Here is a 54,897-nt window from a genome sequence, read left to right as displayed (position 1 = left end):
CGAGATCCTGGGCTTCATGCCGGGCATCACCGACATGAACCACACCAAGGAGCTCTGGGAGGAGACCATCGCGGAGTTCCCCAAGATGTGGCTCCAGGACGAGTACGTGGGCTTCCAGGGCAAGCACTGGTCGCTGCCGCCGCGCAAGGTCCTGCCCAAGCCGTACGGGAAGTCGCACCCGGCGATGTGGTACGCCGCCGGCTCCCCGTCCTCGTACGCCATGGCGGGGCGGAAGGGGCTCGGCGTGCTGGGCTTCAGCGTGCAGAAGGTCTCCGACATGGAGTGGGTCGTCGACTCGTACAAGTCGGCGGTCAAGGAAGCCGAGCCCGTCGGCGACTTCGTCAACGACAACGTCATGGTCACCTCCACGGCCATCTGCGCCGAGACCCACGCCAAGGCCGTCGAGATCGCGGTGGGCGGCGGGCTGAACTACCTCCAGTCGCTGCTGTTCCGCTACCACGACACGTTCCCCCGGCCCGAGGGCATCCCGGAGTGGCCCGAACTGCTGCCGGAGTACACCGAGGAGATCATCGAGCTGCTGATCGCGGAGGAGCTGATGATCTGCGGGGACCCGGACGAGGTCCTGCGGCAGTGCCGGCGGTGGGAGCGGGCGGGGGCGGACCAGCTGAGCTTCGGGCTGCCGATCGGGATCGGCCGCGAGGACACGCTGAACTCGATCCGGCTGATCGGTGAGCACGTGATTCCGGCGATCGACACGGACCCGGTGCACCGGACCTCACGGTTCCGGAACGCGGCCTAGTGCCCCTCCCGGCAAGCTTTGCCCCGTCGGGCAAACACTGCCGGTCACGGCACCAGGAGGAGCAGGGGCACGGGGGCGGAGCCCCCGTCGAGAGCCGCGGCGTCTTCCCGGACCGCCGCTCCGTGCGGGCGGGGGTGCGTGCCGCGGCCCTGCGCACCCCCGGCCGCACACACCCCGCAGCCCCCGGCCGCACACACACCGCAGAAGGGAACCCCGTCATGCTCGACCACCTCATCCGCGGAGCCACCGTCGTGGACGGCACCGGCGGACCCTCGTACACCGCCGACGTCGGCATCCGCGACGGCCGCATCGCCGTCGTCGCCGAACCGGGCACGGTCACCGAGCCGGCCGCCACCACCGAGGACGCCACCGGTCTCGTCCTCGCCCCCGGCTTCGTCGACCCGCACACCCACTACGACGCCCAGCTCTTCTGGGACCCGTACGCCACCCCCTCCATGAACCACGGCGTCACCACCGTCGCCGGGGGCAACTGCGGATTCACCCTCGCCCCGCTCCACCCGGACCGCCCCGAGGACGCCGACTACACCCGCCGCATGATGGCGCGGGTGGAGGGGATGGCGCTCCGGGCCCTGGAGGAGGGGGTCGACTGGACCTGGTCGGGCTTCCGCGAATACCTGGACGCCCTCGAAGGGCGCATCGCCGTCAACGCCGGGTTCATGGTCGGGCACTGCGCGCTGCGCAGGTACGTCATGGGCGCCGACGCGACCGGCGGGCAGCCCACCCCGGCCCAGCTCGACGCGATGCTCGCGCTGCTGCACGACGCGATGGACGCCGGGGCCTGGGGGCTGTCCACCACCCAGTCCGCCACCCACTCCGACGGGGACGGCCGGCCCGTCGCCTCCCGCGCCGCCCTGCCCGAGGAACTCCTCGCCCTCTCCCGGGCCGTCGGCGAACACGAGGGCACCCAGCTCGAAGCGATCGTCGCCGGCTGCCTGGACCAGTTCTCCGACGAGGAGATCGACCTCCTCGTCGACATGACCGCCACCGCCGGACGCCCGCTGAACTGGAACGTCCTCACCATCGACTCCGCCGTCCCCGAACGCGTGCCGCGCCAGCTCGTGCCCAGCGAACGGGCCCGCCGCGCCGGGGGCCGGATCGTCGCGCTGACCATGCCGATCCTCACCCCCATGAACATGTCGCTCGGTACCTTCTGCGCCCTCAACCTCATCCCCGGCTGGGGCGACATCCTCGCGCTGCCCGTCCCCGAACGCATCGAACGGCTCCGCGACGCCGGCACCCGCGCCGAGATGCTCCGCCGCGCCGACAGCAAGGAGGCCGGGGTCTTCCGCCGCCTCGCAGACTTCGCCCGCTACGTCATCGGCGACACCTACAGCGCGGCCAACGAGGGGTTGACCGGCCGCGTGGTGCGCGACATCGCCGCCGAACGCGGCCAGGACCCCTTCCACTGCCTCGTCGAGATCTGCGCCGCCGACGAACTGCGCACGGTGCTGTGGCCGATGCCCACCGACAACGACCCCGCCTCCTGGGCGCTGCGCCAGGAGACCTGGGAACACGAGGACGTCATGCTCGGCGGCTCCGACGCGGGCGCGCACCTGGACCGGATGTGCGGCGCCCCGTACACCACCCGGTTCCTGGGCGACTGCCTGCGCGGGCGCAGGCTCGTCCCCCTGGAGCGGGCGGTGAAGATGCTCACCGACGATCCCGCCCGGCTCTTCGGACTCCGCGAGCGGGGCCGGATCGAGGAGGGCTTCCACGCCGACCTCGTCCTCTTCGACCCGGAACGCGTCGACGCGGGGCCCGCCACCCTGGTGCACGACCTGCCCGGCGACAGCCCGCGCCTGGACTCCCGGGCCATCGGCATCGTCTCGGTCCGGGTCAACGGGGTGGAGACCCTGCGCGACGACAAGGTGACCGGTGCGGTCCCCGGCACGGTGCTCCGCTCCGGCCGCGACACCCGGACGGTGAGCACGGCATGAGCGGCACGAGCGACGACCCGAAGCGCCGCCTGTTCATCGGCGGCCGGTGGACCGAGCCGGACCACGGCCACTACGAGGTGATCGACCCCGCGACCGAGGAGGTCGTCGGCCTCGCCCCGGAGGCGAGCCGGGAGCAGGTGCACGCGGCGGCGGCCGCCGCCCGCGAGGCGTTCACCACCTGGTCCCGCACCCGCCCCGAGGAACGGGCCGCGATCCTCGACCGGGCCGCCGACCTGATGCGGCGCGACCTCGTGGCCAGTGCCGACCTCGCCCGCGCGGAGAGCGGCGCCACCACGGCGACGGCCAGGGGCATGCAGGTGGCCGTGGGCGCCGCCCGCTTCCGCCGGTACGCCAGGGGCGCCCTGGAACCCGTCGAGGAACCGATCGCGCCGCAGATCAACGAGGCCGGGCCGATGGGCCGGGCGGGGGTCTTCGGGGCCCTCGCCGTGCGCCGCCCGGTCGGTGTCGTCACCTGCATCACCTCGTACAACAACCCGTGGGCCAACCCGGCGGGCAAGATCGCCCCCGCGCTCGCCATGGGCAACACCGTCGTCGTGAAGCCCGCGCCGCAGGACCCGCTCTCCGTCTACCGGATGGCCGGGGCGCTCCAGGAGGCGGGCGTCCCGGCCGGGGTCGTCAACGTCGTCACCGGCTCGGGCCCCGAGGCGGGCGAGGCGGCCGTCGACTGCGAGGACGTCGACATGGTCAGCTTCACCGGGTCCACCGCCGTCGGGCAGCGCATCGGCGAGGTGTGCGGGCGCGGGATGAAGCGGCAGCTGATGGAGCTGGGCGGCAAGGGCGCCGCGATCGTCCTCGACGACGCCGACCTCGACTCGGCGGTGGCCGGCATCGGCACCACGTTCTCCTTCTACAGCGGCCAGATCTGCACCGCCCCGACCCGGGTCCTGGTGCAGCGCGGCGTCCACGACGCGCTGATCGGGAAGCTCGCCGCGTACGCCGGCCATCTGAAGGTGGGCGACCCGGCGGCCAAGGGCACGGTCGTCGGACCGGTCATCTCCGCCGCCCACCGCGACCGCGTCGAGGCGTACGTCGAACTGGGCCGGAAGGAGGGCGCGCGGGTCGTCACCGGCGGCGCCCGCCCGGCCGGACTCGACCGGGGCTTCTACGTCGCCCCGACCCTCCTCGCCGACTGCACCAACGACATGCGCGTCGTCCGCGAGGAGATCTTCGGCCCGGTCGTCGTGGTCGTCCCCTTCGACGACGAGGAGGAGGGCATCGCGCTCGCCAACGACAGCGACTACGGACTGATCGACTACGTCTGGTCCGGGGACGTGGCGCGCGCCTTCCGGATCGCCCGGCGGCTGTGCGCCGGTGGGGTCGGGGTGAACACCGTCGGCCGGAACATGGAGGCGCCGTTCGGCGGGTTCAAGAAGAGCGGGGTGGGCCGCGACGTCGGCTCGTACGCCCTGCACGCGTACGGCGAACTCCAGTCGATCGTGTGGCCCGGCTGAGCCGGAACGGTCATGGATTCCCGTCCGCCCGCGAAGGCCCGGCGACCCGTGGGTGTCCGCTGAGCGGACACCCACGGAAAAATTTGAACCCCCCCAAAACGGGCACAGCTGCGATTCCCGTACGGTGCTGCGATCGAGCCTCGACCTCACATCGGAAGGTGGTCTTCGGGGATGGCCTTCAATTAACCAAGGTTCTTCCGTATTGTTGCCTGGAATTCAAGGATGAGACGGCGGAGTCTCACCCTCCGAATGTGGAAATCGCAGCGTTTATCGTCCTTTTCATGACTCAGCTGGACGTGCGGCCGCAGGCCGAAGACGCAGCACCGGCCGCCGCTCCGGCCGACGGCGGCGTGCGCGGGAAGGGACTCGGCGGGAACTCCGTCGGCCTGATGGGCAGCGCCGTCATCGGCGTCTCCACCGTCGCCCCCGTCTACTGCCTCACCTCCACCCTCGGCTCCACGGCGGGGGAGGTCGGCGTGCAGATGCCCGCCGTCTTCCTGGCCGGATTCCTGCCGATGCTGCTCGTCGCCTTCGCGTACCGCGAGCTGAACAAGGTCATGCCGGACTGCGGCACCTCCTTCACCTGGACGGTGAAGGCGTTCGGCCCGCGCGTCGGCTGGATGTGCGGCTGGGGCCTGGTCATCGCGACGATCATCGTCCTGTCGAACCTGGCGGGCGTGGCCACTTCGTACTTCTGGCTGCTGGCCGGCGAGATCACCGGCAGCGACTCGATCGCCGCCCTGGACGACAGCAAACCCGTCCACATCCTGACCTGCCTGGCCCTGATCGCGGTCGCCACGGCGATCAGCTACCGGGGGATGACGGCCACCAAGGGCGTCCAGTACGCGCTGGTCGGCCTCCAGCTCGTGGTCCTCGCGGTCTTCGTGGCGATGGCCGTGCAGAAGGCGGGCAGCGGGGAGTTCGCCTCGTCCCTGGACTTCTCCTGGTCCTGGCTGAACCCGTTCGCGGTGCAGTCGTTCGCGGCGTTCACCGCCGGTCTGTCGCTGTCGATCTTCATGTTCTGGGGCTGGGACGCCTGTCTGACCGCCAACGAGGAGACCGTCGGCAGCGAGAAGACCCCCGGCCGGGCCGCCCTCATCGCGATGGTCGTGCTCGTCGGCTCCTACCTGGCGACCGGGGTGGCCGCCCAGATGGCCGTCGGCTCCGGCGGCTCCGGGCTCGGCCTGGCCAACCCCGAGACCTCCGACAACGTCTTCGCCGCGCTCGCCGGCCCGGTCATGGGCCCCGGCCTCGGCATCCTGCTCTTCGTCGCGGTGCTGGCCTCGGCCGCCGCCAGCCTCCAGACCACCTTCATCCCGGTGGCCCGCACGGTGCTCGCGATGTCCTCGTACGAGGCCCTGCCCGCCTCGTACGCCCGCGTCCACCCGCGCTTCAGGACCCCCGGCCGGGCCACCGTCACGGCGGGTGTCGCGACCGGCGTCTTCTACACGGTGATGACCCTGGTCAGCGAGCACGTCCTGGTCGACACCATCTACGCGCTCGGCCTCATGATCTGCTTCTACTACGCGCTGACGGCCTTCGCCTGCGCCTGGTACTTCCGGGCCGACCTGACCCGCTCCTTCCGCGACCTGGCCTTCAAGGGCCTCTTCCCGGTCGTCGGCGGCCTCCTGCTCACCGCGGTCTTCGGCAAGACCCTCCACGACATGTGGGACCCGGCCTACGGCTCCGGCTCCTCGGTCCTCGGGGTCGGCTCGGTGTTCGTGATCGGCGTCGGACTGCTGCTGCTCGGCGTGGTGCTGATGCTGGTGATGCAGCGCCGCAGCCCGGCGTTCTTCCGGGGCGAGATCCTGACCAAGGAGACCCCGGCGCTGGTCGTCGAGGACTGAGGCCGGCCCGGGAGCCCCGGGCCGGACGGCCGTCGGGGACGGGGCGGTCCCGGAGGCGTTCAGCCGGTGGCGCGCCAGTAGCCCAGGGCGTTCACCCGCTCCTTGGGCACGGACAGTTCCTTGCGCGCGTACGAGGACAGGGCCCGGGTGGTCGCCGTGTCGCAGGCGATCCAGACGTACGCGTCGGAGGCGTCGGCCCCCAGCAGGCGCGGCAGGGCCGACTTCACCTCGGCGACCAGCCCGGCGCCCCGGTCGCGGCGCGGTATCCGGTGCAGGGTGTGGTGGTCCGGGTCCAGCCGGATCGGCAGCTGCCCGTCCGAGTCGTGCGCCGTCTCGAACCACACGGTGGCCGGGGTTCCCGGGAACGCGTCCAGCAGCGAGTTGATCGCGGGCAGCGAGGCGGGGTCGCCGACCACGAAGAGCCGGGCCGGCCGGGGTTCGGGCGGGGCGAAGCCGGTGCCCTGGAGCGTGGCGTCGATCGTGTCGCCCGGCTTCGCCGCACGGGCCCAGTCGCTCGCGGTCCCCTCGTGCAGGGCGAACTCCAGGCTGAACGTCCCGGCGGCCGGGTCCGGGTCGACCAGGGTGTAGGCGCGCTGGTGCGGCTTGCCGCCCCGCTCGAACCAGACCCTGACCCACATCGTCGGGTGGGCGCCGCCGGTCGCGGCGAGCAGCCCGCCGTCGGTGAGATGGACCCGGCGGAAATCCTCCGTGACCTGCTCCGCGCCGGTCACGGTGAACGTGAAGTCCCGTCCACGCATGAGCTTGAGGACGACGCCCTCCCAGCCGTGACCCACCGCAGTCCCTCCCCGCACCGAGAATCAATTCAGGTGAGGCTAACCTAATTTCTCGGGATCGGGGAGATCCGGTCATCCTGTGGGATCCGGGTGGTCAGGCGGGCTCGCCTCCGGAGCCTTCCTCGGCCGCCACCTGTGCCAGCGTGCGCCCGGTGCGGGCCGAGCGCGCCCGGTACGGGTCCGGGGTCTCCGGCCCGTCGTGGGTGGCCCGGCCGTCCCTGGCCTTGATCAGCAGCCACACCTCCCCGCCGGGGACGTTCTCCGCGGCGCCCGCCTTGAAGCGGGTGAGGGCGAACTCGCCGTGCAGTCTGGTGCCGTCGAGCCAGAACGTCGCGTGCCCGTCCTCCAGGGAGCGTGCGAACGGAACCGGCGCACCCCGGCGGTCGTGACTGAGCGGCCGATAGGTGCCCTGGTCCCAGACGATCACCGTGCCGCCGCCGCGCTCGCCCTTCGCGATGACGCCCTCGAAGGTGCGGTACTCCAGCGGATGGTCCTCCGTCGGGACGGCCAGTCGCCGCTCGCGCGGATTCTCCGAGGGGCCGCGCGGCACCGCCCACGACTTCAGTACGCCGTCGACCTCCAGCCGGAAGTCGAAGTGCATGCGCCGGGCCTGGTGGATCTGCACGACGAAGCAGGGTGCCGGGCCCGTCCGCCCGGCCCCGTCGAGCCGCATGCCGGGTCGGCCGTCGTTGTCACGGGTCATGTCCATCCGGACCCCTCCTCGTCGGCGATCCGGCCCGAGGTCTCCTTCCACTGTGACGCCCCCGGTCGTGAAGCGCACCGGGACGGGGGCCGGGGCGGGTCGGTGGGGGGTGATGGGTGCGGTGATCGGCACGGACAGTATCTCGGTATCAAGTATCTTGACATCGAGAGTGTTCGGCGGGCAGGCTTCCCCCTTGTTTCCCGGTGTCCGAGGTTTCCGGCACCGGGTGGTGTCGAGCAGGGCGAGGGGGGCGCGCGATGCGGCGCGGTGGGGACGGAAAGAAGGGCGGGGGCGGCGGGCCGGGCCTGGCGGCCCAGTTGCGCAATCCGCCGGGCGGCCGCAACGCGCGGATCATGCTGCTCGCCCTGGCCGTGGACCGCACCGGCTCGGGGCTGTGGGCCGCGTCCTCGGTCCTCTACCTCACCTTCGTGACCCAGCTGAGCGCCCAGCAGATCGGCGTGCTGCTCGGCACGGCCGGGGTGGCGGGCATCGCGGGCTCGCCCCTGGCCGGGCGCCTGGCGGGGCGGTTCCCGGTGCGCCCGCTGCTGATCGGCTGCCACCTGCTCAGGCTGGTGACCCTCGGCCTGGTGCTGGTGTGCGCGGACTTCGGCGCGCTGCTTCCCGTCATCGCCGTGACCTACGTGGGCGACCGGGCGGCGAAGACGCTGGAGATGCTGTTCGCGACCCGGACCGCGGGGGAGCGCCGCGCCGCCTACCAGGCACTGTCGCGCAGCGCGGCCAACGCGGGCTACGGGGTCGGCGCCGGGATCGCCGCGATCGGCCTGGCGGTGGGCACCACGGACGCCTACCGGGCTCTGATCCTGGGCAACGCGCTGTCGTTCGTCGTGGCCGCGATACTGGTCCGGCGCACGGACGAGTCGCGGGAGCGGACCGTCGAGGTGGCCCGCTCCGGCGCCCCGGCCGACCACGGGCGCGCGGCCCCCGCCCGCGGGGCCGGCCCGTGGCGGGACCGCGGCTATCTCCGGTTCGTCCTCCTGGACATCCCGATGAACCTCGACGACTCGATCCTCGCCGTCGGCCTGCCGCTGTGGCTGGTGGAGCGCACCTCCGCGCCGCACGCCCTCGTCCCGGCCTTCCTCGTCATCAACACCGTGCTGGTCGTGGTGCTCCAGCTGAGCGTGTCGAAGCGCGCCGAGGGCCCGCGCCGGGCGACGCGGGCGGTGCTGCTGTACGGGGTCCTGACGTTCGTGTGCTGCGGCTGCCTGGCCGCGGCGGCCCTGGTCGGCACTTGGGCGGCCGGGGCCCTGCTGCTCGCCGCGGCGCTGCTGGTCACCCTGGCGGAGCTGATGCGGTCGGTGAGTTCGTGGGAGCTGGCGGTCCTGCTCGCGCCCGAGGACGCCCGCGCCGCGTACCTGGGGGCGGCCGGGGTGTCGCAGTCCGTCCAGAAGTCGGCGGGCCCGCCGCTGCTGACCGGGGCGGTGATGGCCGCCGGCCCGGTGGGGTGGCTGGTGCTGGGGACGGCGGTCGCGGGCCTGGCGGTCGTGCAACAGCGTTCCTGCGCACGGCGGTTGGGCGTCGAAGGGCCCCGTACCGGTCAGGCCCTCCCGGTCGGCTGACGACGGGCCGTACGGCGCGTCCTTCCTCCTTGCCGGCCCCGGATCCTCCGGCCAACTCCCTGTCGTACCAAGGGGCTTCCTGGCAAAATATCCCCCTCTCCGGTACCGGACTCTCTCCGGCGCAGGGGGACAGGGGGCGCGGGGAGGGGTCCTCGGGGGCCGGAGGGGGCGGAGGCAGCCGTGGCGCTGATGGCGCAGGACCGGGAGATCGTCGAGCGTTACCTGAAGCCGCCGGAGGACCGGATCCTGGACGACCGCCTCGTCCAGGGGATCCAGCTGGTCCGGTTCTGGTTCGGCGTCTCGATCGCGATGCTCGTGGAGATCCCCCGGTCGGTGGCCCACGACGTCGCGCTGATCAACTGGCTCGGCAACTGGCTGGCGTCCGGGGTGGTCAAACTGCTGGCGGCCCCCTTCCTGCTGCTGGTGACGCTGCCCCCGGCCGTGGCGGCGTTCGTCCTCCTCCTCGTGCCCGGGGCGGACCGGCGGCGGATGGTGGGGCGGCTGCGCGGGCCGGCCGTCGCCGTCGGGATGTTCGTGGCCCACTGGCTGCTGCTCGTGGCCACCGCGATCGGGCCGTTCCTGCTCGGCCACTCCACGAACGCGCTGGTGGGCGGGGTGACCTTCCTGGCCGGACTCCCGCTGCTGCTGCGCGCCATCGGCTTCGTGAGCATGTCGGTGCCGTGCATCGCCCGCTACATGTTCCGCACCATGGAGATCCACCAGGCGCTGCCCGCACTGCTCACCGTGGTGCTCTCGTGGGAGCTGCTGCTCCTGGGGGAGCTGTTCCCGGTGCGCATCGTGTCCGACGGCTACGACAGCCCGTTGTGGCTGTCGCTGGGCGGCGCGCTGGCCACCACCGCCGTCGCGGTCTGGGAGATCGGGCGGCTGCGGGCCCGCCACGGCATACGCCTGCGCACCCTGCCGCCCGCCCCCCGGGCCCGCCCCGAGTGAGGCCGCCCTTTCGCGCACCCCGCCCCCGACGACCCGCCCCGCCTACCCCTCCAGGAACACCGGATTGGTGAGCGCCGCCATCGCCCCGGGCAGCCCCGGCACCGTCGCCGGGTGCCGGACCTCGGCCCGTACGTAGGCGGCGTGGGACGGGGTCGTGCGCCACTCCACCGTCCCGGCGCCCGACTCCGGCAGCCCGGCGGTGAACAGGGTGCCCTGGTCGGTGACGAACTGTGCGGTGCAGCCGGGCGCCCCGGTCACCTCCAGGCGCACGGTGACCGGGGTGTCGTCCCCGTCCACCCGCAGCCGCTCGCCGATCCCGGCGTGCCGGCCGCGCCCGCCCGAGGCGCCGAAGGAGAGCGAGAGGGCGGACGACTCGGCGATGTACGAGTGCCCGGCCCTGATCCCGGCCACGATCGCCTCGCGCGACAGCTCGTCGGCGAGCACGACGGTCTGCGGCCACCCCACCCGGTCCGGCTCCCGGTGCGCGTCGCTGTTGCCCATCGCCGGAATCCACGGCTTCGACCAACGGGCGGCGGCGACCAGGGAGTTGTCCCACTCGGCGAGCGCCACCTCGTCCTCGGGGCTGTACACGCCGTTCCACACCTCCACCGCGTCCGCGTCGCCGAAGCCGAACTTCCAGTGGCAGCCGACGCAGGTGGCGTGCGGGTGGGCGGGCACCACCAGGCCGCCGGCCCGGCGCACGGCCTTCGCGTAGTGCCCGAACCGGTTGTCGCGGGCCCGGTAGCGCCAGTCGACGAACGTGCCCGGGTCCATGGCCAGCGCGACCAGATGCCCGTTGCGGGTGGTGATCTCCTCACCGGTCAGGACGAGCAGGTCGTCGCCCCACAGCCCGGCCCACGCCCCGTGCGCGGAGTACGTGTTGTGTTCGCTGCTGTTGATGAAGTCCAGCCCGGCCGCGCGGGCGGCGGCGGCGATCTCGGCGGGGCTGCGCCCGCCGTCCGAGTGCACGGAGTGCAGGTGGCAGTCGCCCCGGTACCAGGCCCGCCCGCGCCCCTTCGCGCGCTCCGGCGGGTACACGGGCTCCGGCGTCGTCCCGGCGGGCCCGAAGCGCAGGGTGACCGTCACCTCGTACGGCAGCCCCTCGGGGGCGACGGTGTACGGGCCGAGCGCGATGTGCCACGTGCCCGCCCGCACCGGGCCCGCGATGTAGCCGGGGGTCGCCGCGTCCGCCCGGATGAAGAAGCTGCTGCGCGCCCCGCCGGACCACCCCCGGAAGCCGCGCCCGCCCAGTTCGGTGCCGCGCTCGTCGAAGATGCCGATGTCGAGGGCGTTGCCCTGGGTCCCGGCCGGTACGGGCGTCTTCTCGTACGTGTACGAGACGGCCATCTCCCGTACCCCGTGCGGCACTTCGACCGGGAGGTGGACGAAGTCGGGCGCCCCGACGGGCAGGGTGCCGCGTACGGTCCTGGTCAGGTCGGGCCCGTGTCCGTCGCCCTCGGCGGGCGCGGCGTCGGCGAAGCTCACGGTGCCCAGGGTAAGAGCGGTGGCGGCGGTCGTGACGAGAAGACCACGTCTGCCCATCGGGTGACCGTGGTCCGGACGGCCGTGGGCGGAGTGCGATGCGGTGGACATGCGATGGGCTCCTCGGGTGTCGTGGCGAACGGCAGGACAAGGACGCGCACCCGAAACCCTGACGGCTCACGATGAACTCCGGAAGAACGCCGGACCACCTGCACGGGCCGGGCCCCGCCCCGGTTTTCGGCGGCCCCCGCGTACTCGGATTTCCGCACCGCACGGCATACGTTGGGGCCACCGGATCACGACGGAGGTGCCCTCACATGCGGATCGCCACGACGATCTTCCTCACCGACCAGACGATCACGCCGCTGCGTCTCGCCCGCGAGCTCGAACAGCGCGGTTTCAGCGGCCTCTACCTGCCCGAGCACACCCACATCCCGGTGAGCAGGGACACTCCCTACCCGGCCGGCGGAGACCTTCCGCCGGAGTACGGCCGCACCCTCGACCCCTTCGTCGCCCTCGCCCAGGCCGCCGCCGTCACCGAACGCCTCGCCCTGGGCACCGGCATCACGCTCGTCGCCCAGCACGACCCGATCGGCCTGGCGAAGCAGATCGCCACCCTCGACCACCTCTCCGGCGGCCGGTTCACCCTGGGCGTCGGCTACGGCTGGAACGTCGAGGAGGCCGCCGACCACGGGGTGGACTGGCCGGCCCGCCGCGACCTGGTCCGCGACCGGCTGGCCCTGATGCGCGCCCTGTGGGCGGACGAACCCACGGCGTACGAGGGCGAGTTCGGCTCGGTCCGGGCCAGCCAGGCGTACCCGAAACCGGTCCAGGAGCCGCGCGGCCCGGTCAACGGCCCCCGCACCCTGCTCGGCGGCGCGGCCGGGCCGAAGCTGTTCACCGACATCGCCCGCTACACCGACGGCTGGCTCCCCATCGGCGGCCGCGGCCTCACCGAGTCCGTCCCCCGCCTCCGCACGGCCTGGGAGACCGAGGGCCGTGACCCGAAGGACCTCCGGATCGTCCCGTACGCGGTGCTCCCGAGCGCGGGCAAGCTGGCGCACTACGCGGACCTGGGCATCGAGGAGGTCGTCCTGCAACTTCCCCCGGCGGGGGAGCCGGAGGTCCTGCGCGCACTGGACGCGTACGCGGAGTTCCTCTGAGGGGCGGAGGGGAGCCGGGGCCGGGCTTCAGGGCCGGGCCTTTTCGTGGGAGATCACCGGGCGGACCCTGGTGAGCAGCAGGTCGAGGAACGCCCCGGGGTGCCGGAACGAGGCGAAGTGACCGGCATCGTCGATCAGCGCGAAGTCCTTCACGGGTGCTTCGACGTCCTCGAAGAACCGCCGGGCGGGCCCGGGCGGGGTGAGGACGTCCTGCGCGCCCTGGAAGACGAAGAAGGGGATGGCGAAGGAGGTTCCCTCGCGCCACTCGTCGATGGTCGCCGCCTCCCGCGCGAGCCGCTCGGAGAAGGCCATCCCCTTCAGGTAGGCGCGGAGCCCCCTGAGCGTGTGCTCCGGTGAGAACCACAGCGAGCGGACCACCACGGTCTTCATGGTGTCGTAGGACAGCGGGTCGCTGGTGATGACCAGCTTGTTGTACGCCGACCACTGCTGCGTGGTCCACGTGGTCCCGTCGGACCCCATCGCCGTGACCTCGGCCAGTTCCTTGCGCTTGCCGGCCTTCCGCAGGCGCTCCAGCAGCGCCTCGTGGGCGGAGGTCTCGCGGCCGCCCGCGACGATGTTCTGGTCGGTGCCGACGTAGGCGGAGTACAGCTCGGGGTGGCTGCGGGCCAGGCGCAGTCCCAGGAGTGTGCCGAAGGAGTTGGCGACCAGCAGCACCTTGGGGACCCCGAGCCGGGCGCGGACGTGCTCGGTGACCTCCAGGGCGTCGCGGTGCAGCCGGTCCAGGGTGAACTCGCCCTGCCCGTCGGACCCGTGCTGCGCGAAGGTCCGGCCCGAGCCCCGCATGTCCCAGCGCACGACGGTGAAGTGGCGCTCCCAGGCGCGGGTCCGGGGGAGGAAGACGTGGTTGGAGGCGCCGGGGCCGCCGTGGATCTCCAGGATCACCGGGTTGTCGCGGTCGTCGCCGCGCACCGAGATCCACTGGTCGATGCCGCCGATCCGGACGAACCCCGATTCGTCGATGCCCCGGGGGTCCGTGATGCGGAGGGACCTGGCGTTGGAGAGGCGCTTGAGCTGCCGGTATCCCAGCAGGCCGATCGCCGGTCCGGCGAGGACGGCGGCGGCGGACGCGGCGAAGATGCTGCCGATCATGAGTCGGGACCCTAAACTGTTTATGCCGTAAGCGGAGAGCTTTAGGGTATATACAGTTGTGGTGGGGCGTCAACGCCCCGGCCGGAGACCGAGTACCGAACAGAGAGGGGGCGGGCGCAGTGAGCGATGCCGCCAGGGCCGGGACGGGAGCCGGAGCCCGAGCCGCGGAGAAGAAGCCGGTGGGGAAGCGGCCGGCGGAGAAGAAGCCGCGCGATCTGCGGGTCGGCGTCGCGCTGCTGTGGGGCGAGCAGGAGCAGCCCACGCGCGGCCCCAAGCCCAGCCTGACCCCGCACCGGATCGCCGAGTCCGCGGTCGGCCTGGCGGACGCCGAGGGCCTGGACGCCGTCTCGATGAACAAGGTCGCCGCCACCTTCGGCGTCTCGGCGATGGCTCTGTACCGCTACGTCCCCGGCAAGACCGAACTCGTCGAGCTGATGGTCGAGGCGGTCCTCGCGGAGGTCCCCGACCTCACGGCCGAGGGGCCGGGCTGGCGGCCCCGCCTGGCCGCGTGGGCCCGGCGCTCCTGGGAGGTGTACCGGGCCCACCCCTGGCTGCTGACCGCCACGGCGATGCGCCGCCAGATCATGGGCCCCCACCAACTCGCCTGGCTCGACGCCGCCCTCGGGGCCCTGGAGCCGACCGGTCTGACCGCGGCCCGGCGGCACCAGGTCTTCCTGCTGGTCGTGGGACATGTGCGCGGCACCGCCCAGCAACTGCTCGACTTCGACGAGGAGCACGACCGCCAGTGGAACCTGCTGACCGGTGAGTTGCTCACCCGTCAGGCCGACCGCTTCCCGGCACTCACGCGCGCCATCGCCTCCGGAGCCTTCGACCCCGGCGGCGCCGATGTCGGTGCCGCCGCCGACCCGCTCGAATTCGGCCTCTCGTGCGTCCTCGACGGCGTCCAGGCCCTCATCGACCGCGCCGCCGGGCCCGCCACCGCTTGAGGACGCGGGCGGCATGGACGAGGGGCCCGGACCCGTCCCGGACCCGTCCCGGGCCCGGGCCCCTCGTCACCTACGGTTCCCGGTCAGTCCGCCGGGTGGAAGTTGATGCGTTCCCGCACGACGGGGAAGCCGGCCTTGGCGAAGTTCGCGGCCATGGGGAAGTTGCCCCGGTCCGTCGCCCCGCTGATGAACTCCGCGCCCTTCTCGACGAGGAAGTGGGTGCACTCGGCGAGGAGGTCGTGGGCGTAGCCGTGACCCCGGTGCTCCGGGAGGACTCCGATGAAGCCGATGGTCGGGCCGGAGGGGTTGTGGGCCGGGATGTGAATGCCGGCCAGGTCGCCCTCCGGGGTGTGCGCGACCTGCCACCACTCCCGCGGGGAGGGGCACCAGTGGAAGAAGTCGAGCTCCTCCTGGGCCGCCCGGTCGAGGCCGCCCTCCTCGATGGCCTTGAGGGCGTGGGCGTCCAGGGTGGCGGAGTGGATGCGGCGCAACGCGTCGAAGAACACCGCGTCGTCCGGTTCGGCGCCGAAGCGCAGGCGGCCGGGCCGCTCGGGCATGCCCTGCTCCGGGGTCCAGCGGTACAGGAAGCGTTCCACCAGGAGTTCGTACCCGGCGGCCCGGGCGGCGGCGAAGCGCGCGTCGGCGGCGGCGCGCAGAGCGGGCTCGTCCCGCCAGCCGCCGGGCAGGTTGATTTCGAGTCCGACCCGCCAGGGGGCGGAGCGCAGGAGCTCGGTTCCCGCCTCCTCCTCGCCCTCGGCCACGTCGAACCAGTTGATGTTGACGGGCTCCGGGTCGTCGGGGCCGCCCCACCAGGCACCGCGTGCGACGACCTCGCCGTCGCGCAGGGCGACGCGCATCCACTCGGTGCGGAATCGGGTGAGCCGATGGGCCTCGCGGGCGCCCAGCGGGTCGGGCAGTGCGTCGAAGAGATGGGCGTCGCTCGCGGAGAGCGCGCGGATGACCAGATCGGTCATGGGATGTTCCTCCGGGATGAGGGCTGCTCGGAGCGCTCCCGGTCAGAACTGACGAGCCACGCCGGGGCAGCGGAAAAGGGAGCGCTGGAAAGGTGTGAACTGCACGGCACTCGCCTCCTTCCGTCCGTCTCAGGGCGTGGAGCCACACAGTAGGTGATCTTCCGCGGCTCTGTCCATGGATTTCCGCGGCCCCCGGAGGCCGGAGGGGCGAGCGGGTGCCTTCTGGGCCCCGCTCACCAACCGGCGTTCCCGGTCGGCCTCTGGAAAATGAATTGGAGGTTGTTGTCGTCGAGGTACTTGATGTCGATCTCGCAGCCTTTCTGCACCTTCGACGAGTAGAAAGCGGGGATGGTTTCCCTGCCTTCCACGCGCTTGGTCGCACCGTCCTCCTGCCATGAGAGCAGGTACTTTATGGTGGTGCTCCCGCCGTCGTTCGAGCCGACGTAACGGACGTCCTCCACCAGGGCCGTGATTTCCCGTCCCCGTGCATCGATCCTGTGATCGCGCATGAAGAGGTGAACGATGTAGGCGATGAAGCCCCCGGCGATGACGACGGAAAGGGCTATGGCGAAAATCATGGACGCGTTCCTCGCGTGGCCGCCCTGCGGTCGGGACGGTGATGGCTCCGGTTTTCGAGGATTTCATATCGGTTGACCGGAAAGGCGGTTCCGATGTCGCTATCGGTTCAGAGTTCGGACAGCAGTGCCGGCAGTTTGCGCATGTCGTCGAAGACGATGGTGTCCGGGCCCTCCAGCCAGTGCGCCGGGGTCAGGCCGCCCGAGTAGCCGAGCGCCCGCATTCCGGCCGAACGGGCCGCCTGCACACCGTATTTGCTGTCCTCGACGACGACGCACGCGGCGGGGGAGACGCCCATCTGCCGGGCGGCGTGGAGGAAGAGGTCGGGGGCCGGTTTGCCGTGGGCGACCTCGGTCGCGCTGAAGATGCGGCCCTCGAAGCGTGCGTGGAGCCCGGTGTGGCCGAGGGTGTGGCGCATCTTCTCGTGGCTGCCGCTCGACGCCACGCAGGTGGGCAGCGTGAGGGCGGCCAGCGCCTCGTGGATGCCGTCGACCGCGACGAGTTCGGCGTCGACGGCGGCCCGGTGGAGCTCCTCGTAGCGCTGCTGCCAGGCGGCGGCCCGGCCGGGCAGACGGGCTTCGACCAGCTCACTGACGGACTTGTTCGACCGGCCCACGAACTTCTCGACGACCTCGTCCGCCGTCAGCGGCCAGCCCAGTTCGGCGCCCACCTGCACCTGGACGCGGACGGCGATCCGTTCGCTGTCGACGAGCACACCGTCGCAGTCGAATATGACGAGTTCGGGAGGAGTGGTCATCCGGCCAGGATAGGACCGGCCCTCGCACCGGCGGCAGTTGCAGTCGCGTCGCGCATGGCGGTCTGCCCGGACGCAGCACGCGACGCGGGAAGTCTCCGCAGGCCGATCACGAATCGGTACTGACTTCAGAAGCCGTGGGCGTAGTCGGTCAGGACGCATCCGTTCACGAGCGCCGGTTCCTTCTTGTAACCGCTGGGGATCTTCTCCCGGTCCTTGCAGACCAGGAACAGCAGCCCTGAGTCCTGCAGGGCTTCCTTGGTCGTCGCCCCCTGAGCGTAGACGGCGAAATCCTTGCCTACGAAGTAGGCCCGGCGCTGCTTCTTGGCCTGGGCCTGAAACGCTTTCATGTTGTTCACGACCAGGAGGTTGGTACCTGCCCGGTTCTCGTCACCGCAGACGCCACGTTCCTCGATGCCCCACTCCTCGCCCACCCACTCCTGGTCCGGATCGTTGGGCCGTATGGACATGTTGAGGCACGTCGCACGTGCGGAAACGAACGTCTCGATCTCCGCCATCGTGCCGGCACTCGGCAGATCCGACGAGGACTTGCCCTCCTTGGCTGCGTTCGCACCAGGCTTTGAACCCTCTTCGGACGAGCCGCCGCATCCCGCCGTCGCCAGCATCAGAACGACGGCCGCACTGCCCGCAATACGCAGCATTCGCACACTCACGTGTCGCTACCCTCCCGTGCCGCCCCGCCGCCCCGGACGGACCGGCGTGATGCCCCAACTTCTCTGGAGACAGGGGCTGTTCCTGCGTCGAACAATCGAGCGGTCAAGCTATCAGCCGCTGCCCCGCCCGGCAGCGGTCCTCGTCACGGGCACGCGAACGACCGCCTCGGGGGAGCGCTCGGCGGCACGGCGCTATGACGGGCGCTCGCGGGAGCGGACGCGGTCGGGAACGACGCCGGGACGCCCCGGAAAGTCCGTGAACGCCTGCCTGCTGTGTACGAGCATCTCGCGCACCGAGGGGTTGTGCGCGTTCTTCCAGATCAGGGCGAGCAGCGCCGGCGTCTCGACGTCGGCGACGGTGCGGACGGTGAGCCGGTCGCGGTGGCCCGCGGCCATCGAGTCGCTGAGGACGGCGACGCCGAGCCCGCGGGCGGCGAGTCCGGCGATGGCGTCCGCGGCGCTGGCCTGCAACGCGATCGTGGGCCGGAGGCCCTGCGCGGCGCAGGCATGGTCGAACACCGCGCGCAGACCGGTGCCGGGCGGCATGCACGCGATCGGGTGGGCGACCAGGTCGCGCAGGGTGACCCGGTGCCGTTCCGCCAGGGGGTGACCGGCCGGGACCGCCGCGACGAGCCGTTCGCTGATGATCGTCAGCGCTTCCAGCCCGTCGGGGGCGGCTGTCGCGGCCCCGACGAGGGCCAAGTCGACAGCGCCGGTGCGCACCCCCTCGACGAGCCGGTCGGAGTCGTCCTCCAGCAGGGAGATCTCCACACCGGGATGTGCCTCGTGGAAGGCGGCGAGGGCGTCGAACAGCGGGGTGAGGGTGCAGCCGATGACCATCCCGACGGTGAGCCGCCCCCGGACCAGGTCGGTCACCTCGTCCACCGCCCGGCCGACCGCCCCGGCCGCGGCGAGTGCGGCACGGGCGTGTTCGAGCGCGGCCTTCCCCGCGACGGTGAGGGTGACGGTCCGGGCCGAACGGTCGAACAGCTCGGCACCCAGTTCCCGTTCCAGCTGGCGGATCTGGGAGCTGATGCCGGACTGGCTGATGTGCACACGCTCGGCGGCGCGGGTGAAGTTCTGCTCCTCGGCGACCGCGACGAGGTATTCCAGCTGCCTCAGTTCCATGACCACAGATTCTAGTTTGCAGAAAATCCAGCTGTTGGACTTCTGATCGGTGGGCGGCCAGGCTGGGAAACACCGGAGCCCGACGTCAGGAGGAACCCATGCCGGAGTACGAGAAGGCCATGCGGCCCGAGGACATCACCCGCTTGTTCGTCGAGCGGTCCAACGCGGGTGACGCGGCCGGGGTCGCCGCGCTCTACGAGGAGGACGCGGTGCTGGCCCACCCGCCCGGCGAGCTGACGGTGGGGCGGGACGCGATCCGCGCGTTGTGGGAGAAGGTGCTGGCCGGCGGTCCCCGCTTCGAGCCGGAACAGCCGCTGCCGACGTTGGTCAGTGGTGACATCGCCCTCACCTCGACCCCGCCGAAGGACGGGGCCGGTGCCCGGGCGCAGGTTGTCAGGCGCCAGCCCGACGGGAGCTGGCTGCGCCTGCTCGACCAGCCCGAGTTCGTCCCGCCCGCCCGCTGACCGGCGCCCCGGGCGGGCCGATTACCGTGAGTGAAAACAGGTGTCGACCCGTCAGTGGATGGAGCGCCCGATGATGCCGCCGTTCTGTGTCCTGTGCCGTGTCCCGTACCGGCATTCGGGCTTCGACCACGAGGACTTCACCCTCGTGGATTTCCGGCCCATGCAAACGTATCCGGATGACTGGGCGGGCCACCCGGAGCACTGCGAGTGGTTCTGCCCCTCGCACCTGCCTCTCACGGAGGGCCTGACACATTTGCCGGCTGCGGAGGCCCTGGCGCACATCCGGGCGAACCTGCGGGACCGGGACGGCACCCTCCCCGGCCGGACGGACGGGTCGGCGGAAGAGGCCCTGGAGCGCGCGGGCGGCCTCCGCCCCGAACCTCACCCGCCGGGCGGCTCCGGGCCGATTCCCGTACCGGCGGGGCTCGTGCTCCTCGTCGGCCCACCGGCTTCCGGCAAGACCAGCTTCGTGCGGGCGCTGATCGCGCACGGCCGGATCGACGAGGACGCCGTGATCTCCAGCGACGAGATCCGCGCGGAACTCCTCGAAATCCCACCAGCCACCGAGGAACCCGGCACGGACCCCGACGAAGCGGACGCTCGGATCTTCGCGGAACGGGACCGCAGGATCACCGCCCGGCTCGCCGCCGGACACACCGCGGTCGCCGAGTCCACGAACGTCACCCCGCAGGCACGCGCCCGGCTCGTCGCCATCGCCCGGCGCTTCGGGGCCCCGGTGACCATGCTGCGATTCGCCCCGGACCTCGACCTGCTCCTCCGGCAGAACGCGGAGCGGGGCCGTACCGACACCACCGCCGAGGACGTCCGGTCCTACGCCGCGGTCATGGCCCGTCACGCCCGGCCCGACCAGCTGCGCGCCGAGGGCGCGGACGCCGTCCACGACGTCCCCGGACGCGCTCAAGGAGCCACGCCCGCCGAGGCCGCGGTCCACTTCTCGTTCGCCCGGCGAACCGAGGTGCCCGGCCTCCCGTGACCGATGGGCGGAGCCGCCCGGGGAAGGGCCGGGCCCGTCGCGCGGAGCCCTGTGCGCGTGGTGTGGGGGGAGCTCTGCCGAACGGCATAGGCGGCCGGTCCGGCGTCGCGGTCTTTGTGCCGATCGGCGGATGGGATCACCGGGGGTCCGAGGGCGAGGCTTGAGCCGTCCGAACGAACACGGCGGCACAAGCCCCCTACGGAACACGGGAGTTCATCATGCGCAACCTCGCAATCGGTGCCGCGGCCGTCCTCGCGGTCCTCGCCGGCCCGGTCGCGGCCGGCCCCGCTCCCGCGGCCCCGGCCACCGCGAAAGGCGCGGAGACCGCGAAGGCCGCGAGTGTCCACGGGAAGGGGCGGATCGCCTACATCGAGTCGCTCGACCACGACATCCGCTTCAGCGTCGACGCCCAGCAGAAGCCGTTCACCCGGCCGTTGCCCGGGGTGCTCCCCAATGGGCTGGCCACGGACGCCGAGGGCACCCTGAAGTTCAGCCACACCACCCCGGACGGGTTCCGGGGCTGGGCGGAGGCGAAGGTGGACTGCCTGGTCACCAGTGGACGGACGGCGACCCTGACCGCGGTCGTGGACAAGTCGAACGTCGAGGAGACCGGTACCCGGCTGGGCATCAGCGTCCAGCAGGGCGCCGACGGCGAACCGGACCGGCTCGGCTTCTCCTGGGGCGTGGTGAACATCGACCCCGCGAACCTCGACGAGGAAGGCCGCCCCAACCGGTTGCAGGCCGGTTCGTGCATGGCGCCCGCACCGTTCACGACCGTGACCGGGGGCGGTTTCGAGGTGGTCCACGCCGAGATCCGGAAGACCCCCACGGCCGCCCCGGTGCGGTGAACCGCCGCGGACGCGGCGTGGCTGCCCCGCAGGTGTGGTGCCCGCTGCCCCGCGCACGTCCCGTTCGTTGTCCGGGCGGCCGGTCGGTGCTGCCCCGGAGTACCTGGTCCGGCCGTTCCCCCGTCGCGTATGCAGGAAGGGTCGAACCTCCTGTGCCGGAAGGGGCTCCCTTGCGCGACCACGAGAACGTCGGGAAGAGCGGAGTCGAGGGCGTCCGCAAGGTGGGGCGCGGTCCCGAGGCCGAGGCGGACTCCTCGCAGCCGGGGCTCCTCCCGCTCCAGGCCACGATGGGGAACGCCGCCGTGGTGCAGATGCTCCGTCGGGCCGGGCACCACGGGGCCGAGGAGGCGCACCGGCACTCCGCCGAATGCGGCCACGACGGGGACGGGCAGGCCGCCGTGCAGCGCTCCGCAGTCCATGACGTCCTGCGCTCCCCGGGCCGTCCTCTCGACAGCGGGACGCGCGCGGACATGGAAGCCCGTTTCGGTGCGGACTTCTCCGACGTCCGCATCCACGACGACAGCGCCGCGAGGACCTCCGCCGCCGAAGTCGGTGCCCGTGCCTACACCTCGGGCAGCCATGTCGTCATCGGCGACGGCGGCGGCGACCGGCACACCCTCGCCCACGAACTCACCCACGTCGTCCAGCAGCGGCAGGGCCCCGTGGCCGGTACGGACAACGGGGCGGGCCTGCGGGTCTCCGACCCCTCGGACCGCTTCGAGCGGGAGGCCGAGGCGAACGCGCGCCGGGTGCTCGGCGGCCCGGCCCCGTCCGCCGGCCCGGCCGGGCCCGTTCAGCGTTCCACAGCCCGGCCCCACGGCGCGGCCCCTCGGCCGGTGCAGCGGACGGAGCCTCCCAAGGCGTCCGGCGCCACCTCCGACAAGGAGGAGAAGAAGGCCCGGATGAAGAAGGAACTGGTGGACCACTTCACCGATTTCTTCTACGCCAGTGATCAGTACGAGGATTTCGATGACCTCTGCGGCCGGTATCAGAACGAGGAGGGCCTTCCGAAAGCCATGTCCGTGGACCCGCAAGGAGCGAAGAACTTCCTTCGCGGGATCTGGGATTCGTTGAGGGAGGCCAGGCCGGCGATGGAGGCCGGGTTCGTCGACTTCTTCTACGCGAGCGATCGTTACGAGGTCTTCAACGACCTCTACTACCAGTACCTGGACAAGGAAGGCGTTCCGGAGGCCGCGTCCAAGGAGGAGGTGAAGGACCGCCTCGAAGGCATCTGGGCTTCGTTGCAGAGCAGTCGCAACGCATACGAGACGAACGCCCAGCCCATGGGGGAGCAGACCGACCGGATTCGGCTCTACCGCAAGATGTCCGAAGCCGAGGCGAACCAGATCACCAGGGCGAGGACCCCTGGTGCGGGCATCAACGACGCCATGAACTACAACGCGAGTGACCAGCACCGCAAATGGTTCACCACCTCGCTGACCCATACCGATTCGTTCACCAACGAGAACGCGCAGAACGCGGGTGACGAGAAGGTCCTGGAGTTCACCATGTCCTGGCGGGACTACTGGGCGTTCTACACGAAGTTCGGCACGCCGAGCCAGCAGACCGGGGCCTTCGACAAGCGGGATTCCGCTGTGGTCCACCAGGAGCGGCTGCGCAAGGGGGAAAGGGCCAACTTCAAGCTCAAGGAGCAGGTCGACGACGTCTACCGGGAGAAGACGCACCACAACATCGGCATCGGGCACGGGAACAAGGCGGACTTCATCAAGATGGTCACCGGAATCCGGGAGGTGGCGCCGGAAGAGGTGAGCGCGGCGGTCGCCGCGGCCCGGGCCGTGATGAAGGCGGCGCTGACGGCACAGACCTGATCCTGCTGCTCCGCCGAAGCACGCGGAGGGGCCCGGCGGGCCGCTCGGGGGCCCGCCGGGCGGGAGCCGGGGGTCAGTCGGTTTCGATGTCGCGGGCGGCGAAGATCTCCGCCGCGTCCGGCACCGCCAGGACGCCGTCCTCCACGAAGGTGACCTCCCGCAGGTTGGGCAGCAGGGCGAGGTCGTCGAGCGAGCGGACGTCGAACAGGTCGTCCTCGCCGTCCCAGGCGGGGGCGCAGTGCCGGAAGACCTCCGCCCCGGCGTCGAAGCACAGCTCCTCGACGCGGGCGAGCAGCTCGGCCGGGATCTCCAGGGACTCGAAATGGGCCCGGGGCTCCGGCAGCACCTCCGCGTGGAGGCCGTTCTCCAGGACGTAGGACGTGGGGTCGCCGATCCCCCGCTCGGCCAGCTGAGTGGACAGGTCGTAGACCGGGAGGAGCGGCTCGGGGCCGTACATGAGCTCCTCGATGACGAGCAGCTTGAGGTTGAAGTCGCGGAACTGGCTCATGGCACATGAGTACCACGGAGGTACGACACGGGCCCTCCGCCCGGGACCGGCCGGTCCCGGGCGGATCGGGACCGCGCACCTCGAACACTGCCCGGTGCTCCGGCTGCAGATCGTGATGTCCATTGTTCCGGGCCGTCGATTCCCTGAGCGGTTAAGGTCCGGAGGCAACGCGACGAAGGGGGCGGCATGGCCAAGGTCAACATCAGTCTCGATGCCGAGCTGGTGGTGGAGGTGATGGTCCTGGCCGGGGTCGGAACGCCTCAGGACGCCATCGAATTGGTCGTGCGGGACTACATCGCCCGAGGGCATCGCACGGAGGCACGTGCCGAACTCAGGGACCAGGGCCTGCGCGAGGTCGAGGTCAAGCCGCAGGACCCGCAGGGCTGATCAGTCGTAGTCCTCAACGAGTGGCTGTGACCAGCACTTTCGCGACGCGCTTCAGGCGTGCGGGTCGGTGTCCGTCGTCGGGTCGGCCCAGGTGATCTCGAAGTACCTGACGCGTTCGTCCTCCCCGGCCGGTCGCATGCCGGCCGCGGTCATGGCGTGATGGGAGGCGATGTTGTCGTGGTCGGCATCGCCCTTCACGCGGGTGACGCCGTGCGCCCGGGCGAACAGCAGCAGCTCGCGGAGGGCCTCGGAGGCGTATCCCTTGCCCCGTGCCGACGGGACGAGGCCGTAGCCGATCGTGACGCTGCCGCTCTCGTCCATGGGCCCGTGGAAGCCCATGCCTCCGATTACCAGGCCGTCCTCGCGGCGACGTATCTCGTAGTTGCCGAACGGCCGGGGATCACCGGTGTCCGCACAGGCCCCCAGAAAGCGCCGGGCGGCGAACACGTCCCCGTCGGCGGGGTACCCGGGCGCCCACCGGGCATCACCGTCCGGCTCGCCCGCCACCAATCGCTCGGCCTCGCCGACGGTCATCGGATGAAGCACGAGCCGCGCTGTCACAAGATCACTCATGACCGGGAGAAGTATCACGCGAGGCGACCGGACCGCACCCGGATTGTCCGGCCGGGCTGTTCGAGCAGGACCGGCACGGCAGAAGTCGCGTCGGCCTGCCCGTTCTGCCGAGTGTTCAAGGTCAGGAGGGAAGCCTCACGGCGTCGGTGGGCCGTGCCTATGATCACGCTTGTACCACCTGGAGGCCGAAGGGCCGCACCGAGGAGACGACGGGACGATGTGGCCGCGAGTCAACGGTATGCGTGCGCTGGAACTGGGCTTCCCCGGTGACATGCGGGACATGCTCAATTCCCTGGTGCTGACAGGGGCCAAGACCGCCACGACCTGTCTGCTCGACGAGTACGCCGAAGAGGCCGAGGGCCTGGAGTACGTCGGTGAGCGGCAGGCCCTCCTGGACAACGAGGGCCGGTGCGTGGCCACCCTGGAGTTCGTCGGCGTGGAGGTGAAGCCGTTCGGCGAGGTCACCTGGGAGCACGCCAGGGCTGAGGGGGAGGGGGACGTGTCTCTTGAGGCGTGGTGCGATGTGCACCGGCGCTTCTGGGAACGTGCGGGCACGCCGGTCGATGATCACACCCTCGTTGTCTGTCTGGCTTTCCGGGTGGCGCAGGACAGCTGATTGCCCAGTTCCCCGGTGACCTGGGGCCTGGCCTTCGGCCGCGTTCTTCGCCTCTGCTCACTCCGGAAGGAGAGGCGGTTCGGCGGCCGTGCAGTCGCGGCAGTAGCGGCCCGGCTCGGGGGAGCGGAAGGCGCGGTCGCACCGGTCGCAGTTCCGGAGCGGTACGACGGGGGGAGCGGGGGCGGGCGGCGGGGGCGGCAGGAGCGCCGTGAGGCGGTACCGGAGGAGCTTGGCCGGGTGCCGCAGGGGGTGGGGGAGGTCGTCGGTGAGGGCGCGGCGGAGGTCCGCCGGGGTGGCGCCGCGTTCGAACCAGGCGGCTGCGGCGGGGGCGAGCCGGTCGACGTCCTGCGCGGTGAGGGCGATGCGGGACGTGTGGTGGTGCAGACCGGCCAGTAACTCCGTCGCCGCGTGAAGCAGCGAGGGCAGCGGGGTGCGGGGCTGGGGCAGTGGGGAGGACGGCCGTGGGGTCGGTGTCGGTGCTGCTGCCGGTGCTGTTGCCGTTGGGGCCTTCGCCACGGGAGGGGCGGGCGGTACGGACGGTGCAGGCGGTACGGGGGCCGGGGGCGCGACCCGGGCCGGTCGGGGGGCCTGGCGCGGGGGAGCGTCGGTGTGCGGCTGGTTGTACGAGTAGGTGCGGGTGACGACCCGGCCGTCGGCGAGGTGCTCGCGGACGCGGAGCAGAAAGCCGTGGGCCTCCAACTCGCGCAGTGCGGCGGCGATACGGGCCTCGCTGTCGGGGAAGCGCTGGGCGAGGAACTTGATACCGATTCGCGCACCCGGGGGGAGCGACTGGATGTGGGCCGAGAGCCCGATGGCGAGCAGGGAGAGCTCGCGGTGCTGGGTGAGCCGGTTGTCCAGCACGGTGAAGTGACTGGTGAGCCTGGCCTTGACGTGCATGACGCCGAACTTCGGCGAGGCGTCCGCGAGAACGGGACGTGGAGCGCGCACGGGCGCGCTAACCTGCTGTGTATCCATCGGGAAGCTCCGAACTTCCTCGGTGGTCAGGCCCTCGGCGATGGGATTCGCGGTCCCGGCCGGGGGCCGACGCATGTCTGGGGTTGTCGCGGTGAGCATATGCCTGCGAACCACCACGAAATCCAGCTCAGTTGGCAAACCTCACCCGTGTGAGTGACGGGCTCCTGCAAGCTGCCATGGGGCCTGCACGTCACCAGAAACAGAGGGTTGGGTTGGGGGAATTTCTTCTTCCCGAGAGCCTTTAAAGCTTTTTACGTCTGGGCCCACCGGGTCCCGGTGGACCGGAACGCGGTGCACCGGGTCGCGGCTGTCGCGACCCGGTGCGTGACCAGGCATGTCGGGCCGGTCGGGGGCGTGCTCAGCCCTGCTGTGCGTACGTGACGAAGGCCGCCCAGGCGGCGGGGGCGACGTCGAGGTGGGGGCCCTGGACGTTCTTGGAGTCGCGGACGTGGACGGTGGCGGGGCAGGTCGCGACCTCGACGCACTCACCGCCCGCGCCACTGCTGTGGCTCGACTTGTGCCAGTCGGCGGCCACCTCGACGCAGTTGCTGCCACCGCCGCCGCTGTAGCTGCTCTTGCGCCAGTCGTAGGCGACCTCGATGCAGTTGCCACCCGCGCCGCTGCTGTAGCTGCTCTTGAACCAGTTCAGTTGCCCGGTGCTCATCGCTCTCCCAGCATCTTCTCGATCACGGCCAAGGACTCCCCTGGAGTGAGAGCCACCGATTGCATAATTCCATAGCGGACGGCCAGTGCCCGGACTTCTTCCGGCTCGGTGATGAGCCTCGGATACCCGTGAATCTCCAGGTAGGCGAGCTGCTGCTTCCCCTTGGGGGTGATCAGGTTGAACGGGCCGTCGATGCTGGGCTGTTCGGTGCGGTCGAGCGGCACCAGCTGGAGTTGTACCGTCCTGAGACGGCCGATGCGCAGGAGCGCCCGCAACTGTTCCCGATGCACGTCCCGGCCCCCGATGGGGCGCATCAGCACGCTCTCGTCGAGGATGAAGTGGAGTGTGGGCGAGGGCCACGGTTCGAAGATCCTCTGCCGGTCGAGCCGGTCGGCGATCCGCTTCTCGATGGTTGCCTCGCTGAGCAGCGGTCGCCACTGGGCGAAGATCGCCCGGGCGTACGCCTCGGTCTGGAGCAGGCCGGGCACGGCCTGGTTGTTGTAGTCGTAGATCTGCGACGCGGCGGCCTCCAGGTTCGCGTAACCGCGATACCACTCCGGATGCCGGGTCCGCGCCTTCGCCAGCGCCTCCCGCGCCTCGCCCATCGCCGCCCGGAGCACTCCGCCCGCCCCGAGTACGTCGTCCGCCCGGTCCAGGAAGTCGGGTTGAGGCGTCCGTACGCCCCGTTCCATCGCCGAGATCAGGTCCTCCCCGCAGTGGGTCGCGATGCCCAGCTCCCGCTGGCTCATGCCCGCGCGCTCGCGCAGGACCTTGATCTGTTTGCCCAGCGCCCTGAAGAGGTGCGCCGTTCCGTCCGACTCGGCCGGCCGCTCCGGCCTTTCTTCGCGTTCCGCGTTCGCCATTCGCCCCGCACCGCTCTCTGTCCGCCCGGTCACGGCCGACGCCCCGTACAGCCGACGGATCGTGCCCGTACCGCTACCCGACGTCGTGATGTCAGTCCTGGTCAGCGTACGAGAGACCGGACACGCTGAGTCACATGAACGCCGAAATCACCCTTGCGGGCGCCGAGTTCGTCCAACGTTTCAGCGCCACCCGTCGTGGTGCGCGGCTCGCCCGCCGACTTGCCGTGCAGCAGCTCGACGCGTGGGGGATGCCGTACGGGAGCGGGCTCTCCGACGCCGTCGCGGTGGTCGTGTCGGAGCTGGCGGCCAACGCGGTGGTGCACGGGCTCGTGCCGGGACGGGATTTCGAGCTCCGGCTCGTCGTGCGGGCGGGCACGCTCCGTGTCGAGGTGTCGGACGCGCGGGGTGAACGGCGGCCCGAACTGCGGCCGTTCCGGCCCGGTGCGGAATCGGGATTCGGCCTGCACCTGGTCGAGGGGCTGGCGGCGTCGTGGGGCGTGGAGGAGCGGGTGGTCGGCAAGACGGTGTGGGCCGAACTGGCCGTGAATCCATGACTCCGTGAGCGCGTGCGTGCGCGGATATGCGTTTGAGCGCCGGAGGCCGTGGGGCCGATGGTGGCCGTATGAATGATGTGCGTGAGGTGAACCTCTCGGACGGGGTCGTGACCCTGTCCCCTCCGGGCCCCGACGACGTCGACGCGCACCTGGCGGGCGAGGACGAGCTCCAGATCCGGTGGCTCAGCGGGAAACCGGCGGCCCGGGCCGACATCGAGGCGTACTTCCGCCGCTGCGCCGAACAGTGGTCCACGCGCGGCCCGTTGCGCGCGTTCGGAATCCGGCTGGCCGACGGGGAGGCCCTGGTGGGCTACATCGACCTGCGGTTCGACGTGGTGGGCCTGGCGCCGGGCCAGGCCAACATCTCCTACACGCTCTACCCGGACTGGCGGGGCCGGGGGCTGGTGACCCGCGCCGTCCGCCTGATCTGCCGGTACGCCGCGTCCGAGGGGGTGGCCCAGGCGGTGATCCGGGTGGACCCTGAGAACCCCGCCTCGGCGGCGGTCGCGCGGCGCTCGGGCTTCGTCCACGACAGGCGGATCGTGGAGGAGGGCGGGGAGCTGAACGACTGGTACCTCCTCGACCTGCCGGCCATGTGACCACCGTTCCCTCGGCCCGTCCCGGGCGCATCGGCGTCGGGCGGTGTGCCCGGTGTCAGGGGGTGCGCTGCATCTCCTCCTGTGCGGGGGTCGCGGCGGTGCGCGGGGGCGGCGGGGCCGTGGCGCCGGTGACGGTGACGGAGGACGGGCGGTCGGCGGGGGCGGCCGGGCGCAGGAGGAAGGCGCAGACGAGGGCGGCCAGCAGGGCGAGTGCGGCGGACACGATCAGGCAGAGGTGGAGGCCGTCGAGGAAGGAGTCGCTCAGCGCTCCGAGGGCCGGTCCGGTGGCGGTGCCCAGATCGAGTCCGGCCACGGCACCGAGCCCCTGGTCCCGGGCGACGGAGAGGACGTGGCCGCCGGTCTCCGTCGGCACCGCGGCATCGGAGAGGCGGCCGGGCAGCGCGTCGAGGGCGCGGGTGGTGAGCAGGGTGCCGAGCACGGCCGGGCCGAGGGCGGCGCCGACCTGGCGGAAGGCGTTGTTGCCCGCGGCGGCCATGCCGGCCAGGTGGTGCGGGACCGCGGAGACGGCGGAGGCGGTCATCGGGGTGAGGACGGTGCCCGTGCCCAGGCCGAGCAGGACCAGGCGCCAGGCGAGGGACCCGTAGGAGGTGTCGGCGTCGATGCCGGTCAGCGACAGCAGCGAGACCGCCATCACCACCAGGCCGGTGGTGATCATGGTCCGGGCGGGGACCCGGTGCATCAGCCGTCCGACGGGGACGCCGACGACGAGGGACGCCCCGGACACCAGGACCAGCCGCAGTCCGGCCTCCAGCGTGGTCAGGTGCTGCACGAGGCCGAAGTACAGGCTCAGCACGAAGAAGAAGCCGATCAGCCCCAGGAAGCTGATCATGGCGACCAGGGAGGTGGCGGCGAAGGCGGGGCTCCGGAACAGGGCCAGGTCGAGCATGGGGCTGCTGCTGCGGCGTTCCACGAGGACGAAGGCGGCCGCGCTCAGGGCGCCGAGCACCAGGGCCGCCACCACGTGGGGCGTGCCGAAGCCGTCGGCACCGCCCTCGATCACGCCGTAGACGACCGCGGTGACCGCGACGGCCGCGGTGATCTGCCCGGGCCAGTCGAGCCTGCGGCCGTGCGGTGCCCGCGAGTCGGGCAGCAGGAAGGCCGCGACGGCCAGCACGACCAGGGAGACCGGGATGGGCAGGAGGAAGATCCAGCGCACCCCGACGTGCTCCAGCAACATCCCGGCGATCAGCGGCCCCATGGCCAGCGAGGCCAGCATGGACATCGCCCACAGGGCGATGAACCTGCCGCGTTCCCGGTGGTCGGGGACGGCATGGCTGATCAGGGCCAGCGTGGTGGGCAGCAGCGCCGCCGCGCCCAGGCCGGAGGCGGCCTGCCCGGCCCAGAGCCACTGCACCGAGTCCGAGGTCAGCGAGACGGCCGCGCCCAGTGCGCAGAACGCCATGCCCGTCTGGAACACCCGCTTGCGGCCGTGGACGTCGCCCCACACCCCGGTGGTGAGGATCAGCGCGGCCATCGGCAGTACGAACGCGTCCGACACCCAGGACAGCTGGGAGGTCGAGGCGCCCATCGTCCGCTGGATCGCCGGCAGGCTCACCGACACGGTGGTCACGGGAAGGTAGGCGACGAAGACGCCCAGGCAGGCCATGACGAGCGTGACGCCTCGTCCGGACCCGGGGCGCTGCACCGTTGCGGAGTTCACGGAGTGGTTCCTTCGACTGCGGGGTGCCGCACGGGCACCGGCTGCTGCTGGGGCGCGGACCAGCTTCACCCAGATGGGCAGGAAAACCACAAGCGATCCCGGTGTATGTGCAATAACCCCCATTGTGGGCCTGTGCGTGTGAAGCTTCCTCCATGTACGACGATCTCGACCGCACAATCATCCACGGGCTCCACTGCGCCCCCCGGGCCTCCTTCCGCCGCCTCGGCGAGGTCATCGGCGTATCGGAACAGACGGTGGCCCGCCGCTACAACGCGCTGCGCCGCGACGGGGTGATGCGGGTCGTCGGGCTGAGCAGCCCGGCCGCCCACGGGCGGGCGGAGTGGATCGCGCGGCTGCGGTGCCGCCCGGACGCCGCGGGGCCCGTCGCCGACTCCCTGGCCCGCAGGCCCGAAGTCGGCTACGCCGGCATCGCCTCCGGCGGATCGGAGATCATCTGCACCATCCGCTCGGCCGCCGACACCGGGCGCGAGGACGTCCTGCTGCGGCAACTCCCGAAAGCCGCCTCGATCCTCGACATGAGCGTGGACCTCGTCCTCCATCCGTTCAGCCCTCCCGGCACGGTCGGCTGGGCCGGTGGCAAACGCTCCCTCACCGACGAACAGATGCGACAGCTGACGGAGCAGCGCCCCGCCCCCGTCGGGCCCCCGCTCGCTCCGACCGACGAGGACCGCCCCCTCTTCGAGGCCCTGGCCGAGGACGGCCGCGCCTCCCACACCCACCTGGCACGGGTCACCGGCTGGTCCGCGGCCCGCGTCGCCCGCCGGCTGGAGGCACTGGAGGCCACCGGCGCCCTCACCTACGGCATCGACATCCTGGCCGAACGGCTCGGCCACGACCTCAACGCCAACCTCTGGCTCCAGGTCGACCTGCCCGACCTCCACCGGATCGGGGAGGAGCTCGCCCGGCACGACGAATGCGCCTTCGCCGCGGCCATCAGCGGCAGACACAACCTCATGGCCGTCGTCATCTGCGAGGACGTCCCCGCCTTCTACCGCTACCTCAGCAACCGCCTGGCCCGCATCGAGGGCATCCGGGGCTACGAGATCAGCGTCCGGTCCCGCCGCCTCAAGCAGTCCGTCTCCCTCATCCACCACGGACGGCTGGTCCACCCCGCGTCGGGGTGACCCCGGGCCGTCCCTTCCGGATCGGCGGACGGCCCCGTCGAGCCGCCGACCACGCGTCGTTCAGGAGTCGGGGGCCGTCAGTGCGGGATGCCGTCGATCAGCTCACGTGCGCCCTGCCGGAGCAGGGTGACGGCCACGGAGGTGCCGAGCGTGGCCGGGTCCAGGCGGCCCGCCCACTCGTGGGCATGGAGCATGACCTTCCCGTCCGGGGAGAACACGGTGGCCCTCAATGAGAGTTCCCCGTTGCCCTGGACCCGGGCGTACCCGGCGATGGGCGAATTGCAGTGGCCCTGGAGGACGTGGAGGAACATGCGCTCCGCCTCGGTCTCCCGGTGGGCGGCGTGGTCGCCGAGGTCGCTGACCAGGTCGATCAGCTCCGTGTCGCCCTGGCGGCACTGGAGCGCGAGGACGCCCGCGCCGATTGGCGGCATCATCACGTCGGGGGACAGGATCTCAGTGACGACGTCACCCCGGCCGATCCGCTCCAGGCCGGCGACGGCCAAGATCAGCGCGTCGGCCTCGCCGTTGCCCAGCTTCTCCAGACGGCGGTTCGCATTGCCGCGCATCGGGACGCACTCCAGGTGCGGATGGGACGCGGCGAGCTGGGCGATCCGGCGGACGGAGGAGGTGCCGATCCGGATGCCGGCGGGGAGCTCGTCCAGGGTGAGGCCGCCCGGGTGGATCAGGGCGTCCCGGATGTCGTCGCGCTTGAGGAAGGCCGCGAAGGTCGTCCCGGCCGGGAGCGGCCTGTCGGCCGGAATGTCCTTGACGCAGTGCACCGCGAGATCGGCGTCGCCGGTCAGGAGGGCCTGGTCGACTTCCTTGGTGAAGGCGCCCTTGCCCTCGACCTGCGAGAGATCGCCCATCCATCGGTCGCCGGTGGTCTTCACGGGCAGGACGGTCGTCTCCACGTCCGGACGGAGCGCGGCCAGCTCGGCGCGGACACGCTCCACCTGGGCGAGCGCCATCGGAGAATCACGCGAAACGATGCGAATCGGATCAGGGGCCATGAGGGCACGATAGACCCTCAGAGCCGGGCGGCGACCACCAGCCCGGAGGCCCAGTTCATCGGCGTGGCGCGGCAGTTGGGCGCTTCGAGCGGCGATGGCCCGTCCGGTACGGCCGAAGGCGCGTCAGCCACTCCTCGCGAGGCGGTGAACGGCTTTAGGCTGATGGTTCCGTCGAGTGATGCAGGGGGAACTCCATGCTGGTTGAAGGACTCATCGCTGCGGCTGCCGCAGGTGGCGGCGCCATTGTCCAGGCTGCGGGAACGGACGCGTGGAACGGGATCCGCGGTGCGGTGGCCCGGCTGATCGGCCGCGGGGAGACGGGGCGCGAGCAGGCGGAGCTGGAACGTCTGGACCGGACCCGGGCCGTCCTGGAGGCCGCGCGGGAGGGGGAGGAGAGCGAGCGGGTGCAGATCGCACAGGTGGCCGCCTGGCAGACCCGTCTCGAAACCCTCCTGGAAGGGCTGCCCGAGGCCGATCAGGCCCAGGTCGTCGCAGAGTTGGAAGCGCTGGTCGCCCAGGCCGCTGCCGCTCAGACGACCGAAACGGTGCACAACGACTTCCGGGGTGCGACCTTCACCCACAGCCAGGTCCAGGGCAGCGGGACCATGACAGTGACGAACAACTTCAACAAGTAGGACAGCGCGTGGGGGCCAAGAACAACGCGAAGCGCAAGGGCAGGAAGGGCGGAAAGGGAGGCGGCAGGGCCCGGGCCGGTGGCGGGATCAGCAACGACTTCCGCGGCGCGGACTTCCAGCACAGCCAGGTCCAGGGAAGCGGCACGATGCAGACATTCGTGCAGCAGTACGCCCCGGTGCCGACCGCCATGGACTCGCTTCCCCCGCGCCGGGCGGATTTCACCGGTCGCGATGACGACATCGCTTTTCTGCTCGGCGTGCTCGATCCGGAGCGCACGAACGGCCTGCCGGCCCACGCGGTGCTGTCCGGATGGGGCGGGGTGGGCAAGACCACCCTCGTTCACGCCGTCGGGCATGCCGCGTTCGACCGGGGGTGGTTCACCGGGGTGCTGATGGTCAACCTTCATGGCTACGACCCCCACCCCTCCCAGGCCGAGGACGCGCTCGAAGCACTGCTGCGCTCGCTGGGGGTGCGGCCCGAGCACGTTCCGCCCCCGGGCGCGGAACGCGAAGCCCTGTACCTTTCGCAGCTCGCAGCGCGCGAGCGGGCCGGGGAGCGGCTGCTCGTGATCGCCGACAACGCCTCCAGGGCCGATCAGGTCCGCCCTCTCATGCCCCCGGGGCACCACGGGCTGCTGACCACCTCCCGCCGGTCGCTCCCGGGCCTCGGTCGCATGCGTACCGTCCATCTGTTGCAGCCCGAGGACGCCGTCGCCCTGCTGCGGACGGCGTTGCGGCACAACAACCCCGACGACCGCCGGGTCGACGAGGAGCCGGAGGCGGCGCAGCAGGTGGCGGTGGCCTGCGGGTGCCTGCCGCTGGCGATCCAGATCACCGCCGGGCTGCTCGCCAACGATCCGGACCAGCCACTGGCCGAGCGCGCCGAACGGCTCACGAGCGCCGGGCGGCTGGAGGGGATCGACGACGGGGAGCACAGCCTGCGGGCCACCTTCGACCAGTCCTTCGAGAACCTGCTCCCCCAACAGGCCGAACTGTTCCGGCTGCTGTCCCTCAACCCGGGCCCCGACATCTCCACCGCCGCGGCCGCTCTCCTGGCCGAACAGTCCGAAGCGGCCGCCGAGAAGCTGCTGGGGCAACTGGCGGCCGCCCACCTGGTCGAACGTGGCTCCGTCCGGGGCCGATGGCAGATGCACGACCTGCTCCGCGAGTACGCCCAGGACCAGGCCACTGCCCAATGTGAACGCTCGCGCCCTTCCCGGCGCCGCTACGACCAGGCCCGCGCCCGCCTCACCGGCTACTACGTACGCACCGCTGAAGCTGCCGACACACACTTTGAGGCCGGCCGCGCAGCCGTCGCTCCGCTGTTCGCGGACCGGGAACAGGCACTGGCATGGCTGGATGCCGAGCGTGAGAATTTGATTGCCACTGCCCACTCCGAAGGCAGCGCAGAGACTGCCATCAGGCTTGGTTTCAGCCTTGTCCGGTACCTGGACAGTCGTCGCCGTCTGCAGGACCTGGTCATGATTTGCTCCCTCGTGCTGGATGCCTGCACGGCGCTGGGAGACACCCACGGCGAAGCAGCCGCCTGGGACAACCTCGGCTTTGCTCTGCGTGAAGTGCGGCGTTTCGACGAGGCTGTCGAGGCCCACCGGAAAGCCCTCGCCTTCTACCAGCAGCACACCGGCATCCGTCGTGAAGCCGGCACCTGGAACAACTTCGGTCTCGCTCTGCAAAAAGTGCGGCGTTTCGACGAGGCCATCGAGGCCCACCGGAAAGCCCTCGCCCTCTACCAGCAGCACACCGATACCCACCGTGAAGCCAGAGCCTGGAACAACTTCGGTCTCGCCCTGAGCGAAGTGCGGCGTTTCGACGAGGCCATTGACGCCCACCAAAAGGCTCTCGCCTTTTACCAACAACACACCGACACCCACGGCGAAGCCGATGCCCGGGGCAACCTTGGTCTCGTCCTGAGTGAAGTGCGGCGTTTCGACGAGGCCATCGAGGCTCACCGGACAGTCCTCGCCTTCTACCAGCAGCACGCCAAGACCCACCATGAAGCCAGGGCCTGGAACAACCTTGGAACCGCCCTGCGCGAAGTGCGGCGTTTCGACGAAGCCATCGACGCCGGTGAGCGGGCTGCGGCGATGCTGGCCGAGGAGGACGACTGGTTCCTCACGGGCAAAGCGTGGGAAGAGCTGGCTGCCACGCTGGAAGCCGCCGGTGCGGACCCTGCACGCGTCAAGGAGGCGTGGGAACGTTCTGCCGCCGCCTACACGCAGGCCGGGGCCGCCGAAGAAGCGGAGTCCTCGCGCGGCCATGTGAACGGCTCTCCGTCGCATTCCATGACGAAGTAGGGGGGGGCAGGCGGCCCGTCCTGCCGACCGCTCGCCGATCAGGAATCGGGGGCCGTCGCCCTGCGTCGGGTCTCCGTGAGGTGTATGTCGATGTACCGGGCGAGGATCAGTGCGTCCCCGGGCTCGTCGGCCGGGAACGTGACATGGCGCAGCAGGTTGACCTCGTCGAGTGCGATGCCTTCGCGGGCGAGGACGAAGACGAGGGCGAGGAAGGCCGATCTGGCGTTGCCGTCGTCGAAGGGGTGGAAGAAGCAGACGTCGAGGTAGGCGCGTGCGGCGCGGGCCGTGAGGGGAACGGGCCGCTGTGCGTCCTTCGCGCTCTCGGCCAGGCAGGCGTCGAGGCGGGTACGGGTGTCCGGGCCGATGCCGTAGCGCTCCCGGCCCGCCTTGGCGAAGGCGGGCAGATCGCGGAACGGGGGCAACTGCGGTGTGTTCAGGACGTGTTGCTGCCAGCGCTGGAGCAGTTCGAAGTCGAGGGCGGCTCCCCGGGCCGCTTCGGTCCGCAGCAGTTCCAGGGCGGCGAGCAGGCCCTCGGCCCGGTCGGGTGCCAGGGCCCCGTCGAAGGCCCGGATGTGCTCCGCGGCGCCGTCGCGCGCCGGGACCACCGGTCCGTCCCCGCCGGAGTCCGGCGCCTCCTGCCACGGCACGGTCCCGCGCACCGCGAGCCAGCGTTCGAGGTGGTCCGGCAGGGGCCCGGCGGACTGCGAGTCGTCGACGGGCCGTGCGCCGTCGGACGGCCGGAGCGACAGCGCGAGCCGTTCCGCGACATCGTCGACCAGTGTGGCGTCGGGCCCGGTCCAGCTCTGGAACCGCCCGCCGATCGCCTGACCGACCAGTTCCTTCGCGAGGTCGGGCGCGACGCCCCAGCGGCTGAGGAACCAGGTGAGCACCTGTTGGCAGTGGCCGTACCAGCCGCTGCCGCACCCCGTGCGGTCGGTCACCTGGAGGATCAAGTTCCGTGCGGCGCACTCCCACAGGATTCGCTGGTCGTCCACGTCGGCAAGGGCCAGCGGGTACGCATCGAACCAGCCGGCGAGGCTCTCCAGCCAGGCGCGCCACTCGCACAGCGCCGCCGTGACACGGGTGAGCGTCTCCTCCGGGGTGGTGATCGAGTGCTGCGGGCAGCACCAGTTCCCGACGGGGCCTCCGTCGAAGTCGCCTTCGTCGTGCGCCCAGCGCCAGCCCGCGGTCCAGTCGCCGTAGTGCTCGGCGAGGGCGTGCGTCATGGCACCCGCCCAGGGGCCGCCCTCGTTCCAGCTCCAGTCATTCATCGCCCGGGATCCGGCGGGAACGTCCGGGCGGCCGGGCACCCGGCGGGCGGGCCCGAGGGACCGCACCACCTGCGGTCCCGCCGCGCTGTCGAAGGGATGACGGGTGGGATCCACTTCGTCCCAGGTCAGAAGGCAGGGCGACAGCTCGACAATCACCGCACAAGCCTGTACTTCCGCCCGAGCGCGGTGCAAACGGATTACCGGGGCGGTGAAGGGTGCGCCGGACGGGCCGCCCGGCTTCACCGGGGCGGCCCGTCCGGCAGGGCTCAGGGCTTGAGCATGAAGGTGAAGTCCCCGGAGAGCCTGCCGCTCAGCCGGGCCGCCGAAACGATCTTCCCCTCCGCGATCAGCCGCTCGACCCCGGCCCGCGAGAGACCGCATCCCTCGGCGATCAGCCGTACCGGCCGGACGGGAATCCGTGCCGCGAAGCGGACCGAGACGTCGATCGCCCCGTCGTCCCGGGGAACCGGTCCGTCGGTCTCCAGGCGCCAGGCGTCCGCCCAGTCGAGGGCGATGCGATTGCGGCGCAGGACGGCCGGATTCCGGAGCAACTCGGCTGTCAGGCCGAGGTCGTTGGCGTGCAGCCGGTCCAGCAGGTCGGGCCGTACGGAGCGGACGTTGACCCGCTCCAGGACGGTGAGCTTCGCGGTCTCCCCGCAGGAGGTGCAGAGCACGAGGAGCCAGACGTCGATGAGCTTGTGGTTGGCGTTGACGCGGAACTTGCCGCTCGCCCGGAAGAGTTCGGCTGCGCAGGTGTGGCAGCGGCGGAGGACGAGGGGCAGGCGGGTGGGCATGACAACCCAGTTGGTGAGCACAGAAGTACACCGGTTCCAGTGAGAAATCCGCAGCAAGAAGCAGCGCGACGCATGGACATGCAGGCATGCGTGACGCGCGACCAATCAGCACTCGGGAGGTCTCACAGGGTGTACAACGGTGTGCCCTTCGACGGACGGCTCGGACCGGCAGCACGGTAACGGCGCACGGCGGCGCCGCTCCACCGGTTTTCGGATGCCCCACTGCGTGGACGCGCCGGAGCGGTCGGGGGCGTCGAACCCGCCGGGCGGAACGTCAGGCCGGGCCCCGGCCCCGGTGCCGGGGGTCGGGTACGGGGGAAGCGGACGGGGCGTGGTGGGGCCGGGCGTCCTGGGGATGCTGCGCGAACTGCTGGGGGCCGGAGCGGAACGACGGAGCGGAAGCCCGCACGGACGCGTCGGCGCGCTCGCTCCCGTGCGGCCGATGCGCGCCGTACACGAGCAGGGCCCAGAGCAGGCAGGCGAACGACGCCGTGTGCAAAAGCGCGCGGACGACGTTCCAGAGGACCCACTTGTTCTCGAAGTCGGCCCGGACGGATGCCAGTTGACCGGCACGGTCGGGGTCGCCCGCACGCGCGAGCCGGTCGTTGAGGGGGACATTGACGCCGCTGGTGACCATGAAGGCCACCAGGTACAGGACCAGCGCGGCGATCAGCCAGGGCAGGGCGGAGCGGCCGTGGCCGCGCCGGGCCAGTACGACGGCGAGACCGAGGAGAGGGATCGCGCCCATGAACGGGAGCATGAAGACCGGATTGAGGATGGCCTTGTTGATGCTCCGCATCGCCTCGACGAGGGTGTGGTCGGACGATTTGGCCAGGCCGGGCATCACCGCGTAGGCGAAGGCGGCGAACAGCCCGGCCATGAGCCCGGCGGAGAGAGTGGCGGCGATCAGCACGCCGGTCTGAAGGTGTTTCATGAAGTGTCCTCCCGGTTCGGTACCACGGCGACGTCGCGCCTGCGGCGACGCCGTCCGGCTCCACCATCGATCGCGGGGGATTCACCGGCAACGACGCTTTCCGCAGGGCCCGTTAACCTGACGGTTAACGCGAACGAGGAGCGGCGACGGGACCGGGGGCGACGTGGAGATCAGGGACATCGAGATATTCCTGACGCTCGCCCAGGAGCTGCACTTCGGCCGGACCGCCGAGCGACTGCACGTGTCCCCGGCCCGGGTCAGCCAGGCGATCAAGAAGCAGGAACGCCGCATAGGCGGAGCGCTCTTCGACCGCACCAGCCACCACGTCCGCCTCACCCCGCTCGGCCGGCAGCTCTACGACGACCTGCTCCCCGTCCACCGCGGCCTGCGGAAGAGCCTGGAGCGGGCCGAGCTGTCCGCGAAGGGGCAGACCGAGGTGCTGCGCCTGGGCATGATGTCCAGCAACAGCGAGGACCTGCGGCCCCTGCTCACCGGGTTCGCGTCCCGTCGTCCCGGTTGCACCGTGCAGATCCGCGCGGTGGGTTACGACGACCCCTTCTCCGCCCTGCGGCGCGGCACGATCGACGTCCTGCTCGCCTGGCTCCCCATCCGGGAACCGGACCTCACCGTGGGGCCGGTGGTCTGCACCGAGCCCGTCGTGCTGTGCGTGTCCGCCACCCACCGGCTGGCCGCGCGCAGCTCCGTCTCCTACGAGGACCTCGCCGACGAGTCCGTCCTGACCGGTGCCGCGCCCGATTACTGGCGCGAGTCGCTCATACCCGCGCACACGCCCAGCGGACGGCCGATTCCCCGGGGGCCGTCCGCGATCGACGGCGTGCAGCTGCTCGCCATCGTCGGCAGCGGGGAAGCGGTCTGTCCCGCGCACGCGCACGCGCTGCGCTACTACGCCCGGCCCGACATCGCCTACGTTCCCATCCGTGACGCCCCGCCCGGCCGCTGGGCGCTGTGCTGGCGCACCGGCGGCGAGACCTCCTCGGTCCGCGACTTCGCCGCGGTCGCGGACGACCTCGGCCCGTTGGCCCTGTGACACCCCTGCGCCATCTGCCGCGGCGAGTGGTTCCGGGGCGGCGCGAGGCGTCCGATCACGGGGGAGAGTGCTACTGCTATCGTCGCGCGCATGCCCGAACTGACCATGCCCACGGCCCGACTTCGGGCCTCGTGGCTCACGGCGCGTGACGAGTGGGCGCCGGGATCCCACCAGGACGGGAGCGGCCTGGGCCTCGCTTCCGGGGCCGACCTCGCCGACCCCGAGGACTTCTCGGCCTGGGTCGGGCGACTGCGGCAGCAGTCGGACAGGTCGGTCGCTCCGGAAGAGGGGCGGGTCCACGCCACCCACTGGTGGATCGTCGAGGGCGACGACTATCTGGGAGCCATCGATCTGCGGCACGGCCTGAACGACTTCCTGCTCGACGCCGGCGGGCACATCGGCTACAGCATCCGCCCCTCCGCCCGGAGGCGCGGCCTGGCCACCTGGGCCCTCGGGGCGGTTCTTCCGGAGGCGCGCGCGATGGGGCTGGAGCGGGTCCTCGTCACCTGCGACGACGACAACATCGGCTCCGCCCGCAGCATCGAGCGCAACGGCGGTGTTCTGGAGGACGTCCGCACCACCGGGGCAGGCGTCAAGCGGCGCTACTGGATCGCTCTGTAGGGAGAGGCGCGGCCACCCGTACCCGCGAAGGCGGCTCCGGGGGAATCCCCGGAGCCGCCTTCGTACTTCCTTCGCCCGCCGAGGCCGGTCGTTCCCCTCGCCTCCTTCCCCGTCCTCCGTGATCGGGCGGGCGTTCCCACCGGGCGGCCGGGACAGCCCTCAGGCGGACTTCCTCAGCGTCCTCCCGGTGACCGCCACCCCTGCCACGACCGCCGCGACCAGGGTGCCGATGATCGCTGCTGCGACGGCTCCGCCGTTCAGGTGCAGGGCGACGTCGGACGAAGTGGCCTGGGCGAGGCCGGAGGCCATTCCGGCCAGCGGGGGCAGGGTCACCAGGACACCGAGGCCGGCCCCGACGACCACCAGCAGAGCGGTCTCGCCGGCGGCCAGTACGAGGAGCTGGCGGACGGTGCCGCCGGCGGACTTCATCACCGAGTAGTCGCGACGGCGGCCGTGGGCCGCCATGGCCATGCTGTTGGCGACGGCGATCACGCTGTAGCCGACGGCGATGACGATGAGCATGGCGGCCAGGCTGTCGGTGAGCCTGGCATCGGTGTCGTAGTCGTCGAGGGCGTACCGCACGGCGTCGTGCAGGGCGGTGCCGGGGACCTCGGCGGAGGCCCTGCTGCCCGCCGGGACGAAGATGTCGTCGGTGAGCGCGGCCGGGTCGTGGGCCCGGACCAGGTCACGGGCGACCACGAAGTCACCGCGGGCCGGGTCGTCGGGCAGGACCGCGCCGATCCTCAGGGTGACGACCGCACCGTCGGCGAACCGGACCGGCACGCTCTGGCCCTGCTCCAGGCCCAGGTCGGAGGCGGTGCGCCGGCCGAGGACGGCCTCGCCCGGCTCGTTCCACCGGGCGTCACGGGTGCCGAGCACGTCCAGGACGGTCCGCTTCTCGCCGACGAAGGCGCGGGTCGGCACGGATGCCTTGCCGACCGGGTTGGCGGCGACGACCTCGTCGGTGTTGCCGGGGGTGCCGTCGGGGGTGACGATCGTCTGGCCGGCGACCTTGAGGGCCTCGCCCGCCGGGTAGGCCACCCGCATCGTCTCCACCGCTCCGCTGAGCAGGACCGCGAAGCCGACCGCGGCGATCACGGGGGCCACCAGGGAGGCGGCGCGGCGGGGGTTGGCGATGAGTTCGGAGCGGATCAGGACGGCGGCGGCCGAGCCGCGCTTCTGGAAGGGGGCGGTCAGGCAGCGGCCGACGGGGCCGACGAGGGCGGGGGCCAGCAGGGCGGCCGCGACGATGAGCGTCATGGTCGCGAAGAGCGCCATGCCGATGCGGTCGTCGGCGTCGGTGGTGGCGGTCGCGACGGCGAGGACGGCCCCCAGGCCGAGTACGGACAGTCCGGTGATCCAACGGCCCCGTCCCATGGCGTGGTTGGCGGGCCCGCTGTCGAGCAGGGCCTCGATCGGGGCGACCTTCGCGGCCTTGCGACCGGCCGCCCAGGCACCGATGACGCTGACGCCGATGCCGACCGCGGAGGCGGTGAGCAGCGGCCAGGCGGACACGGTGATCTCCATGCCCGGCGGGGTGACGTCCAGCCCCTTGAGGATGTCGTGCAGCAGCGGGGCGGCGGCGATGCCGGCCAGGCAGCCGACGACCGAACCGAGCAGGCCGATCACGGCGGCCTCGCCGAGGATCATGCGGCGGATCTGGCCGGGTGCGGCGCCGATGGTGCGCAGCAGGCCGATCTCCCGGCGGCGCATGCCGGTCGACAGGACCAGCATGGAGGCGACGACGAAGACCGTGGTGAACAGGCCGAGGGCGGCCATGGCACCGATGAGCTGCACGCCGAGGTCGCGCTTGTGCTCGATGTACCGGGGCTGGAGTTCGGACCGGGCATCGCCGGAAAGGACGTCGCCCCTGTCGTCGAGCACCTGCCGCGCTCCGGAGGCGATGGCGGCGGCGGACGCCCCCTCGTCCGCGATCAGCGCGAGGGCACCGACGCCGGGTTGCTGCCCGGCGGCGAACGCCTCGCTGAAGTAGTAGCCGGGACCGTCGACGGTGCCGACGACGGTGAACCGCTCGCGGCCCGCGGTGATGTTGACGGTGAGTTCGCTGCCCGCCGCGACGCCCAGGGCACGGTCGACCACGACCTCGCCGTTCCCGTTCGGGGCCCGGCCGGAGACGAGCCGGTAGGGCGCCATCCGTGTGCTGCCCCAGCCGTGTCCCGCCTCCGCGGCGCCCTCGTCGGCGACGGGTTCGCCGCCCCGGACGGCCTGGGCGTAGAAGGAGCGGTCCACCACGACGGCGGCGACCCCGGGGACCGCGTCGAGCTCGGCCCGGATCGGAGCGGCCTCGGCCCGGCTCCACGGCATCCGGTCCTCGGGGCTGCCCTCCTGGTCGAGGGCCTGCTCGGGCAGGGCCAGGGCGGCGGCGCCCGCGTAGCGGTCCTGGACGGCGGGGCGGGAGGAGTCGTGGATGACCAGGGTGGTGGTGATGAGGGCCACGCCGACCAGGACGGCGAGGAAGGCCCCGAGGAAGCCGGACCAGCGTTCGCGTACGTTCGCGATGATCAGCATCACGCCTCCAGCCGGGTCATGTGGGCGGCGATCGCGGCGGCGTTGTCGCTCCGCGCATCCCTGTCCAGCGGGATCCGGTCGGCGATCCGGCCGTCCTTGATGAAGACGACGACGTCGGCCACGGAGGCCGCCACCGGGTCGTGGGTGACCATCAGCGTGGTCTGGCCCTCCCGGTCGACCAGCATCCGCATCATCCGCAGCACCTCGCGGGAGGTGACGGTGTCCAGGGCGCCGGTGGGCTCGTCCGCGAAGAGGACGTCGGGACGGGTGACCAGGGCGCGGGCGAGGGCGACGCGCTGCTGCTGGCCGCCGGAGAGCCGGCTGGGCCGGTGGTTCGCGCGCTCGGCCAGACCGACCGAGGCGAGCGCGTCGGCGACCTGCCCGGGCTCGACCCTGCGGCCGGCGAACCGGGAGGGCAGTTCCACGTTCTGGGCCGCGGTGAGGGACTCGACGAGGTTGAACGCCTGGAAGACGAAGCCGATGTGCTCGCGGCGCAGTTCGGTGCGCCGCTTCTCGTCCAGCCCGCCGATGTCGATGCCCGCGAGAACGATCTGTCCGTCGGTCGGCTGCTCCAGCCCGGCCGCGCACTGCAGCAGGGTGGACTTCCCGGAGCCGGAGGGACCCATGATCGCGGTGAAGGTGCCGCGGGGGAAGCTGACGGAGACGCTGTCCAGTGCGGTCACCGCGTGGTCGCCGGTGCCGTGGATCTTGCGCACGCCGTGGAGTTCGACCGCGTCCTGTACGGAGGTCCGGTTCGTTGTCGTCATGCGTCGATCTCACCGTGCGGGGGTGGGGCGGGACACTGATCCGCCCTCTACTTCCGAGGTAGTGCAGGCTCTACCCCGGCCGCCCGAACCGCCGGTCTACGGTGGGCACATGCGTCCCACGACGGCCTGGCAGGCCATGGCCCAGCGACCCATGAGCTTCCTGATGTCGAGCTGGCCCTGGAGGTCCCTGGCCTATCTGGGCAGCGGCGTCCTGTTCGGCACGGTGGCGGTGGTGATCGTCGCAGCCGGTCTGCTGGCGGGGGTCGCGCTGCTGGTGGTGCTGATCGGGATCGCCCCCCTGGTGGGTCTGGTGCCGGCCGCCACCGCGGTGGCGGCGGTGGAGCGCCAACGGCTGCGGCTGGTGGACCTCGACCGGCTGCCGGACCCGCACCGGCGTCCGGACGCGCCGGGGGCCAGGGCGTGGGTGGCCACCCGGCTCAAGGAGCAGGTGACCTGGCGGGAGTTGTTGTTCACCCTGCTCTCGACGGCCGCGCTGTGGTGGCTGGACCTGATGGTGCTGGGCTTCTGCTTCGGGCTGCCGGCCGCCTTCCTCGGTTCGCTGGACGGCGAGACCTGGCCCTGGGCGATCTTCAGCGCGGTGGTGCTGCTGGCCTCGCCCTACACGGTGACCTCGTGGGCGGGGGCGCGTGCCGCGATGGCGCGTACCTTCCTGGCCCCGCGCGACCGGGAACTGGGGGAGGAACTGCGCGAGGTGCGTGCCTCGCAGGTCCGTCTGCTGGACTCCTTCGACGCGGAGCGGGTACGGATCGAACGCGATCTGCACGACGGGGCGCAACAGCGGCTGGTGTCGCTGGGAATGACCCTCGGGATGCTGCGTCTGGACACCCCGCCGGACTCCCCGCAGTCCGAACTGCTCACCCAGGCGGAGACCCAGCTCTCCGCGGCGCACCAGGAGCTGCGGGCGCTGATCCGGGGGCTCAATCCGCCGGTGCTGGCCGATCACGGACTCGTGGCGGCGATCGAGGACTACGCGGCCCGGTTCCCGATCCCGGTCACGGTGGACCTCCGGCTGCCCGAGGGGCTGCCCCGGAAGGTGGAGACGACCATGTACTACCTCCTCAACGAGGCGATGACGAACATCGCCAGACACAGTGGGGCCACGAAGGCGGAGGTGCGCGGTCGATACCATGCCGATCTGCTGATCTTCGACATCATGGATGACGGCCGCGGCGGCGTGGACACGGAAGCGGGCAGTGGCGTGACCGGCCTGGCCGACCGGGTCGGGGCGCTCGACGGCCGGATGCGGGTGTCGAGTCCGGTCGGCGGTCCCACCCTGTTGCATGTGGAGGTTCCATGTCGCTACGCCTGATCGTGGCGGAGGACGCCGTGCTGTTGCGCGAAGGTCTGGTCGGGCTGTTGCAGCGGGTCGGGCACGAGGTGGTCGCGGCGGTCGGCGACGCCGGCGCCCTGGTCGCGGCGGTGCGCTCCGAGCGGCCCGACCTGATCGTCACCGACGTACGGATGCCTCCGACACTGAGCGACGACGGGCTGAAGGCGGCCGTGCAACTCCGTGAGGAATTACCCGGGTTGCCGGTCCTCGTGCTCAGCCAGTACGTGGAACGCTCGTACGCGCTGGGCCTGCTGGACTCCGGCGGCGGAGCCGGGGTCGGCTATCTGCTCAAGGAGCGGGTGGCCGCGGTGGCCGACTTCACGGCCGCCATCGACCGGGTCGCCATCGGCGGGACGGTGGTGGACCCGGAGGTGATCCAGCAGCTCGTACGGTTGCGGAAGGACCCCCTGGAACGGCTGAGCCCCCGGGAGCGCGAAGTGCTCGGCCTGATCGCCCAGGGCCGTACCAACTCCGCCGTCGCCGCCGAGCTGTTCATCAGCGAGGCCGCCGTGAACAAGCACATCGGCAACATCTTCGCCAAGCTGGACCTGCCGGTGGCCACCGAGGGGCACCGGCGGGTGCTGGCGGTGCTCGCCTTCCTGCGTGCCTGACCGGGGCCCGTCATGAGCGGAACCCGTCCCCGCACGTCGCGGGAGGTCCCGGCCGTGGACCGGCCGGGGAAGGGCCTTGAGTCTCCAGTGGGTGGAGACAGCAGAGTCGGGGCCATGGACGCCACGACCCTCTACTCGATCGGGGAGCTCTCCCGGCGGACCGGACTGCCCGTGAGGACACTCCGGTTCTACTCCGATTCCGGGGTGGTGGCACCGACCACCAGAAGTCCCGCCGGCTACCGGCTCTACGACCATGACGCACTGCTCCGTCTGGAACTCCTCCGCACCCTGCGCGAGCTGGGCCTGGACCTGGCCACGATTCGCCGGGTGCTGGACCGCGAGCTCTCGGTGGCGGAGGTCGCCGCGGCGCACGCGGATGCCCTGGACGTCCAGATCCAGGTGCTGCAACTGCGCCGGAGCGTTCTGCGGGTCGCGGCCGGACGCGGGTCCGACCCCGAGGAGACCACACTCATGCACAGGCTCACGCAGCTGTCCGGCGAGGAACGCCGACGCCTGATCGACGATTTCGTGGAGGGCACCTTCGGCGCGGCGGACGCCGACCCGGCCGCAGTGGCCATGGTCCGCGCCGCAGCTCCCGACCTCCCCCGCGACCCGTCCGGCGAGCAGGTCGCCGCATGGGTGGAACTCGTCGAGCTGATGGGCGACGAGGACTTCCGGCCCCGGCTGCGCCGGACGGCCACGTACCGGGCCACCGGGCGCACCCCCGACATCGAGAGGGAGGCCGGCGAGGAACTGATGGAGTTCACCCGTCGGAAGGTGACCGAGGCCGTGGAGTCGGGCATCGACCCGCTCGGCGACCGGGCCGCGCCCGTGGTCGACGACCTCGTGCACCGCTTCGCCGAGGTGTTCGCGCGCACCCCCGACGCGGAGTTCCGGGAGTGGATGGCCCGGAAGTTCGAGGAGGCGCACGACCCCCGGGTGGAGCGGTACTGGCGGTTGGTCTGGATCGTCAACGGCTGGCAGGTGGTACCGGAGCTGGCCCCGGTGGACCCCTGGCTCGTCCGGGCCCTGCACGGAACGGGGGCGGGAAGAGCCGACAAGTAGCCTCGCCGCCGAGCGGAGCGGCGAGGAGGGAGCGGCGTGAATCATCAACAGGTGCTGGACAAGCCGGCCGCCGGGGGACACGTCCGGGCGCTGGACGAGGAACTGGGCCGGGGCCACGGCTCCCGGCACCGCCGCGAGCGACGCCGGTCATGCGGCGGGCCGTCGCGCGCGTCCACCACGTCGGCGAAAGCGTGCTCCGCCTCGGCGGCGCGGCCCGGCAGCCGGACGAACGGATAATCGGTTGCCCGGTGGCGGCGGAGGTGGCTCCAATGACCCGCATGATCACCCGGGCGCGCCCGCCGCGGCGAGACGCGGCGAACGCGCACCGCCCGGCGGCCCCGTCCGGTGCGCGATCCGGGCGGGGCCGCGACCCGTCGTCCAGGGGAGAGGCCACCCGATGAACACGCCACCGCCATCATCACCGTCCCTGCCGTACCCGCCCGCGCCGTCCGGGGCGGAGGACACGGACGGAACGCCCGTCCGGCTGGGCGTTCTCGCCCCGTTGACCCGGCCCGGCTGGGTCGAGGCGGGCCGGCAGCTGCTCGCGGGGGTCGAGCTGGCCGTCCGGGAGGTCAACGGCGCGGGCGGGATCGGCGGCCGGCCGCTGGAGCCGGTGGTCCGGGACACCGCGGCCGATCCCGGGCGGGCCGCGGCGGCCGTGGACGAACTGGCCGCGCTGGGCGTGGCCGCCGTGGCGGGCGAGTACCACAGCGTCGTCGCCCGCGCCGCCGCCGCACGGGCCGACGCCCTCGGCGTACCGTTCCTCTGCTCGTCCGCGGTGCTCGACGCGCTCACCGACGGGCCGACGGACCGGGTCGCGCGCGTGGCCCCGGCCCAGTCCCACGGCTGGCGGGTCTACGGGGACTTCCTCCTCGGCGCGGGCCGGACCCGGATCGCCGTGGCCACCCAGCCGAGCGTCTACTGGGCGTCCGGGACCCGCATCCTGCGCGACCACCTCGCCCCGCACGGCGGCACCGTCGTCGAGCTCGACGCGAACGCGCTCGGCCCCGAGGCCCTGTGCGACGCGCTCGCCGACTCCGGTGCGACGGCGCTCCTCCTGCTGGTCGGCCACCCGGAACCGGCGGCGCCGATCGTCCGGGCGGTCCGGGCCGACCGGCGGCTCGCGGAGGTCCTGATCGGCGCCCCGGCCGGGCAGCCGGAGTTCGCCGGATGGGCCGCGGAGCTGGGCGGGGACGGTGCGGGGGTGCCGTTCCTGCGCTACCTGCCCGAGCGCCTCGGCCCGCTCGGCGAACGCGTCGGGAAGGAGCTGCGCGAGCGGCTGGGCGCCCCGCCCTCCTTCGTCGCCTTCGAGGGCTGGGACACGGTCGCCGTCCTCGCCGAGGCGCTGCGCTCGTACGGTACGGACCGGGCGGCCGTCGCCGGGGCGTGGCCGGGCGTGGCGGTCGAGGGCACCCGCGGGCCGATCCGGTTCTCCCGTCCGCCGGGCATCGGCGTTCTGCAGTGGGCCTGGGCGCCGGTCCAGGTCGTCGACCGGGACCCGGCGGACCCTGATCGCTTCCGGGTCCTCCGCACCGGCTGAGCGGGGTGCCGGTCAGGCCCCGAGCCCGGCGGCTACCGGGCGGTGGTCGCTGCCGGTGGAGGGGAGGGTCCAGGCGTCGGTGGGGGTGAGGCCACGGGTGAGGATGTGGTCGATGCGGGTGAGGGGGAAGGCGGCGGGCCAGCTGAACCCGAAGCCGGTGCCGCCGCTGCCCTCCACCGACGCCAGCCGGGAGGTCAGCGGTTGGAGCCTGCGGTCGGTGGTGGCGCCGTTGAGGTCGCCCAGCAGCAGCACCTTCTGCTGCCGCTCCTCGTCGAGGGCCCGGACGAGGGCGCCGAGGGTCTCGTCGCGCCGGCCGGTGGTGAAGCCGGACGCGCCGACGCGGACCGAGGGCAGATGGACCACGTAGACGGCGAGGGGGCCCTTCGGCCCCTGGACCAGGGCGCGCAGGGAGCGGCTCCAGCCGGGGTCGATGGTGATGCGCCGGGACTCGGCGATGGGGTAGCGGCTCCACAGGGCGACGGTGCCGATGTGCACGGAGTGCGGCAGCCGTCGGTCCAGCGACTCGCGGTAGGCGGGCAGGGCCTCGTCGGTGACCTCCTCCAGGGCCACCAGATCGGGGTCGGCGGCCAGCAGCGTACGAGCGGTCGCGGCGGGGTCGGGGTTGTCGGCGTTGACGTTGTGGGTGACCACGGTCAGGTCCGGCCCGCCCCCGCCGTTCCCGCCGCTCCCGCCGAGGAACAGGGACGCGAACAGGGCGGACCACACGGCGCCGAGCAGGAGCGCGGCGACGACGGCCGGGACGGACCGGCGGACCAGGGCGGCCAGGAGCAGTACCGGTACGGCCAGGCCGGTCCAGGGCAGCACGGTTTCGAGCAGGCTGCCCAGGTTGCCCGGAGTGTTGGGCACGAGCGAGTGGCAGACCAGCACGAGCCCCGTGACCACCGCGACGACGCCCAGGAGCCGGTCCCCGCGCCGCTTCGGGAAGTACGGGAAGTACGGGAAGGACGAGAAGTACGGGAAGCGCGGGAAGTACCGGCCGGGAGCGGCGGGCGAGGACATGGAGGGGCCCGGCCCGGTGGGTTCCGACGGCCCGGCGGGGTCGGGGGCGATGAGGTCCGGGCCGGTGGGTTCCGACGGCTCGGCGGGGGACGGCGGTTCGGAGGGGTCGGAGAAGCCGCCTCCGATGTACACGTCCGGGTAGGGGTCCTCGCGCAGATCGGCCATGGCATGTCCTTCGGAAGGAAGTGGCACCGACCCGCGGGCCGGCTCACGGACTGGGCGCATCGCCGGTCAGCCGGCCGCGTCGGTCAGGGGCGTCGGGCAGTTGCCGCCCGGGGTGGTGAGCAGCTCGAAGTGCCACATCTCGTTGTTGTAGACCTGGCACAGGCCGTAGTCGGAGCCGTTGCGGATGAGCCAGTCGTCGGCATCGGTGGGGCCGATGTCGACCGCCTTCCCGGACACGTGGGTCGACTTCTCCGGGGTCTTCACGAACCGCCTCGCCTCTTCGAGGCTCCCGTACTTCTCGACGCCCTCGTCCAGCAGGCGCCGCTGGTGCTCCTTGGAGCGCCAGCCCGAGGTGACCCGGAACTCGATGCCGTCCTCGCGGGCGTCCCGGGCCGCCTTCTGCACGGCCTTCAGCAGGCGCTCGTCCAGTCGGCCGACGGCCGGGTAACGGGTGTCGAAGGGGGTGAGCTCGCGGCCGTCCGGGCGGTCGCCCTCGCTGTCGGAGCCGTCGCCGGTGTCCTTCGGGGCGGCGTCCGCGGACGCTCCGCCGCCGTCCGGTCCGTGGTCCGCCGTCGGGGCCGCCCGTGCGGCCGGTTCGCTCCGGGTGGGCGTGCCCCAGACCGCCGTCAGCGCCAGCACCAGCACCGCGGCCGAACCGGCCCAGAGCGCGGTCCGGCCGGGGAAGCGGCGCGCGGCCGGGGCGGGGCGGTCCGCGGTGGGGTCGTCGTGCATGGTCTCCTCCGGGCGTCCGGGCGGGGCGGCGGGTATCGCCGACCGATGCCCCGAGTGAACGCCGGGCCGTGTTGTCGGGCCGTTTCGATTTCTCGATACGTTTTCGATAACCCCGTACCGTTTGGATGTCCCCGTACCGTTTCCGCGGGGGAACGTACGGACGGGCCGGTGACCGGCCGGGCGAGGCACGGAGCGGGAGAGACCGGATGCGGGTGCTGATTGTCGAGGACGAGCTGTATCTCGCCGAGGCGGTGCAGGCGGGGCTGCGGCTGGAAGCCATCGCCTCCGACATCGCCGGGGACGGGGACACCGCCCTGGAGCGCCTCGACGTGAACGAGTACGACGTCGTCGTGCTCGACCGCGACATCCCCGGCACGCACGGCGACGACGTGTGCCGGATCATCGTGGAACGGCGCCTGGGCTGCCGGGTGCTCATGCTGACCGCGGCGGGCCTGATCAACGAGAAGGTCGCCGGGTTCGAGCTGGGCGCCGACGACTACCTGACGAAGCCCTTCGACCTGAAGGAACTCGTCGTACGCCTCCGCTCGCTGGCCCGCCGGCCCAAGGACAGCACGCCCCCCGTCATCGAGTACGCCGGAATCCGGCTGGACCCGTTCCGGCGCGAGGTCTTCCGGGACGGGAAGTACGTGGCGCTCACCAGGAAGCAGTTCGCCGTCCTGGAGGTCCTCATGACCGCGCGGGGCGGGGTGGTCAGCGCGGAGACGCTGCTGGAGCGGGCCTGGGACGAGAACGCCGACCCGTTCACCAACGCGGTCCGCATCACCATGTCCACGCTCCGCAAACGGCTCGGCGAACCGTCGCCCATCCACACCGTGCCCGGCGTCGGATACCGCCTCGACGGGACGGCCGACGCGGGGCGGCCCGGGACCACGGGGCAGTACGGGGACCACGGGGCGACGGGGCGCGGGCGATGAGGGGCGGCGGGTCCGCACCCCACCACGACGGCGGCACCGGGACGGCCGGGGGCCCGGCACCGGCCGGGGGTCCCGCACCGGCCGGGCGGCCGCGGCGGCTGACCGCCCGGATGAAGCTCACCCTCACCTACGCCCTGTTCGTCGTCGCCTCCGGGATGTTCAGCCTGGTCCTGGTGTACCTGGCGATGCGCTTCGTGCCCAACTACCCGCTGGGCGACGTGAATCCGCAGGCCGCGGCCGTCGCCACCCGCCCGGACATCCTTCAGGCCCTGGTCAAGGCGTCCGGGGTCGCCCTGCTGTTCCTCGCGCTGATCGGGTTCGGCGCGGGCTGGCTCATCGCGGGCCGTGTCCTGCGCCCGCTCCAGGACATCACCCGGGCGGCCCGCCGGGCCGCCGACGGCTCCCTGGACCACCGCGTCGGACTCACCGGCCCGCGCGACGAGTTCACCGAACTCTCCGACACCTTCGACGACATGCTCGCCCGCCTCCAGCGGTCCTTCGACGCCCAGCAGCGGTTCGCCGCCAACGCCTCGCACGAACTGCGCACCCCGCTCGCCGTCAGCCGCACCATGCTCGACGTGGCCGTCGCCGACCCCGACGGGCAGGACTACCAACGCCTCGTCTCCCGGCTCCGCGAGACCAACCAGCGCGGCATCGACATCACCGACGCCCTGCTCCAGCTCTCCGCCCTCGACCACGCCCCGCCCGCCACGGAGGAACGGCTCGACCTCGCCGACACCGCACGGGCCGCCGTCGGGACCGTCCGCGAGGAGGCCGGGGCGCGGGGCATCGACCTCGCCACCGACCTCCGGCCGGCCCCGGTCACCGGCAACGGCGTACTGCTGCGCCAGCTCACCCTGAACCTGCTCCACAACGCCGTGCGGCACAACCTGCCCACGGGCGGATCGCTCGCCCTGACCACCGGCCCCGACCCGGTGCGCCCCGGCCGCGCCCTGCTGACCGTCGCCAACACCGGACCGCTGCTGCCCGACACCGTCGACCACCTCACCGAGCCGTTCCTGCGCGGCGGCGGGCGGCTGGCCGAGAAGGACCCCGGCCGCCGCGGCCACGGCCTGGGCCTGGCGATCGTCTCCAGCATCGTCCGCGCGCACCACGGGGAACTGGCCCTGACCCCCAACCCCGGCGGGGGGCTCACCGTCCGGGTGTCGCTGCCCGGCCCCGAGCAGGGCGGAACACGCCCGTCGCGATGAGCGCGGGACGGAGGGCTTGACCTCAAGCGCGCTTGGGGAAGGAGGCTTCCGTCATGGACATCGAAGAGATGCGGCGAGAGCTGCGCACCCTGACCGACCGTGCCGAGATCGCCGACCTGCTGGGCCGTCACCTGCGTTCCCTGGACGCGGGGGTCTTCGACGAGGAGTGGGCGAGCGCCTTCCACACCGAGGACGTCACGGCGGAGATGCCCATCGGCACCGTGCACGGCCGCGACGCCCTGCTGTCCCACGTCCGGCGGGCAATGGCGCTGTTCGACCGGACCGTGCACCTGGGCACCGACGCCGTCATCGAGATCGACGGCGACCGGGCCACCGCCCGCGGCGCCCAGCTGAGTACCCACGTCCTGGCGGACGGACCGGGCGGACCGGGCGGACTCTTCGTCTCCGCCGGCCACGTCGACAACGAACTGGTCCGCACGCCCGACGGCTGGCGGATCTCCGCCTCGGCCCTGCGCGTGGTGTGGACCCGCGGCACCCCGCCCCGCCTGCCGGAAGATTTCGCCCTGGCGGCCCCGGCGTCCCCGACGGCTCCCGCGGCCTGACACGGGCGCTGCGGGGCGGGCGCCGGGCCGTGTCGTCGACCGGGTCGGCCGGGGCCCGCTTCCCGCCATCGCGCAGTTGTGACCGGCCTGTGGAGGGCCGAAAGCCGAGCGCGTCCGCCCAGAGCTCGTGTTATGCAAATTTCTGTATAGTCGTGTTCGTGGAACTGCCCTGGCGGATCGAGATCGAGCCCGAAGTCCGGCAGTGGTTGGCGTTGCTTGCCGATGCTCAGTACGACAAGGTCGAACGGGCGGCCGACATGCTTGCGGCGAAGCCCACCACGTTGGCCGAGCCGTACTCCAGGCATCTTGGTGGCAAGGTGCGTGAGCTGCGCTTCGTCATGGACGGCAGTGCGGTGCGCATCACCTACTGGCTCGCTCCCGAGAGACGGATCGTGCTGCTGACCGTGTTCCGGAAGACCAAGCAACGCGAGACCGCCGAGGTCGAGCGTGCTCAGCAGGCGCAGAAGGTCTGCGAGAGCGACCACGGCCCGGCCGAGCACGTCTACGACCGGAGCGAGGAGGAACAGCCGTGAATCACTCCCGGTGGAAGACGCGACAGACCAGGAAGCTTCTGGGAGAGGTCGTCGAGGAGTCGTCCGCCTACGTCGAGGCCGGGTACGCCTTCGCACTGGGGCAGGCCGTGTACGACCGACGGACCGGGCTCGGGCTGTCGCAGACCGAGCTGGCCCGTCGTGCGGGGATGACGCAACCGCAGATCTCCCACATCGAGGGCGGTGATTCCGTTCCGACCCTGGCCCTCCTGACACGCCTGGCCAAGGCGTTGGACGCTTCGCTCACCATTGATCTGGACGGTGACACCTCGGCATTCACCTTCACCCCGCACAAGCATGGCGGTCCCGACGGGCTCCCGGCACGCGGGAGCTCCCCCGCGGCCTGACACGACCGGCAACGCCCGCGCCGGGGCCGTCCCGGAGCGGGGCGGGAGGCAGATGCCCTGGTCCGGGGCGCGGGGGTCGCTCGTATGCTCGGGGCCATGACCGATCCTCAGCGCGGACGTCCGACCACCAATGCCATGCGGCGCGCCCTCAAACGGGCCCGCGACGGCGTCGCCCTCGACGTGACCGAGGCCGCCGTCCTGCTCCAGGCGCGGGGCGACGACCTGACGGACCTCGCGGCCTCGGCCGCCCGGGTGCGCGACGCCGGGCTGGAGGCCGCGGGGCGGCCGGGGGTGATCACGTACTCCCGCAAGGTCTTCATCCCGCTGACCCGGCTCTGCCGCGACAAGTGCCACTACTGCACCTTCGTCACCGTGCCCGGCAAGCTCCGGCGCGCGGGCCACGGGATGTTCCTGTCGCCCGACGAGGTGCTGGACATCGCCCGCGAGGGCGCGGCCATGGGGTGCAAGGAAGCCCTGTTCACGCTCGGCGACCGGCCGGAGGACCGCTGGCCCGAGGCGCGGGAGTGGCTGGAGGCCGAGGGGTACGACGACACCCTCGCGTACGTGCGCGCCATGGCGATCCGGGTCCTGGAGGAGACCGGGCTCCTGCCGCACCTCAACCCCGGGGTGCTGGGCTGGACCGACCTCCAGCGCCTCAAGCCCGTCGCCCCGTCCATGGGCATGATGCTGGAGACCACCGCGACCCGGCTGTGGTCCGAGCCCGGCGGCCCGCACCACGGCTCCCCGGACAAGGAACCGGCCGTACGGCTGCGGGTCCTGGAGGACGCCGGACGTTCCAACGTGCCGTTCACCACCGGCATCCTGATCGGCATCGGCGAGTCGTACGAGGAGCGCGCCGATTCCCTCTTCGAGCTGCGCCGCACCGCCCGCGCCTACCACGGCATCCAGGAAGTCATCGTCCAGAACTTCCGGGCCAAGCCCGACACCGCGATGCGCGGCATGCCGGACGCCGAACTGGAGGAGCTGGCCGCCGCCATCGCCGTCGCCCGGCACGTCCTCGGCCCGTCCGCCCGCATCCAGGCCCCGCCGAACCTCGTCGACGCCGAGTACGCGCTGATCGTCGGCGCGGGCATCGACGACTGGGGCGGGGTGTCACCGCTCACCCCGGACCACGTGAACCCCGAGCGCCCCTGGCCGCACATCGACGAACTCGCCGCGCGGACCGCCGAGTCGGGCTACACGCTCCGCGAACGCCTCACCATCTACCCGGAGTTCATCAAGCGCGGCGAGCCCTGGCTCGACCCCCGGTTGCTGCCGCACGTGCGGGCGCTCGCCGACCCGGAGACCGGGC

At 71.9% G+C, this 54,897-nt stretch carries 54 protein-coding genes (2 of these 54 cut by a window edge); 31 read left to right on the top strand and 23 right to left on the bottom strand.

Going from position 1 to position 54,897, the window contains the following annotated elements; genetic code table 11:
* The 4 genes from ACFYW1_RS10590 to ACFYW1_RS10575 form a co-directional block, all read left to right on the top strand.
* A protein-coding gene (locus tag ACFYW1_RS10590) for an LLM class flavin-dependent oxidoreductase (protein WP_356934843.1) crosses the window boundary here: on the top strand, positions 1 to 760 show its 3' portion. 362 nt of this gene lie to the left of the window's left edge; only the last 760 of its 1,122 coding nucleotides appear in the window; its start codon lies beyond the left edge, outside the window; the stop codon is at positions 758 to 760.
* Positions 761 to 978: 218 nt separating this feature from the next.
* Positions 979 to 2,718 (top strand): amidohydrolase family protein, encoded by a 1,740-nt coding sequence (locus ACFYW1_RS10585; protein WP_388989969.1) that lies wholly within the window; start codon positions 979 to 981, stop codon positions 2,716 to 2,718.
* Positions 2,715 to 4,190 (top strand): aldehyde dehydrogenase family protein, encoded by a 1,476-nt coding sequence (locus ACFYW1_RS10580; RefSeq protein ID WP_388989967.1) that lies wholly within the window; start codon positions 2,715 to 2,717, stop codon positions 4,188 to 4,190. Before ACFYW1_RS10585 ends, ACFYW1_RS10580 begins: the two co-directional genes overlap by 4 nt.
* 281 nt (positions 4,191 to 4,471) lie before the next feature.
* The gene (locus tag ACFYW1_RS10575; protein ID WP_388989965.1) at positions 4,472 to 6,037 is read left to right on the top strand and encodes an APC family permease; all 1,566 of its coding nucleotides are present in this window, start codon (positions 4,472 to 4,474) and stop codon (positions 6,035 to 6,037) included.
* 59 nt (positions 6,038 to 6,096) lie between these two features.
* Here the strand turns inward: ACFYW1_RS10575 and ACFYW1_RS10570 are convergent, their stop codons facing one another.
* Together ACFYW1_RS10570 and ACFYW1_RS10565 are read right to left on the bottom strand one after the other, a co-directional pair.
* Positions 6,097 to 6,831 (bottom strand): siderophore-interacting protein, encoded by a 735-nt coding sequence (locus tag ACFYW1_RS10570; protein WP_388989963.1) that lies wholly within the window; start codon positions 6,829 to 6,831, stop codon positions 6,097 to 6,099.
* Positions 6,832 to 6,925: 94 nt separating this feature from the next.
* Positions 6,926 to 7,504, bottom strand: coding sequence for a DNA polymerase ligase N-terminal domain-containing protein (locus tag ACFYW1_RS10565; protein ID WP_388990184.1), 579 nt, complete (start codon positions 7,502 to 7,504; stop codon positions 6,926 to 6,928).
* A 287-nt stretch (positions 7,505 to 7,791) separates the two neighbouring features.
* Here ACFYW1_RS10565 and ACFYW1_RS10560 point away from each other — a divergent pair, with 287 nt between their 5' ends.
* Both ACFYW1_RS10560 and ACFYW1_RS10555 read left to right on the top strand, forming a co-directional pair.
* Positions 7,792 to 9,111 carry an MFS transporter gene (locus tag ACFYW1_RS10560; RefSeq protein ID WP_388989961.1) on the top strand — a complete coding sequence of 440 codons (1,320 nt, stop codon included), beginning with the start codon at positions 7,792 to 7,794 and terminating at the stop codon, positions 9,109 to 9,111.
* A 180-nt stretch (positions 9,112 to 9,291) separates the two neighbouring features.
* Positions 9,292 to 10,062, top strand: a complete 771-nt coding sequence (locus ACFYW1_RS10555) for a hypothetical protein (protein ID WP_388989959.1) — start codon at positions 9,292 to 9,294, stop codon at positions 10,060 to 10,062.
* A gap of 42 nt (positions 10,063 to 10,104) precedes the next feature.
* On the opposite strand, the gene ACFYW1_RS10550 is transcribed toward ACFYW1_RS10555, so the two are convergent.
* The gene (locus tag ACFYW1_RS10550) at positions 10,105 to 11,655 is read right to left on the bottom strand and encodes a CehA/McbA family metallohydrolase (RefSeq protein ID WP_388989957.1); all 1,551 of its coding nucleotides are present in this window, start codon (positions 11,653 to 11,655) and stop codon (positions 10,105 to 10,107) included.
* 206 nt (positions 11,656 to 11,861) lie between these two features.
* Between ACFYW1_RS10550 and ACFYW1_RS10545 the strand changes: the two genes are divergently transcribed.
* Positions 11,862 to 12,707 carry an LLM class F420-dependent oxidoreductase gene (locus ACFYW1_RS10545; protein WP_388989955.1) on the top strand — a complete coding sequence of 282 codons (846 nt, stop codon included), beginning with the start codon at positions 11,862 to 11,864 and terminating at the stop codon, positions 12,705 to 12,707.
* A 27-nt stretch (positions 12,708 to 12,734) separates the two neighbouring features.
* Here the strand turns inward: ACFYW1_RS10545 and ACFYW1_RS10540 are convergent, their stop codons facing one another.
* Entirely contained in the window at positions 12,735 to 13,817 is a 1,083-nt protein-coding gene (locus ACFYW1_RS10540; protein ID WP_388989953.1) for an alpha/beta fold hydrolase, read from the bottom strand.
* A gap of 119 nt (positions 13,818 to 13,936) precedes the next feature.
* On the opposite strand from ACFYW1_RS10540, the gene ACFYW1_RS10535 reads away from it, so the two are divergent.
* Positions 13,937 to 14,764 carry a TetR/AcrR family transcriptional regulator gene (locus ACFYW1_RS10535; RefSeq protein WP_388989951.1) on the top strand — a complete coding sequence of 276 codons (828 nt, stop codon included), beginning with the start codon at positions 13,937 to 13,939 and terminating at the stop codon, positions 14,762 to 14,764.
* Between the two features lie 83 nt (positions 14,765 to 14,847).
* On the opposite strand, the gene ACFYW1_RS10530 is transcribed toward ACFYW1_RS10535, so the two are convergent.
* The 5 genes from ACFYW1_RS10530 to ACFYW1_RS10510 form a co-directional block, all read right to left on the bottom strand.
* On the bottom strand, positions 14,848 to 15,738 hold the full coding sequence (locus ACFYW1_RS10530; protein WP_388989949.1) for a GNAT family N-acetyltransferase: 891 nt from the start codon (positions 15,736 to 15,738) through the stop codon (positions 14,848 to 14,850).
* A gap of 233 nt (positions 15,739 to 15,971) precedes the next feature.
* Entirely contained in the window at positions 15,972 to 16,316 is a 345-nt protein-coding gene (locus tag ACFYW1_RS10525) for a hypothetical protein (protein ID WP_388989947.1), read from the bottom strand.
* 107 nt (positions 16,317 to 16,423) lie between these two features.
* Entirely contained in the window at positions 16,424 to 17,071 is a 648-nt protein-coding gene (locus ACFYW1_RS10520; RefSeq protein ID WP_388989945.1) for an HAD family hydrolase, read from the bottom strand.
* A gap of 125 nt (positions 17,072 to 17,196) precedes the next feature.
* Entirely contained in the window at positions 17,197 to 17,730 is a 534-nt protein-coding gene (locus tag ACFYW1_RS10515; protein WP_388989943.1) for a hypothetical protein, read from the bottom strand.
* A 204-nt stretch (positions 17,731 to 17,934) separates the two neighbouring features.
* A complete protein-coding gene (locus ACFYW1_RS10510; protein ID WP_388989940.1) occupies positions 17,935 to 18,870 on the bottom strand; it encodes a LysR family transcriptional regulator in 936 nt (311 codons plus the stop codon).
* 98 nt (positions 18,871 to 18,968) lie between these two features.
* Here ACFYW1_RS10510 and ACFYW1_RS10505 point away from each other — a divergent pair, with 98 nt between their 5' ends.
* The 4 genes from ACFYW1_RS10505 to ACFYW1_RS10490 all read left to right on the top strand — a co-directional run bounded on the left by ACFYW1_RS10505 (position 18,969) and on the right by ACFYW1_RS10490 (position 23,005).
* Complete coding sequence (locus tag ACFYW1_RS10505; RefSeq protein ID WP_388989938.1) at positions 18,969 to 19,334, top strand: YybH family protein; 366 nt, start codon at positions 18,969 to 18,971, stop codon at positions 19,332 to 19,334.
* A gap of 253 nt (positions 19,335 to 19,587) precedes the next feature.
* Positions 19,588 to 20,328, top strand: a complete 741-nt coding sequence (locus tag ACFYW1_RS10500) for an AAA family ATPase (RefSeq protein WP_388989936.1) — start codon at positions 19,588 to 19,590, stop codon at positions 20,326 to 20,328.
* 218 nt (positions 20,329 to 20,546) lie between these two features.
* Entirely contained in the window at positions 20,547 to 21,176 is a 630-nt protein-coding gene (locus ACFYW1_RS10495; protein ID WP_388989934.1) for a hypothetical protein, read from the top strand.
* Positions 21,177 to 21,346: 170 nt separating this feature from the next.
* Entirely contained in the window at positions 21,347 to 23,005 is a 1,659-nt protein-coding gene (locus tag ACFYW1_RS10490; protein ID WP_388989932.1) for a DUF4157 domain-containing protein, read from the top strand.
* Positions 23,006 to 23,078: 73 nt separating this feature from the next.
* On the opposite strand, the gene ACFYW1_RS10485 is transcribed toward ACFYW1_RS10490, so the two are convergent.
* On the bottom strand, positions 23,079 to 23,513 hold the full coding sequence (locus tag ACFYW1_RS10485; RefSeq protein WP_388989930.1) for a DUF6892 domain-containing protein: 435 nt from the start codon (positions 23,511 to 23,513) through the stop codon (positions 23,079 to 23,081).
* A 186-nt stretch (positions 23,514 to 23,699) separates the two neighbouring features.
* Between ACFYW1_RS10485 and ACFYW1_RS10480 the strand changes: the two genes are divergently transcribed.
* Entirely contained in the window at positions 23,700 to 23,900 is a 201-nt protein-coding gene (locus tag ACFYW1_RS10480; RefSeq protein ID WP_388989928.1) for a type II toxin-antitoxin system VapB family antitoxin, read from the top strand.
* Between the two features lie 51 nt (positions 23,901 to 23,951).
* Here ACFYW1_RS10480 and ACFYW1_RS10475 read toward each other — a convergent pair whose 3' ends face one another.
* Positions 23,952 to 24,473, bottom strand: a complete 522-nt coding sequence (locus tag ACFYW1_RS10475; RefSeq protein ID WP_388989926.1) for a GNAT family N-acetyltransferase — start codon at positions 24,471 to 24,473, stop codon at positions 23,952 to 23,954.
* Positions 24,474 to 24,711: 238 nt separating this feature from the next.
* On the opposite strand from ACFYW1_RS10475, the gene ACFYW1_RS10470 reads away from it, so the two are divergent.
* Positions 24,712 to 25,089 carry an ASCH domain-containing protein gene (locus ACFYW1_RS10470; protein ID WP_388989924.1) on the top strand — a complete coding sequence of 126 codons (378 nt, stop codon included), beginning with the start codon at positions 24,712 to 24,714 and terminating at the stop codon, positions 25,087 to 25,089.
* A 57-nt stretch (positions 25,090 to 25,146) separates the two neighbouring features.
* On the opposite strand, the gene ACFYW1_RS10465 is transcribed toward ACFYW1_RS10470, so the two are convergent.
* From ACFYW1_RS10465 to ACFYW1_RS10455, 3 genes are all read right to left on the bottom strand, one after another.
* Positions 25,147 to 26,064, bottom strand: coding sequence for a helix-turn-helix domain-containing protein (locus ACFYW1_RS10465; protein ID WP_388989922.1), 918 nt, complete (start codon positions 26,062 to 26,064; stop codon positions 25,147 to 25,149).
* A 358-nt stretch (positions 26,065 to 26,422) separates the two neighbouring features.
* A complete protein-coding gene (locus ACFYW1_RS10460; protein WP_388989920.1) occupies positions 26,423 to 26,728 on the bottom strand; it encodes a DUF397 domain-containing protein in 306 nt (101 codons plus the stop codon).
* Positions 26,725 to 27,591 carry a helix-turn-helix domain-containing protein gene (locus ACFYW1_RS10455; RefSeq protein WP_388989918.1) on the bottom strand — a complete coding sequence of 289 codons (867 nt, stop codon included), beginning with the start codon at positions 27,589 to 27,591 and terminating at the stop codon, positions 26,725 to 26,727. The genes ACFYW1_RS10460 and ACFYW1_RS10455 overlap by 4 nt, the downstream gene beginning before the upstream one ends.
* A 134-nt stretch (positions 27,592 to 27,725) precedes the next feature.
* Between ACFYW1_RS10455 and ACFYW1_RS10450 the strand changes: the two genes are divergently transcribed.
* Positions 27,726 to 28,145: an ATP-binding protein gene (locus tag ACFYW1_RS10450; RefSeq protein WP_388989916.1), complete on the top strand. Its 420-nt coding sequence runs from the start codon at positions 27,726 to 27,728 to the stop codon at positions 28,143 to 28,145.
* Between the two features lie 68 nt (positions 28,146 to 28,213).
* Positions 28,214 to 28,744 (top strand): GNAT family N-acetyltransferase, encoded by a 531-nt coding sequence (locus ACFYW1_RS10445; RefSeq protein ID WP_388989914.1) that lies wholly within the window; start codon positions 28,214 to 28,216, stop codon positions 28,742 to 28,744.
* A gap of 55 nt (positions 28,745 to 28,799) precedes the next feature.
* On the opposite strand, the gene ACFYW1_RS10440 is transcribed toward ACFYW1_RS10445, so the two are convergent.
* Positions 28,800 to 30,371 (bottom strand): MFS transporter, encoded by a 1,572-nt coding sequence (locus ACFYW1_RS10440; protein WP_388990182.1) that lies wholly within the window; start codon positions 30,369 to 30,371, stop codon positions 28,800 to 28,802.
* Between the two features lie 206 nt (positions 30,372 to 30,577).
* Between ACFYW1_RS10440 and ACFYW1_RS10435 the strand changes: the two genes are divergently transcribed.
* A complete protein-coding gene (locus ACFYW1_RS10435; protein ID WP_388989911.1) occupies positions 30,578 to 31,570 on the top strand; it encodes an Lrp/AsnC family transcriptional regulator in 993 nt (330 codons plus the stop codon).
* Between the two features lie 77 nt (positions 31,571 to 31,647).
* Here the strand turns inward: ACFYW1_RS10435 and hemC are convergent, their stop codons facing one another.
* Positions 31,648 to 32,580: a hydroxymethylbilane synthase gene (gene hemC / locus ACFYW1_RS10430; protein WP_388989909.1), complete on the bottom strand. Its 933-nt coding sequence runs from the start codon at positions 32,578 to 32,580 to the stop codon at positions 31,648 to 31,650.
* A gap of 194 nt (positions 32,581 to 32,774) precedes the next feature.
* Here hemC and ACFYW1_RS10425 point away from each other — a divergent pair, with 194 nt between their 5' ends.
* Positions 32,775 to 33,215 (top strand): hypothetical protein, encoded by a 441-nt coding sequence (locus ACFYW1_RS10425; protein WP_388989907.1) that lies wholly within the window; start codon positions 32,775 to 32,777, stop codon positions 33,213 to 33,215.
* Positions 33,216 to 33,223: 8 nt separating this feature from the next.
* On the top strand, positions 33,224 to 35,530 hold the full coding sequence (locus ACFYW1_RS10420; protein ID WP_388989905.1) for a tetratricopeptide repeat protein: 2,307 nt from the start codon (positions 33,224 to 33,226) through the stop codon (positions 35,528 to 35,530).
* A gap of 38 nt (positions 35,531 to 35,568) precedes the next feature.
* On the opposite strand, the gene ACFYW1_RS10415 is transcribed toward ACFYW1_RS10420, so the two are convergent.
* The 3 genes from ACFYW1_RS10415 to ACFYW1_RS10405 form a co-directional block, all read right to left on the bottom strand.
* Complete coding sequence (locus ACFYW1_RS10415; RefSeq protein WP_388989903.1) at positions 35,569 to 36,801, bottom strand: Fic family protein; 1,233 nt, start codon at positions 36,799 to 36,801, stop codon at positions 35,569 to 35,571.
* A gap of 266 nt (positions 36,802 to 37,067) precedes the next feature.
* On the bottom strand, positions 37,068 to 37,616 hold the full coding sequence (locus tag ACFYW1_RS10410; RefSeq protein WP_388989901.1) for a DUF1062 domain-containing protein: 549 nt from the start codon (positions 37,614 to 37,616) through the stop codon (positions 37,068 to 37,070).
* A gap of 253 nt (positions 37,617 to 37,869) precedes the next feature.
* Complete coding sequence (locus ACFYW1_RS10405) at positions 37,870 to 38,529, bottom strand: DUF1772 domain-containing protein (RefSeq protein WP_388989899.1); 660 nt, start codon at positions 38,527 to 38,529, stop codon at positions 37,870 to 37,872.
* Between the two features lie 163 nt (positions 38,530 to 38,692).
* On the opposite strand from ACFYW1_RS10405, the gene ACFYW1_RS10400 reads away from it, so the two are divergent.
* Positions 38,693 to 39,577, top strand: a complete 885-nt coding sequence (locus tag ACFYW1_RS10400) for a LysR family transcriptional regulator (RefSeq protein ID WP_388989897.1) — start codon at positions 38,693 to 38,695, stop codon at positions 39,575 to 39,577.
* Positions 39,578 to 39,667: 90 nt separating this feature from the next.
* Positions 39,668 to 40,198, top strand: coding sequence for a GNAT family N-acetyltransferase (locus ACFYW1_RS10395; protein ID WP_388989895.1), 531 nt, complete (start codon positions 39,668 to 39,670; stop codon positions 40,196 to 40,198).
* Between the two features lie 159 nt (positions 40,199 to 40,357).
* On the opposite strand, the gene ACFYW1_RS10390 is transcribed toward ACFYW1_RS10395, so the two are convergent.
* On the bottom strand, positions 40,358 to 42,727 hold the full coding sequence (locus tag ACFYW1_RS10390; RefSeq protein WP_388989893.1) for an FtsX-like permease family protein: 2,370 nt from the start codon (positions 42,725 to 42,727) through the stop codon (positions 40,358 to 40,360).
* On the bottom strand, positions 42,727 to 43,494 hold the full coding sequence (locus ACFYW1_RS10385; protein WP_388989891.1) for an ABC transporter ATP-binding protein: 768 nt from the start codon (positions 43,492 to 43,494) through the stop codon (positions 42,727 to 42,729). Before ACFYW1_RS10385 ends, ACFYW1_RS10390 begins: the two co-directional genes overlap by 1 nt.
* Before the next feature lie 109 nt (positions 43,495 to 43,603).
* Between ACFYW1_RS10385 and ACFYW1_RS10380 the strand changes: the two genes are divergently transcribed.
* The 4 genes from ACFYW1_RS10380 (at position 43,604) to ACFYW1_RS10365 (ending at position 48,061) form a co-directional block, all read left to right on the top strand.
* On the top strand, positions 43,604 to 44,824 hold the full coding sequence (locus ACFYW1_RS10380) for a sensor histidine kinase (RefSeq protein WP_388989889.1): 1,221 nt from the start codon (positions 43,604 to 43,606) through the stop codon (positions 44,822 to 44,824).
* A complete protein-coding gene (locus ACFYW1_RS10375) occupies positions 44,809 to 45,456 on the top strand; it encodes a LuxR C-terminal-related transcriptional regulator (protein ID WP_388989887.1) in 648 nt (215 codons plus the stop codon). The genes ACFYW1_RS10380 and ACFYW1_RS10375 overlap by 16 nt, the downstream gene beginning before the upstream one ends.
* Positions 45,457 to 45,570: 114 nt before the next feature.
* The gene (locus ACFYW1_RS10370) at positions 45,571 to 46,521 is read left to right on the top strand and encodes a MerR family transcriptional regulator (protein ID WP_388989885.1); all 951 of its coding nucleotides are present in this window, start codon (positions 45,571 to 45,573) and stop codon (positions 46,519 to 46,521) included.
* 397 nt (positions 46,522 to 46,918) lie between these two features.
* Positions 46,919 to 48,061 (top strand): ABC transporter substrate-binding protein, encoded by a 1,143-nt coding sequence (locus tag ACFYW1_RS10365; RefSeq protein ID WP_388989883.1) that lies wholly within the window; start codon positions 46,919 to 46,921, stop codon positions 48,059 to 48,061.
* A gap of 12 nt (positions 48,062 to 48,073) precedes the next feature.
* Here the strand turns inward: ACFYW1_RS10365 and ACFYW1_RS10360 are convergent, their stop codons facing one another.
* Together ACFYW1_RS10360 and ACFYW1_RS10355 are read right to left on the bottom strand one after the other, a co-directional pair.
* Positions 48,074 to 49,246, bottom strand: a complete 1,173-nt coding sequence (locus tag ACFYW1_RS10360) for an endonuclease/exonuclease/phosphatase family protein (protein ID WP_388989881.1) — start codon at positions 49,244 to 49,246, stop codon at positions 48,074 to 48,076.
* Between the two features lie 66 nt (positions 49,247 to 49,312).
* Complete coding sequence (locus ACFYW1_RS10355) at positions 49,313 to 49,978, bottom strand: M15 family metallopeptidase (protein WP_388989879.1); 666 nt, start codon at positions 49,976 to 49,978, stop codon at positions 49,313 to 49,315.
* A 206-nt stretch (positions 49,979 to 50,184) separates the two neighbouring features.
* Here ACFYW1_RS10355 and ACFYW1_RS10350 point away from each other — a divergent pair, with 206 nt between their 5' ends.
* From ACFYW1_RS10350 to ACFYW1_RS10325, 6 genes are all read left to right on the top strand, one after another.
* A complete protein-coding gene (locus ACFYW1_RS10350; protein ID WP_388989877.1) occupies positions 50,185 to 50,913 on the top strand; it encodes a response regulator transcription factor in 729 nt (242 codons plus the stop codon).
* A 110-nt stretch (positions 50,914 to 51,023) separates the two neighbouring features.
* The gene (locus ACFYW1_RS10345) at positions 51,024 to 52,124 is read left to right on the top strand and encodes a sensor histidine kinase (RefSeq protein ID WP_388989875.1); all 1,101 of its coding nucleotides are present in this window, start codon (positions 51,024 to 51,026) and stop codon (positions 52,122 to 52,124) included.
* A gap of 53 nt (positions 52,125 to 52,177) precedes the next feature.
* Complete coding sequence (locus ACFYW1_RS10340) at positions 52,178 to 52,687, top strand: nuclear transport factor 2 family protein (RefSeq protein ID WP_388989873.1); 510 nt, start codon at positions 52,178 to 52,180, stop codon at positions 52,685 to 52,687.
* Between the two features lie 164 nt (positions 52,688 to 52,851).
* Positions 52,852 to 53,220, top strand: a complete 369-nt coding sequence (locus ACFYW1_RS10335) for a type II toxin-antitoxin system RelE/ParE family toxin (protein WP_388990180.1) — start codon at positions 52,852 to 52,854, stop codon at positions 53,218 to 53,220.
* Positions 53,217 to 53,585: a helix-turn-helix domain-containing protein gene (locus ACFYW1_RS10330; RefSeq protein ID WP_388989871.1), complete on the top strand. Its 369-nt coding sequence runs from the start codon at positions 53,217 to 53,219 to the stop codon at positions 53,583 to 53,585. The genes ACFYW1_RS10335 and ACFYW1_RS10330 overlap by 4 nt, the downstream gene beginning before the upstream one ends.
* A gap of 96 nt (positions 53,586 to 53,681) precedes the next feature.
* Positions 53,682 to 54,897, top strand: the beginning of a protein-coding gene (locus ACFYW1_RS10325) for a bifunctional FO biosynthesis protein CofGH (protein WP_388989869.1). 1,367 nt of this gene lie beyond the right edge of the window; the window shows 1,216 of its 2,583 coding nt (coding positions 1-1,216); it begins with the start codon at positions 53,682 to 53,684; its stop codon lies beyond the right edge, outside the window.

Origin of the sequence: Streptomyces sp. NPDC002669 (assembly GCF_042889165.1) — a bacterium.
Classification (GTDB): Bacteria; Actinomycetota; Actinomycetes; order Streptomycetales; family Streptomycetaceae; genus Streptomyces.
Note: the sequence above shows the minus strand (reverse complement) of the source record. Positions and strands in the feature narration are given on the sequence as shown.

Excerpts from the sequence above, each read along its gene's own strand:
- ACFYW1_RS10585 (WP_388989969.1), top strand. The coding sequence starts at position 979 with ATGCTCGACCACCTCATCCGCGGAGCCACCGTCGTGGACGGCACCGGC.
- ACFYW1_RS10580 (WP_388989967.1), top strand. The coding sequence starts at position 2,715 with ATGAGCGGCACGAGCGACGACCCGAAGCGCCGCCTGTTCATCGGCGGC.
- ACFYW1_RS10575 (WP_388989965.1), top strand. The coding sequence starts at position 4,472 with ATGACTCAGCTGGACGTGCGGCCGCAGGCCGAAGACGCAGCACCGGCC.
- ACFYW1_RS10565 (WP_388990184.1), bottom strand. The coding sequence starts at position 7,504 with ATGCGGCTCGACGGGGCCGGGCGGACGGGCCCGGCACCCTGCTTCGTC.
- ACFYW1_RS10560 (WP_388989961.1), top strand. The coding sequence starts at position 7,792 with ATGCGGCGCGGTGGGGACGGAAAGAAGGGCGGGGGCGGCGGGCCGGGC.
- ACFYW1_RS10550 (WP_388989957.1), bottom strand. The coding sequence starts at position 11,655 with ATGTCCACCGCATCGCACTCCGCCCACGGCCGTCCGGACCACGGTCAC.
- ACFYW1_RS10545 (WP_388989955.1), top strand. The coding sequence starts at position 11,862 with ATGCGGATCGCCACGACGATCTTCCTCACCGACCAGACGATCACGCCG.
- ACFYW1_RS10540 (WP_388989953.1), bottom strand. The coding sequence starts at position 13,817 with ATGATCGGCAGCATCTTCGCCGCGTCCGCCGCCGCCGTCCTCGCCGGA.
- ACFYW1_RS10530 (WP_388989949.1), bottom strand. The coding sequence starts at position 15,738 with ATGACCGATCTGGTCATCCGCGCGCTCTCCGCGAGCGACGCCCATCTC.
- ACFYW1_RS10525 (WP_388989947.1), bottom strand. The coding sequence starts at position 16,316 with ATGATTTTCGCCATAGCCCTTTCCGTCGTCATCGCCGGGGGCTTCATC.
- ACFYW1_RS10520 (WP_388989945.1), bottom strand. The coding sequence starts at position 17,071 with ATGACCACTCCTCCCGAACTCGTCATATTCGACTGCGACGGTGTGCTC.
- ACFYW1_RS10515 (WP_388989943.1), bottom strand. The coding sequence starts at position 17,730 with ATGCTGCGTATTGCGGGCAGTGCGGCCGTCGTTCTGATGCTGGCGACG.
- ACFYW1_RS10510 (WP_388989940.1), bottom strand. The coding sequence starts at position 18,870 with ATGGAACTGAGGCAGCTGGAATACCTCGTCGCGGTCGCCGAGGAGCAG.
- ACFYW1_RS10505 (WP_388989938.1), top strand. The coding sequence starts at position 18,969 with ATGCCGGAGTACGAGAAGGCCATGCGGCCCGAGGACATCACCCGCTTG.
- ACFYW1_RS10495 (WP_388989934.1), top strand. The coding sequence starts at position 20,547 with ATGCGCAACCTCGCAATCGGTGCCGCGGCCGTCCTCGCGGTCCTCGCC.
- ACFYW1_RS10485 (WP_388989930.1), bottom strand. The coding sequence starts at position 23,513 with ATGAGCCAGTTCCGCGACTTCAACCTCAAGCTGCTCGTCATCGAGGAG.
- ACFYW1_RS10480 (WP_388989928.1), top strand. The coding sequence starts at position 23,700 with ATGGCCAAGGTCAACATCAGTCTCGATGCCGAGCTGGTGGTGGAGGTG.
- ACFYW1_RS10475 (WP_388989926.1), bottom strand. The coding sequence starts at position 24,473 with ATGAGTGATCTTGTGACAGCGCGGCTCGTGCTTCATCCGATGACCGTC.
- ACFYW1_RS10470 (WP_388989924.1), top strand. The coding sequence starts at position 24,712 with ATGCGTGCGCTGGAACTGGGCTTCCCCGGTGACATGCGGGACATGCTC.
- ACFYW1_RS10465 (WP_388989922.1), bottom strand. The coding sequence starts at position 26,064 with ATGGATACACAGCAGGTTAGCGCGCCCGTGCGCGCTCCACGTCCCGTT.
- ACFYW1_RS10460 (WP_388989920.1), bottom strand. The coding sequence starts at position 26,728 with ATGAGCACCGGGCAACTGAACTGGTTCAAGAGCAGCTACAGCAGCGGC.
- ACFYW1_RS10455 (WP_388989918.1), bottom strand. The coding sequence starts at position 27,591 with ATGGCGAACGCGGAACGCGAAGAAAGGCCGGAGCGGCCGGCCGAGTCG.
- ACFYW1_RS10450 (WP_388989916.1), top strand. The coding sequence starts at position 27,726 with ATGAACGCCGAAATCACCCTTGCGGGCGCCGAGTTCGTCCAACGTTTC.
- ACFYW1_RS10445 (WP_388989914.1), top strand. The coding sequence starts at position 28,214 with ATGAATGATGTGCGTGAGGTGAACCTCTCGGACGGGGTCGTGACCCTG.
- ACFYW1_RS10440 (WP_388990182.1), bottom strand. The coding sequence starts at position 30,371 with ATGGCCTGCCTGGGCGTCTTCGTCGCCTACCTTCCCGTGACCACCGTG.
- ACFYW1_RS10435 (WP_388989911.1), top strand. The coding sequence starts at position 30,578 with ATGTACGACGATCTCGACCGCACAATCATCCACGGGCTCCACTGCGCC.
- hemC (WP_388989909.1), bottom strand. The coding sequence starts at position 32,580 with ATGGCCCCTGATCCGATTCGCATCGTTTCGCGTGATTCTCCGATGGCG.
- ACFYW1_RS10425 (WP_388989907.1), top strand. The coding sequence starts at position 32,775 with ATGCTGGTTGAAGGACTCATCGCTGCGGCTGCCGCAGGTGGCGGCGCC.
- ACFYW1_RS10415 (WP_388989903.1), bottom strand. The coding sequence starts at position 36,801 with ATGAATGACTGGAGCTGGAACGAGGGCGGCCCCTGGGCGGGTGCCATG.
- ACFYW1_RS10405 (WP_388989899.1), bottom strand. The coding sequence starts at position 38,529 with ATGAAACACCTTCAGACCGGCGTGCTGATCGCCGCCACTCTCTCCGCC.
- ACFYW1_RS10395 (WP_388989895.1), top strand. The coding sequence starts at position 39,668 with ATGCCCGAACTGACCATGCCCACGGCCCGACTTCGGGCCTCGTGGCTC.
- ACFYW1_RS10390 (WP_388989893.1), bottom strand. The coding sequence starts at position 42,727 with ATGCTGATCATCGCGAACGTACGCGAACGCTGGTCCGGCTTCCTCGGG.
- ACFYW1_RS10385 (WP_388989891.1), bottom strand. The coding sequence starts at position 43,494 with ATGACGACAACGAACCGGACCTCCGTACAGGACGCGGTCGAACTCCAC.
- ACFYW1_RS10380 (WP_388989889.1), top strand. The coding sequence starts at position 43,604 with ATGCGTCCCACGACGGCCTGGCAGGCCATGGCCCAGCGACCCATGAGC.
- ACFYW1_RS10375 (WP_388989887.1), top strand. The coding sequence starts at position 44,809 with ATGTCGCTACGCCTGATCGTGGCGGAGGACGCCGTGCTGTTGCGCGAA.
- ACFYW1_RS10370 (WP_388989885.1), top strand. The coding sequence starts at position 45,571 with ATGGACGCCACGACCCTCTACTCGATCGGGGAGCTCTCCCGGCGGACC.
- ACFYW1_RS10365 (WP_388989883.1), top strand. The coding sequence starts at position 46,919 with ATGAACACGCCACCGCCATCATCACCGTCCCTGCCGTACCCGCCCGCG.
- ACFYW1_RS10360 (WP_388989881.1), bottom strand. The coding sequence starts at position 49,246 with ATGGCCGATCTGCGCGAGGACCCCTACCCGGACGTGTACATCGGAGGC.
- ACFYW1_RS10355 (WP_388989879.1), bottom strand. The coding sequence starts at position 49,978 with ATGCACGACGACCCCACCGCGGACCGCCCCGCCCCGGCCGCGCGCCGC.
- ACFYW1_RS10350 (WP_388989877.1), top strand. The coding sequence starts at position 50,185 with ATGCGGGTGCTGATTGTCGAGGACGAGCTGTATCTCGCCGAGGCGGTG.
- ACFYW1_RS10345 (WP_388989875.1), top strand. The coding sequence starts at position 51,024 with ATGAAGCTCACCCTCACCTACGCCCTGTTCGTCGTCGCCTCCGGGATG.
- ACFYW1_RS10340 (WP_388989873.1), top strand. The coding sequence starts at position 52,178 with ATGGACATCGAAGAGATGCGGCGAGAGCTGCGCACCCTGACCGACCGT.